Origin of the sequence: Enterococcus gilvus ATCC BAA-350, assembly GCF_000407545.1 — a bacterium.
Lineage (GTDB): Bacteria > Bacillota > Bacilli > Lactobacillales > Enterococcaceae > Enterococcus_A > Enterococcus_A gilvus.
Map to the genome: position 1 here is coordinate 1 of NZ_ASWH01000004.1, position 57671 is coordinate 57671.

General features: G+C 36.1%; 56 protein-coding genes and 5 pseudogenes (1 of these 61 running past the window's edge). 48 read left to right on the forward strand and 13 right to left on the reverse strand.

Features of this window, described 5'->3' with window-relative positions; genetic code table 11:
* The 3 genes and pseudogenes from I592_RS19960 to I592_RS19970 form a co-directional block, all read right to left on the reverse strand.
* Positions 1–571 (reverse strand): annotated as a pseudogene (locus I592_RS19960) (IS6 family transposase); the annotation flags it as partial.
* A gap of 709 nt (positions 572–1280) precedes the next feature.
* The gene (locus tag I592_RS19965) at positions 1281–1685 is read right to left on the reverse strand and encodes a hypothetical protein (RefSeq protein ID WP_010782319.1); all 405 of its coding nucleotides are present in this window, start codon (positions 1683–1685) and stop codon (positions 1281–1283) included.
* A gap of 2 nt (positions 1686–1687) precedes the next feature.
* Positions 1688–2509, reverse strand: a complete 822-nt coding sequence (locus I592_RS19970; RefSeq protein WP_010782320.1) for a ParA family protein — start codon at positions 2507–2509, stop codon at positions 1688–1690.
* Between the two features lie 682 nt (positions 2510–3191).
* On the opposite strand from I592_RS19970, the gene I592_RS19975 reads away from it, so the two are divergent.
* A complete protein-coding gene (locus I592_RS19975; RefSeq protein WP_010782321.1) occupies positions 3192–4691 on the forward strand; it encodes a primase C-terminal domain-containing protein in 1500 nt (499 codons plus the stop codon).
* A 135-nt stretch (positions 4692–4826) separates the two neighbouring features.
* Complete coding sequence (locus I592_RS19980; protein ID WP_010782322.1) at positions 4827–5114, forward strand: hypothetical protein; 288 nt, start codon at positions 4827–4829, stop codon at positions 5112–5114.
* Between the two features lie 165 nt (positions 5115–5279).
* Here the strand turns inward: I592_RS19980 and I592_RS19985 are convergent.
* Positions 5280–5965 (reverse strand): annotated as a pseudogene (locus I592_RS19985) (IS6 family transposase).
* A gap of 10 nt (positions 5966–5975) precedes the next feature.
* Between I592_RS19985 and I592_RS19990 the strand changes: the two are divergent.
* From I592_RS19990 to I592_RS20020, 7 genes are all read left to right on the forward strand, one after another.
* Positions 5976–6818 carry a ParA family protein gene (locus I592_RS19990; RefSeq protein ID WP_044927024.1) on the forward strand — a complete coding sequence of 281 codons (843 nt, stop codon included), beginning with the start codon at positions 5976–5978 and terminating at the stop codon, positions 6816–6818.
* A gap of 91 nt (positions 6819–6909) precedes the next feature.
* The gene (locus I592_RS19995; protein WP_002295735.1) at positions 6910–7125 is read left to right on the forward strand and encodes a peptide-binding protein; all 216 of its coding nucleotides are present in this window, start codon (positions 6910–6912) and stop codon (positions 7123–7125) included.
* A 16-nt stretch (positions 7126–7141) separates the two neighbouring features.
* A complete protein-coding gene (locus I592_RS20000) occupies positions 7142–7414 on the forward strand; it encodes an antitoxin (RefSeq protein WP_000301765.1) in 273 nt (90 codons plus the stop codon).
* Between the two features lies 1 nt (position 7415).
* Positions 7416–8279 (forward strand): zeta toxin family protein, encoded by an 864-nt coding sequence (locus tag I592_RS20005; protein ID WP_010782381.1) that lies wholly within the window; start codon positions 7416–7418, stop codon positions 8277–8279.
* Between the two features lie 440 nt (positions 8280–8719).
* A complete protein-coding gene (locus I592_RS20010) occupies positions 8720–9037 on the forward strand; it encodes a hypothetical protein (protein ID WP_002300567.1) in 318 nt (105 codons plus the stop codon).
* Positions 9038–9570: 533 nt separating this feature from the next.
* Positions 9571–10068 carry a DnaJ domain-containing protein gene (locus tag I592_RS20015; RefSeq protein ID WP_010782380.1) on the forward strand — a complete coding sequence of 166 codons (498 nt, stop codon included), beginning with the start codon at positions 9571–9573 and terminating at the stop codon, positions 10066–10068.
* Positions 10069–10101: 33 nt separating this feature from the next.
* Complete coding sequence (locus I592_RS20020) at positions 10102–10320, forward strand: hypothetical protein (protein ID WP_010782379.1); 219 nt, start codon at positions 10102–10104, stop codon at positions 10318–10320.
* A gap of 109 nt (positions 10321–10429) precedes the next feature.
* Here I592_RS20020 and I592_RS20025 read toward each other — a convergent pair whose 3' ends face one another.
* Positions 10430–10687: a hypothetical protein gene (locus I592_RS20025; RefSeq protein WP_010782378.1), complete on the reverse strand. Its 258-nt coding sequence runs from the start codon at positions 10685–10687 to the stop codon at positions 10430–10432.
* 2 nt (positions 10688–10689) lie between these two features.
* Complete coding sequence (locus I592_RS20030) at positions 10690–10989, reverse strand: hypothetical protein (protein WP_010782377.1); 300 nt, start codon at positions 10987–10989, stop codon at positions 10690–10692.
* A gap of 291 nt (positions 10990–11280) precedes the next feature.
* Between I592_RS20030 and mobQ the strand changes: the two genes are divergently transcribed.
* Genes mobQ through I592_RS20105 form a run of 15 tightly spaced genes read left to right on the forward strand, consistent with a single transcriptional unit; the run spans position 11281 to position 25896 of the window.
* Entirely contained in the window at positions 11281–13266 is a 1986-nt protein-coding gene (mobQ, locus tag I592_RS20035; protein WP_010782376.1) for a MobQ family relaxase, read from the forward strand.
* 23 nt (positions 13267–13289) lie between these two features.
* Positions 13290–13622, forward strand: a complete 333-nt coding sequence (locus tag I592_RS20040) for a CagC family type IV secretion system protein (RefSeq protein WP_010782375.1) — start codon at positions 13290–13292, stop codon at positions 13620–13622.
* Between the two features lie 18 nt (positions 13623–13640).
* Complete coding sequence (locus tag I592_RS20045) at positions 13641–14024, forward strand: glycosyl transferase (RefSeq protein WP_001083514.1); 384 nt, start codon at positions 13641–13643, stop codon at positions 14022–14024.
* Between the two features lie 16 nt (positions 14025–14040).
* On the forward strand, positions 14041–14670 hold the full coding sequence (locus tag I592_RS20050) for a hypothetical protein (RefSeq protein WP_010782374.1): 630 nt from the start codon (positions 14041–14043) through the stop codon (positions 14668–14670).
* A gap of 10 nt (positions 14671–14680) precedes the next feature.
* On the forward strand, positions 14681–16642 hold the full coding sequence (locus I592_RS20055; protein WP_010782373.1) for a VirB4 family type IV secretion system protein: 1962 nt from the start codon (positions 14681–14683) through the stop codon (positions 16640–16642).
* A 13-nt stretch (positions 16643–16655) separates the two neighbouring features.
* On the forward strand, positions 16656–18008 hold the full coding sequence (locus I592_RS20060; protein ID WP_010782372.1) for a hypothetical protein: 1353 nt from the start codon (positions 16656–16658) through the stop codon (positions 18006–18008).
* A gap of 21 nt (positions 18009–18029) precedes the next feature.
* A complete protein-coding gene (locus I592_RS20065) occupies positions 18030–19139 on the forward strand; it encodes a lysozyme family protein (RefSeq protein ID WP_010782371.1) in 1110 nt (369 codons plus the stop codon).
* A gap of 12 nt (positions 19140–19151) precedes the next feature.
* Positions 19152–19703, forward strand: coding sequence for a hypothetical protein (locus I592_RS20070; protein WP_010782370.1), 552 nt, complete (start codon positions 19152–19154; stop codon positions 19701–19703).
* 4 nt (positions 19704–19707) lie between these two features.
* The gene (locus tag I592_RS20075) at positions 19708–20139 is read left to right on the forward strand and encodes a hypothetical protein (protein ID WP_010782369.1); all 432 of its coding nucleotides are present in this window, start codon (positions 19708–19710) and stop codon (positions 20137–20139) included.
* Positions 20132–21787 (forward strand): VirD4-like conjugal transfer protein, CD1115 family, encoded by a 1656-nt coding sequence (locus I592_RS20080; protein WP_010782368.1) that lies wholly within the window; start codon positions 20132–20134, stop codon positions 21785–21787. Before I592_RS20075 ends, I592_RS20080 begins: the two co-directional genes overlap by 8 nt.
* A gap of 17 nt (positions 21788–21804) precedes the next feature.
* Positions 21805–22728, forward strand: coding sequence for a hypothetical protein (locus I592_RS20085; RefSeq protein WP_010711847.1), 924 nt, complete (start codon positions 21805–21807; stop codon positions 22726–22728).
* Positions 22728–23660: a conjugal transfer protein TrbL family protein gene (locus I592_RS20090; protein WP_010782367.1), complete on the forward strand. Its 933-nt coding sequence runs from the start codon at positions 22728–22730 to the stop codon at positions 23658–23660. Before I592_RS20085 ends, I592_RS20090 begins: the two co-directional genes overlap by 1 nt.
* Before the next feature lie 16 nt (positions 23661–23676).
* A complete protein-coding gene (locus tag I592_RS20095) occupies positions 23677–24645 on the forward strand; it encodes a hypothetical protein (RefSeq protein WP_010782366.1) in 969 nt (322 codons plus the stop codon).
* 28 nt (positions 24646–24673) lie between these two features.
* Positions 24674–25042 (forward strand): hypothetical protein, encoded by a 369-nt coding sequence (locus I592_RS20100; protein WP_010782365.1) that lies wholly within the window; start codon positions 24674–24676, stop codon positions 25040–25042.
* Between the two features lie 59 nt (positions 25043–25101).
* Entirely contained in the window at positions 25102–25896 is a 795-nt protein-coding gene (locus I592_RS20105; RefSeq protein WP_016250215.1) for an LPXTG cell wall anchor domain-containing protein, read from the forward strand.
* 314 nt (positions 25897–26210) lie between these two features.
* Here I592_RS20105 and I592_RS21305 read toward each other — a convergent pair whose 3' ends face one another.
* The 4 genes and pseudogenes from I592_RS21305 to I592_RS20110 form a co-directional block, all read right to left on the reverse strand.
* The gene (locus I592_RS21305) at positions 26211–26294 is read right to left on the reverse strand and encodes a type I toxin-antitoxin system Fst family toxin (protein WP_071869432.1); all 84 of its coding nucleotides are present in this window, start codon (positions 26292–26294) and stop codon (positions 26211–26213) included.
* Between the two features lie 299 nt (positions 26295–26593).
* Positions 26594–26761 (reverse strand): hypothetical protein, encoded by a 168-nt coding sequence (locus I592_RS21310; protein ID WP_010778458.1) that lies wholly within the window; start codon positions 26759–26761, stop codon positions 26594–26596.
* A gap of 149 nt (positions 26762–26910) precedes the next feature.
* Positions 26911–27174: pseudogene (locus I592_RS21205) on the reverse strand (DDE-type integrase/transposase/recombinase); the annotation flags it as partial.
* Between the two features lie 26 nt (positions 27175–27200).
* The gene (locus I592_RS20110; protein WP_016250216.1) at positions 27201–27881 is read right to left on the reverse strand and encodes an IS6 family transposase; all 681 of its coding nucleotides are present in this window, start codon (positions 27879–27881) and stop codon (positions 27201–27203) included.
* A 61-nt stretch (positions 27882–27942) separates the two neighbouring features.
* Here I592_RS20110 and I592_RS20115 point away from each other — a divergent pair, with 61 nt between their 5' ends.
* On the forward strand, positions 27943–28332 hold the full coding sequence (locus I592_RS20115; RefSeq protein ID WP_016250217.1) for an alpha-L-rhamnosidase C-terminal domain-containing protein: 390 nt from the start codon (positions 27943–27945) through the stop codon (positions 28330–28332).
* Positions 28333–28399: 67 nt separating this feature from the next.
* Here I592_RS20115 and I592_RS20120 read toward each other — a convergent pair whose 3' ends face one another.
* Positions 28400–29272, reverse strand: a complete 873-nt coding sequence (locus I592_RS20120) for a helix-turn-helix transcriptional regulator (RefSeq protein WP_010782347.1) — start codon at positions 29270–29272, stop codon at positions 28400–28402.
* Positions 29273–29403: 131 nt separating this feature from the next.
* Between I592_RS20120 and rhaB the strand changes: the two genes are divergently transcribed.
* From rhaB to I592_RS20145, 5 genes and pseudogenes are all read left to right on the forward strand, one after another.
* Entirely contained in the window at positions 29404–30870 is a 1467-nt protein-coding gene (gene rhaB / locus I592_RS20125; RefSeq protein WP_010782348.1) for a rhamnulokinase, read from the forward strand.
* Entirely contained in the window at positions 30870–32120 is a 1251-nt protein-coding gene (gene rhaA, locus I592_RS20130) for an L-rhamnose isomerase (protein WP_010782349.1), read from the forward strand. Before rhaB ends, rhaA begins: the two co-directional genes overlap by 1 nt.
* 20 nt (positions 32121–32140) lie before the next feature.
* On the forward strand, positions 32141–32968 hold the full coding sequence (gene rhaD / locus I592_RS20135) for a rhamnulose-1-phosphate aldolase (RefSeq protein WP_010782350.1): 828 nt from the start codon (positions 32141–32143) through the stop codon (positions 32966–32968).
* 85 nt (positions 32969–33053) lie between these two features.
* The gene (gene fucO, locus I592_RS20140; protein WP_010782351.1) at positions 33054–34202 is read left to right on the forward strand and encodes a lactaldehyde reductase; all 1149 of its coding nucleotides are present in this window, start codon (positions 33054–33056) and stop codon (positions 34200–34202) included.
* A gap of 176 nt (positions 34203–34378) precedes the next feature.
* A pseudogene (locus I592_RS20145) lies at positions 34379–34993 on the forward strand (IS30-like element IS1062 family transposase); the annotation flags it as partial.
* A gap of 562 nt (positions 34994–35555) precedes the next feature.
* Here I592_RS20145 and I592_RS20150 read toward each other — a convergent pair.
* Positions 35556–36350 (reverse strand): helix-turn-helix transcriptional regulator, encoded by a 795-nt coding sequence (locus I592_RS20150; RefSeq protein ID WP_010782353.1) that lies wholly within the window; start codon positions 36348–36350, stop codon positions 35556–35558.
* A 350-nt stretch (positions 36351–36700) separates the two neighbouring features.
* Here I592_RS20150 and I592_RS20155 point away from each other — a divergent pair, with 350 nt between their 5' ends.
* From I592_RS20155 to I592_RS21525, 14 genes are all read left to right on the forward strand, one after another.
* On the forward strand, positions 36701–39487 hold the full coding sequence (locus tag I592_RS20155) for an alpha-L-rhamnosidase (protein WP_010782354.1): 2787 nt from the start codon (positions 36701–36703) through the stop codon (positions 39485–39487).
* A 25-nt stretch (positions 39488–39512) separates the two neighbouring features.
* Positions 39513–41792, forward strand: coding sequence for a glycoside hydrolase family 3 C-terminal domain-containing protein (locus tag I592_RS20160; RefSeq protein WP_016250218.1), 2280 nt, complete (start codon positions 39513–39515; stop codon positions 41790–41792).
* Entirely contained in the window at positions 41785–43134 is a 1350-nt protein-coding gene (locus tag I592_RS20165; RefSeq protein WP_016250219.1) for an MFS transporter, read from the forward strand. Before I592_RS20160 ends, I592_RS20165 begins: the two co-directional genes overlap by 8 nt.
* 3 nt (positions 43135–43137) lie before the next feature.
* Positions 43138–43899: a PTS transporter subunit EIIC gene (locus I592_RS20170; protein WP_071875883.1), complete on the forward strand. Its 762-nt coding sequence runs from the start codon at positions 43138–43140 to the stop codon at positions 43897–43899.
* 27 nt (positions 43900–43926) lie between these two features.
* Positions 43927–46134, forward strand: a complete 2208-nt coding sequence (gene bglX / locus I592_RS20175) for a beta-glucosidase BglX (protein WP_010782385.1) — start codon at positions 43927–43929, stop codon at positions 46132–46134.
* A 41-nt stretch (positions 46135–46175) separates the two neighbouring features.
* Positions 46176–46439, forward strand: coding sequence for a hypothetical protein (locus tag I592_RS20180; RefSeq protein WP_167540800.1), 264 nt, complete (start codon positions 46176–46178; stop codon positions 46437–46439).
* Complete coding sequence (locus I592_RS20185) at positions 46432–46932, forward strand: MFS transporter (protein ID WP_016250221.1); 501 nt, start codon at positions 46432–46434, stop codon at positions 46930–46932. The genes I592_RS20180 and I592_RS20185 overlap by 8 nt, the downstream gene beginning before the upstream one ends.
* Complete coding sequence (locus I592_RS21520; protein WP_016250222.1) at positions 46925–47086, forward strand: hypothetical protein; 162 nt, start codon at positions 46925–46927, stop codon at positions 47084–47086. Before I592_RS20185 ends, I592_RS21520 begins: the two co-directional genes overlap by 8 nt.
* An 11-nt stretch (positions 47087–47097) precedes the next feature.
* Positions 47098–48405, forward strand: a complete 1308-nt coding sequence (locus I592_RS20190) for an MFS transporter (RefSeq protein WP_081633644.1) — start codon at positions 47098–47100, stop codon at positions 48403–48405.
* A gap of 3 nt (positions 48406–48408) precedes the next feature.
* Positions 48409–49176: an alpha-L-rhamnosidase N-terminal domain-containing protein gene (locus I592_RS20195; protein WP_010782295.1), complete on the forward strand. Its 768-nt coding sequence runs from the start codon at positions 48409–48411 to the stop codon at positions 49174–49176.
* Positions 49160–49570: a family 78 glycoside hydrolase catalytic domain gene (locus tag I592_RS20200; RefSeq protein ID WP_081633645.1), complete on the forward strand. Its 411-nt coding sequence runs from the start codon at positions 49160–49162 to the stop codon at positions 49568–49570. Before I592_RS20195 ends, I592_RS20200 begins: the two co-directional genes overlap by 17 nt.
* Entirely contained in the window at positions 49567–50661 is a 1095-nt protein-coding gene (locus I592_RS20205; protein WP_010782297.1) for an alpha/beta hydrolase, read from the forward strand. Before I592_RS20200 ends, I592_RS20205 begins: the two co-directional genes overlap by 4 nt.
* A gap of 682 nt (positions 50662–51343) precedes the next feature.
* Positions 51344–52381 (forward strand): alpha/beta hydrolase, encoded by a 1038-nt coding sequence (locus I592_RS20210; RefSeq protein ID WP_010782298.1) that lies wholly within the window; start codon positions 51344–51346, stop codon positions 52379–52381.
* An 82-nt stretch (positions 52382–52463) separates the two neighbouring features.
* Positions 52464–52778, forward strand: a complete 315-nt coding sequence (locus tag I592_RS21525; RefSeq protein ID WP_010782299.1) for a hypothetical protein — start codon at positions 52464–52466, stop codon at positions 52776–52778.
* A gap of 2 nt (positions 52779–52780) precedes the next feature.
* On the opposite strand, the gene I592_RS20220 is transcribed toward I592_RS21525, so the two are convergent.
* Positions 52781–53098 (reverse strand): hypothetical protein, encoded by a 318-nt coding sequence (locus I592_RS20220; protein ID WP_010782300.1) that lies wholly within the window; start codon positions 53096–53098, stop codon positions 52781–52783.
* Positions 53099–53162: 64 nt separating this feature from the next.
* Between I592_RS20220 and I592_RS20225 the strand changes: the two genes are divergently transcribed.
* The 4 genes and pseudogenes from I592_RS20225 to I592_RS20240 all read left to right on the forward strand — a co-directional run.
* Entirely contained in the window at positions 53163–53531 is a 369-nt protein-coding gene (locus tag I592_RS20225; protein WP_010782301.1) for an MFS transporter, read from the forward strand.
* 23 nt (positions 53532–53554) lie between these two features.
* On the forward strand, positions 53555–55810 hold the full coding sequence (locus I592_RS20230) for a beta-glucosidase (protein WP_010782302.1): 2256 nt from the start codon (positions 53555–53557) through the stop codon (positions 55808–55810).
* A gap of 316 nt (positions 55811–56126) precedes the next feature.
* Positions 56127–56360 carry a hypothetical protein gene (locus tag I592_RS20235; protein ID WP_010782303.1) on the forward strand — a complete coding sequence of 78 codons (234 nt, stop codon included), beginning with the start codon at positions 56127–56129 and terminating at the stop codon, positions 56358–56360.
* Positions 56361–56673: 313 nt separating this feature from the next.
* A pseudogene (locus I592_RS20240) lies at positions 56674–57671 on the forward strand (IS30 family transposase); it runs 58 nt beyond the window's last position.

Consider the following 57671-nt stretch of genomic DNA (forward strand, 5'->3'; position numbering starts at 1 on the left):
GTGGTAGAGGCAGTGCGTAAACTTCGATAGAATTTATTGCGTCTCTTTACTGGACAATGGTCTTGTTCAATCAAATTATTCAGGTATTTAATGGTACGATGTTCTGTCCCTTGATAAAAGCCGTATTCTTTTAGTTTCTTAAAGGCACTTGTAATAGAGGGGGCTTTATCTGTGACTACAACCTTCGGTTCATCAAACTGCTTCACTAACCGCTTAAGAAAAGCATAGGCTGCTTGTGTGTCCCGTTTTTTACGTACCAAATATCCAAGGTTAAACCATCTGCATCGATGGCTCGATACAAATAATGCCATTTTCCTTTAATTTTGATGTACGTTTCATCCATTTTCCATGAATAAAAGGATTTTTTATTTTTCTTTTTCCAAATTTGATAGAGTAGTTTGCCATATTCTTGCACCCAACGATAAATCGTCGTATGAGAAACGTTAATGCCACGATCATATAAGATTTCTTGAACTTCACGATAGCTAAGGTTATAACGAAGATAGTAGCCCACGGCTACAATAATCACATCCTGCTGAAATTGCTTTCCTTTAAAATGACTCATCGTCATTCCTCCTGCTATCTTTTTCTATTATTCTACCTTATCTGATAGTAGATTTAAAACTTTGCAACAGAACCATACATTTTATATATACACATTAGAACATGTGTTCCCTTTTTAGGTCAAGAGAACGAATTATAAAGTTTTGCGAATTTGAAAAAAAATATTAAACTCCCTCTTCCTGTAAGTTATCACACTGCCAATACTCAAGTTGATGATATTTTAAAACTTGATTATAGTATAAAAGTATACTGGTATACTTTTATACTATCGAGTACGATGGTTTGGTGTTATAAGTTTCTTCTTACTATGTAATTCTGGATATGGATCCCTTTTTAAGTGACTGTAAATAAACTTAAAAATGATGTAAACAAGAATCCAATCATTGGAATCGTAGGTAGTTATATGTATGAATTTTCGCTAGATACTATGAAAATTATTTTAAAGTACACGAATAGTCTATACGAATGGAGATTTTTAAGCTTACCTGAGAACTTTACTTTATTTAAAGTAAGTAAATAGATTGTGTTGATAAAAAGAAAACAGACCAAATTAAAATGGTACCTTTAGGTAGGACACTCTTTTTTACAAGTGTCCTATCTACAGGTACCATTTTATACCTTTATTTTTTTTATCTTTATCTTACTTCAGAAAGCTAATTAAAACACTAGCAACTAGGTACTATATAAAAAGTAGAAAAGTATACCAGTATACTTTTCTACTTTTTAAGCATTTTTAATTGTGTATCGTACATTGCTTTAAAGGCTTCTTGTTGTCTAGTGGACAATCTTGTATTTACATAACTATCTATGACTAAGTCGACTATTTCATTAATTGTTGCCTTTGGCATATTTTCTAATTCCCCTAAAAATGGTTTAAGGGTGTTCATTTTCAAATTAACTGAAGGTGAGACTTTTTGAGTTAATGTTGCTAAAAACCGTTTATCTTTTTCAATTGGCTTCGCAGTAATTTCTTTTTTTATAAGCAGAGGCTCGAGATTATTTTTAGGAGCGTTAGAGGAGGTCCTTCCAAAATCTGTTTTCCCTTGTATCTCAACTTTTTTTGACTGTAAAGAAGATTTCTTTTTTTTATTACTTATTATTGGTTTAAAATTTTCAGACATATTTAATCCTCCAAAGATTCTAGTATTTCCTCATGTCGATCCAACTCATTCAAAACATCGATGAATACTTTATGCGCTTTAATATCCCAACCATCGGGTTTACCAGTATATGAGTACGAAACGTGTATCCCTTCGACGTCGTAAACTTTCAATCTTTCTTGATACTTAACTATGGTATCTAAAACATTTCCTCCGTATAATTCTTTTGCTTGATCCAGTACTTTAGTATCTACCCGTCCACCAGGTCTAAGCATGCATGGTATAATGCCTAATACTTGTAAATCATTGTCATATGTATCAGCTAGATATTGCATATAAGCAATATAGGTTTGAGCACCGTCTAAAGATAGCTCCTGTGTTTGCAATACAATAATACAATAATCAGCTGCAAGCATAGCATTATCACTATAGTCAGATATTGTAGGTGGGACGTCAATATAAATGGCATCATAGACTTCTTTTAATGGATTCAGCAATTCTTTTAAATAAGTAATTTGCTTGATTTCATCATTAGGAAACCTATTCATTAGAATTTTCGTTAAGTTTCTAAAGGTGGTATTAGATGCAATTAAATCTAAATTATTTATAATTGGCGTAATTTGAGTGCTTAAATCGCCTTCCTCAAATCCAACGGTTATATTTTTAGAAATTTCATTAAGTTCGCCTGTCTTAGCTAAAATACTTGTAGCGTTACCTTGGGGATCTAAATCCACAACTAATGTCTTTTTATCTTTAATAACGGCACTCTCATAAGCGAGCATAGTTACAGATTTCGTTTTCCCTACGCCACCTTTAAAATTTCCAACCACATATACTTTTCCCATGAATGAACCTCCGTTTTATTTATAATATATCTTTAGTATACCAACGTTAAGTTTATTTGTAAAGAAAATAATTGCGAAAGTAGAATTGTGTAAAAGTATACTGGTATACTAATTCCAATAGAAAGTATACCAGTATACCCAATAAAATTAAATTTACGCTTAACTAAAATCCAAATTTAATATAAATTGCGCTGAATTACAAAGAATTTCCTTACTTAAATCAAAAAGTATACTGATACACTTATACACTTTTGTTGGTGTATAAGTATACCAGTATACCAAAATAAAAGTTCTATAGTATACGGTTGCAATCTTTAGTTAGAAATAGTGCTTTACAAGTTAATGAATGTTTTGTAATCTAAAAGAAAGGTAAAATAAAAAGAGACGGATAAAAATGTGAATTGGACCTCACTTTTTTATCTGAATCACATACAAAACTATGTGTTCTCGCTCGTCTCAGGGATTATGTAAGCGGCTGGAAACCACTTATGTAATTGGATAATCTGTTCAGACTGCAATCTGAACTTATAGACTTATCTTACCATTTTTAGACGAGCAACTCAATATATATACGCTTATTTTGTTATGTAGTTTAATGAATTTTTGACTTTTTAGGCCATTGAGAGAGCACAAATCGAAAGATTATTTGTGTTCTCTTTTTGTTTAGAAAGGATAAGCAGCAATGGCAGCTACTTTAGACGTAGTTTATTCAGCAATCTTACAAAATGGTATCCGTAAATTCAAATATAAAAACAGCCACTTAAAACCGGTCTCTTTTAGTGATCAGTCGGGAAAGGGGGCTATTTTTGCGTACCGTTCAAAGGAACACATGATCGAGGGGATTGGACTAGTGATCACTTCAGAAGAAGGGGTGATCGAAAACGATAATCGATTCACTCATTGGACACCAAATGTATTTCGCTATGGAACATATGCTGATGAAGCCAGAATGTTTACAAAAGGTCATTCTGAGGACAATTTGCGTCAAATCAATACTTTCTTTGTTGATTTTGACACATTGGATCCAAACTTTGACTATGGAGAAATTATCTTGGCCAGTCACGAGATCGGCTTTATGCCGACAATGATTCTACGTACACCGCATGGATTTCAAGCCTTCTATGTACTAGACAAGCCTGCATACGTGACGAAGAAATCAAATTTTAAAGTGATCAATGTGGCTAAAATGATCTCAAGAAATCTAAGAAACAAATTTTCAAATGATTATCGGTTTCCTGTTGATGTAAATGCCAATCATTTTGGGATCACACGAATGCCTTCTGAAGAGAATGTTTTATTCTTTGAACCACAGTATCGTTATAGTTTCGAAGAATGGATCGACTGGTCAATGAGAGAAGATGCGGACAAAAAAGTGGAGATCAAGAACGTTTTTGTATTGCCATCTACTCAAGAATTTCGTCAAGTTGATGAACCTTGGTTCCAGCTGTTGCTAAAAAGTCAAAAAATACAAGGTGAAAAGGGCGTATATGGTCGAAATAATGTCATATTCACCTTGTCTTTGGCATACTTTTCGTCAGGATACGAAGTAGAAGCATGTGAATTGACGATGTTAGAATTCAATGACCGCTTGGCTAACCCTTTATCTGATCGAGAATTAACCAGAATCATTCGTTCCGCTTACTCCGGAAAATATCAAGCAGCGCACAGAGAAAAAATTGTCCTATTATGCCAAGAGTGGGTCGATGCCAATCTTTCTGAAGAGCAACTATTCAACAAAAAACGGGGTTGGTGGAAATTCAAGAAAGAAAGAGCTGTTCGCAAGTATTCACATAGTCATGAATGGGCAGAAGATCTACTGTCCTATTTGAATGAGCAATCCTATGAAGAACAACCATACATTATTTCTACAAAAAAAGATTTAACTGAACGTTTAAAGATCCCAAAACGTTCCCTGGACAAAGTACTGAAGCATTTAAGAGAAGAGAACAAAATTCATTTTCGTGTTCGTGCTGGTCGTAATGGAGGTATTATGCTAGCTTCTATACATGGATTGATGCGCTCCGTTATCCGGCTAAAAAAAGAAAGCCGGGGGGCTTATTTCGCTGCGATCTCAGAAGCTTTTGGAAAAGAATACACGTTTATCCAGACAGCACTGAAACGCTTGATAGAACCCAATAAGATCGGCGTGCAAACAGATCTGTTCATGATCGATACAGGTTAAAATTAAAAGGTGCAAATTGCCTATTACATTATATCTATGATACGTTCCTTCTTTTCTCCGCTTTGCTTGCTGGTCTTAAGAAAGAGTAGTACTATTATCGCAAACGTAATAATATGGTGGGAGGTCTTTCTGACTATGAGTATCAATACCTTTGTATATCCCTACCCGATCAATGTATTTATTATTTCGCGGTTAGGTATGACAGTAGAGCAATTTTGTGAGTTGCATGGCTATAAGCAGAGTACAGTAGCAAGCTGGGTAACTAGAAACCGTGCAGTAAAAACGTTACCTTGTGATTTTTTATATTGTCTTAGTCTTTCTTCAGGCTGGTCAATGGATGGTGTTTATCGTCATTTACTGGTGTTGGAGGAGAAGTTCTTAAAGAGTATGGATCCAAAGAAGAAGAAAGAACAGGTGAATTGATTGATGACGGAGGAGGAGATAGCTGTTCTTAATAGGATCAAAGAATGGTCTGTTCTTTTGAAAATTTATTATGGGATTTTGACTTTATCTTTTATTACTGTTGGATTATTCGGTTCTGTTGCAAAGTTTTAAATAAAGAATAAAATCCCTTACGGTATCTATGATTTAAGCTGGGATTCCCAATAATACCTTGATTTCAGTACAGACCGAAAACCCGAAGAGAGTGCCTTCTTTTCGGGTTTTCTTATATAATCCTCGAATGGCTTCCATGCCTTTAATCGTGGTAGAGGCAGTGCGTAAACTTCGATAGAATTTATTGCGTCTCTTTACTGGACAATGGTCTTGTTCAATCAAATTATTCAGGTATTTAATGGTACGATGTTCTGTCCCTTGATAAAAGCCGTATTCTTTTAGTTTCTTAAAGGCACTTGTAATAGAGGGGGCTTTATCTGTGACTACAACCTTCGGTTCATCAAACTGCTTCACTAACCGCTTAAGAAAAGCATAGGCTGCTTGTGTGTCCCGTTTTTTACGTACCAAATATCCAAGGTTAAACCATCTGCATCGATGGCTCGATACAAATAATGCCATTTTCCTTTAATTTTGATGTACGTTTCATCCATTTTCCATGAATAAAAGGATTTTTTATTTTTCTTTTTCCAAATTTGATAGAGTAGTTTGCCATATTCTTGCACCCAACGATAAATCGTCGTATGAGAAACGTTAATGCCACGATCATATAAGATTTCTTGAACTTCACGATAGCTAAGGTTATAACGAAGATAGTAGCCCACGGCTACAATAATCACATCCTGCTGAAATTGCTTTCCTTTAAAATGACTCATCGTCATTCCTCCTGCTATCTTTTTCTATTATTCTACCTTATCTGATAGTAGATTTAAAACTTTGCAACAGAACCTTATCTTGAATAATTACTTTAAAGGTGGTGTTGGAAAGTCAAAATTATCAACTATGTTTGCTTACTTGACAGACAAATTGAATTTAAAAGTTTTAATGATCGATAAGGACTTACAAGCAACAATGACAAAAGACTTAGCAAAAACTTTTAAGGTAGAATTGCCACGTGTTAATTTTTACGAAGGCTTGAAAAATGGAAACTTGGCTTCTTCTATTGTTCATTTGACTGATAATTTAGACTTGATACCTGGCACGTTTGATTTGATGTTACTGCCAAAATTAACTCGTTCATGGACGTTTGAAAACGAAAGTAGATTGCTTGCTACTCTTTTAGCACCTTTAAAAAGTGACTATGATCTCATTATTATTGATACTGTACCAACGCCAAGCGTTTATACAAATAATGCAATCGTGGCGAGTGATTACGTTATGATCCCTTTACAAGCAGAAGAAGAAAGTACAAACAACATTCAAAACTATATTTCCTATTTGATTGATTTACAAGAACAATTTAACCCTGGACTAGATATGATCGGTTTTGTTCCTTATTTAGTTGATACGGACAGCGCAACGATAAAATCAAACCTGGAAGAACTGTACAAGCAACATAAAGAAGATAACTTGGTTTTCCAAAATATTATCAAGCGAAGTAATAAAGTAAGTACCTGGTCTAAAAACGGAATTACAGAACACAAAGGCTATGACAAAAAAGTTTTATCCATGTATGAGAACGTATTTTTTGAAATGCTTGAGCGAATTATTCAATTAGAAAATGAAAAAGAATAGAATCACAAATCACAAGTGATTAATCACAAATCACTTGTGATTTGTGATTGTTGATGATAAAATAAGAATAAGAAGAAATAGAAAGAAGTGAGTGATTGTGGGAAATTTAGGCGCACAAAAAGCAAAACGAAATGATACACCAATCAGTGCAAAAAAAGATATAATGGGAGATAAGACGGTTCGTGTTCGTGCTGACTTACACCATATCATAAAAATCGAAACAGCAAAGAATGGCGGAAACGTAAAAGAAGTTATGGATAAAGCCTTAGAAGAATATATTCGGAAATATTTACCTGACAAACTTTAAAAGGAGTGAAAATGAAATGGCAGTTACGTATGAAAAAACATTTGAAATTGAAATCATTAATGAGTTATCGGCAAGTGTTTATAATCGAGTATTAAACTATGTTTTGAACCATGAATTAAATAAAAATGACTCTCAATTATTGGAAGTCAATTTATTAAACCAATTAAAGCTTGCAAAACGTGTAAATCTTTTTGATTATTCTTTAGAAGAATTACAAGCCGTTCATGAGTATTGGCGGTCAATGAATCGTTACTCAAAACAAGTTTTGAATAAAGAGAAAGTGGCTTAATATGGCAAATATAGTCAATTTTACTGACAAACAATTTGAGAATCGCTTAAATGATAATTTAGAAGAATTGATTCAAGGAAAAAAAGCGGTTGAATCGCCAACCGCTTTTTTACTTGGTGGGCAACCAGGGTCAGGGAAAACCAGTTTGCGATCAGCAATTTTTGAAGAAACACAAGGGGATGTTATTGTCATTGATAATGATACCTTTAAACAACAGCACCCTAATTTTGATGAACTAGTGAAACTTTATGAAAAAGACGTAGTAAAACACGTTACCCCTTATTCTAATCGCATGACAGAAGCGATCATAAGCCATTTGAGCGATAAAGGGTATAATTTGGTGATCGAAGGTACAGGACGAACAACAGACGTTCCTATTCAAACCGCAACAATGCTTCAAGCTAAAGGTTATGAAACAAAAATGTATGTCATGGCAGTACCTAAAATCAACTCATATTTAGGAACAATTGAACGATATGAAACCATGTATGCAGATGATCCAATGACAGCCAGGGCAACACCAAAACAAGCACATGATATTGTGGTTAAAAATTTACCTAACAATTTAGAAACACTTCATAAAACGGGCTTATTTAGCGATATAAGGCTTTATAATAGAGAAGGAGTAAAACTCTATTCAAGTTTGGAAACACCTTCTATTAGTCCAAAAGAAACCTTAGAAAAAGAATTGAATCGTAAAGTAGCAAGTAAAGAAATTCAACCGACTTTAGAACGAATAGAGCAAAAAATGGTTCAAAATCAACACCAAGAAACCCCTGAATTTAAAGCAATTCAACAAAAATTGGAAAGCTTGCAGCCACCTACACCACCAATACCCAAAACACCTAAACTTCCAGGACTTTAAACCTTAAAAAAGGAAAAGAGTAGTTACCAAAAAACGGTAACTACTCTTTTTTTATAAAAACCTTTCCTCATGTTTTAAAAGCTGATCGAGAAATAAAGCACACAACGGTATTCTTTCTTTTTTCAGTTGCTAGATTTTGCAGTCTGTAACGTGTCATTTACTGTTTGTTACCTTAACATATCCAGTCGAAAACACAAGGGTATATAAACGAGCAAGCTCGCCCTTGTGTTTTCTTTGTGTCTATGTTGCGTTCTCGTCACAGCAAACGACACGAACACACTGGCGAAAATGAACCAACAAAACGAAAAAAGAAAGGAGCGTACACTGTAATTTATTTCTAGCTTTTAAAACATGAGGAAAACAGCTTCACTTCCTCAAACGCCTAACAAAAATGGTTGTCAAAAAACTAAAAATCAAAAAAAAGAAAAGAGGAAAAGAAAATGGAAAAAACAAAAAAATTACAATTAGAAGATTTTACAGAAAATGAGTTTTTTGGAACACAAGAACAGCAATATCTAAAAGCTCAAGTAAGAGAAGAGCTAAAAGAGCAAGGCTTTATCATAGATAGCAGTTTTGAGGGCGATTTTAAAACATGGATAGGTGTATACGCAAGACCAAAAGATAAACCGACCTACTTAGACCCTCAAAACGATAAAGAAGCAGAAGAACAAGAGCAATATTCTATTAACGGCTTTAAACAAGATTTTAGCGAATGGTTTGAGTGGGAAATAAAAAATTTGAAAATTAAAGAAATGTAAAAAAAAAGCCTAGCAAAAAAAGCTAGGTTTTTCTTTTAGGTAAAACACCAAAAAGAAAAACCTAAGAAGGATAAAATAAGTTGTTCCACTTGCGGTGCAGTTGCTCCTCGTTCCAAACCCAACTTATTTCTTTGCAAAGATATTTGTATTTGACTAACACCTTTCCTCGAATGGTAAAAGCTAACCGTTCGTTACTCTACCTCAGATACTTTCTTTTTTCAGTTGGTACATTTTGCAGTCTGTAACGTGTCACTTACTGTTTGTTACCTTAACATATCCAGTCGAAAACACAAGAATATATAAACGAGCAAGCTCGCCCTTGTGTTTTCTTTGTGTCTATGTTGCGTACTCGTCACAGCAAACGACACGAACACACTGGCGAAAATGAACCACCTAAACGAAAAAAGAAAGGAACAAGATATGTAGAACATTCACAGCTTTTACCATTCGAGGAAAACAGCTTCACTTCCTCAAACGCCTAACAAAAATGGTTGTCAAAAAGCCAAAAATCAAAAAGAAAAGGAATGATAAAAATGAAATACATTAAAAACGTTGAAACATTGGAAGAATTGAAAAAAGCCTACAAAAAGTTAGCTTTGAAGTTACACCCCGATTGTGGCGGGAATGAAGAAGAAATGAAAATTTTGAACAATGAATATGACGAACTGTTTAGCAAACTTAAAAACACTCACAAGAACAAAGACGGCGAAACCTATACAAAAGAAACGACTGAAACGCCCGAACAATTTAAGGACATTATAAATCAACTTTTCAATCTGAAAATGGACGGTGTATCAATTGAAATCGTGGGAACTTTTATATGGTTAACAGGAAACACAAAACCTTATAAGGACGACATAAAAGCCCTAGAATTTCGTTATTCACCAAAAAAATACGCATGGTATAAAGCACCAAGCGATTATAAAAAACGTAGTCGAAAAAATTATGATATGGACACAATAAGGGTAATGTATGGAAGTCAAAAGGTGAAGGAAGATAAAGAAGAAAAAAAATACTTACAAGCCAATTAAGGCTTGTAAGTTTATCATAAAGGAAGTTTTAAAGTGGATATTAAAATAAAAAAAATAAATTTTGAAGGTAATATTTTAAAAGTTATAAAAGTGACAGTAACAGAAATGAGAGGAATAAATAATCATCAAAAATATGATTTTGATTTATATCAAATAGAAGCACGTTCGCCAATGTCAACAAGAGAAATAACTTTAACAGTTGATTTTATAGAAAAAAAAGTATCAGGTGATATTATCGCTTTTGGTGATTGATACGATTTGGATATAGAATCAGTAAATGAAATATTAAAGAAATTAAAAAAGGAAGAACAAACATTAAGAACAATCAATTTTATTTAAAAAAGTATAAAAAAAAGGAAAATTATTTCTCCTTTTTTTTATACTTTTTAGGTTTATTTGCTTTAATATATTCAGAAAAAATTTTTAAAAATTCTTCCGTTTCTTCTACAGTTAAATAGTCAATTTCAAAATACTTTTCTAACAAAGCACCTTTTTCAATTAGACGCTTTGTTCTTCTTTTTCTGTTAATATTTTGCTCGCTATTCGCTCGCAAAATATTTTTTTGAATTTTTAGTTTTTCTATTCTTTTGTTGATGTCATTTAAATCATTATTTGTCATAACTATTTAAGTAATTCAGAAAAATTTTGACTATTCGCATTTAATAAAGTTTCTAATTCATCATAGAATAATTCTTTGTTTTCTTCAATCGATTCAATAGAAATATCATTTTTTGAAAGAGTAGAAAGGATAAAATCACCAATATCTGCTTTTGATTTAAGAATTAATTCTTCTTTTTTCTTTTGTAATTCTTTAATTTGAAGTTCAATATCAGAAACAGTTTTTTTCTTTCTCTTTTTTGGTTTTATTTTTGGAATAATTTGCTCATTTTCTGTCTTGATGGTTTGATCTTGATTTTCCATAAAATATCCCTCCTGATAATTTGTATATGTCTATCGTATTATATTATATTTCTAAAATCAATAAATATAAACGGAAATGTCAGATTAAACATAGTTACTTTTTCATTGATAAATGGTAAAATTAATTTATTAAGGATTCCCTTAGATGATTTACTAAGGGCGCACTTATACCCACTAACTCACATTTGTGGGTAATGTGCTATAAAACTTAACTTTTGTTTAGTTTTATCGTCAAGCGTGTTTGTTAAAATTCGCTACGCTCATGTTTGAAAAGAAAGAGAGGTTATACAATTGGCAATCTTCCATTTATCTATGACAATAGCAAAAAGAGAAGGCGGAAAAAGAAGTTTAATCGCAATGGCTTCTTATCGAAGTGGTGAAAAATTGTATAGTGAACTATATGAAAAAACTAATCTATACAACCATAGAACTGTTAAACCAGAAGCTTTTATTTTAAAACCTGATTATGTACCTAATGAGTTTTTAGATAGACAGACATTATGGAATAAAATGGAATTAGCAGAAAAAAGTCCAAACGCTCAACTTTGTCGAGAATTAAATGTAGCATTGCCAATTGAATTAAATAACTCAGACCAAAGAATGTTGATTGAAGATTTTGTAAAAGATAACTTTGTCAGTGAAGGAATGATTGCAGACGTAGCTATTCATAGAGATGATGAAAACAATCCTCATGCTCATATTATGTTAACAATGAGAGAAGTAGATAGTGAAGGTAATATTCTAAATAAAAGAAAAAGAATACCTAAACTAGATGAAAATGGCAATCAGATTTTTAACGAAAAAGGACAAAGAGTAACAGTTTCAATAAAAACTAATGATTGGGATAGAAAATCTCTTGTTTCTGAAATTCGTAAAGATTGGGCAGACAAAGTTAATCAATATTTAAAAGACAGAAATATCGATCAACAAATTACAGAAAAATCTCATGCGGAACTTGGTAAAAAAGAACTACCAACAATCCATGAAGGTTTTTACTCAAAAAAATTAGAAGATAAAGGAGTTATAAGTGAGTTAAAAAGGAAAAATTTAGAAATTCAAAGTTACAATGATGTTTTAAGCGAACTTGATAAACTTGAAAATCAAGAAAAAGTATTAAAACAAGACCAAAACTTTACTTTAAAATTTGAAAAAACATTTTCACCTTTAGAGAAAAAGGAATTGAAAAACCTTTCGCAAGAATTAAAAATATTTGTCAATGATGAAAATATTGACAAAAGAATTAGTGAATTAAAGAGGTGGGAAAATTCACTTATCTTTAATAATAAAATGGAAATTCAAAAACAACGTTTGATGTTAAGTAAAATTAGTAGTGAACGAGATATGCTTACAAAGGCAAATGAAATTTTAGATAAACAAGCAGAAAGATTCTTCAAAAAATCTTATCTAAGTTTGAATATTGACAAATTTTCAAATCACGAAGTTAGAGCAATGGTTAATGAAACCATATTTAGAAAACAGTTATTGAATAAAGATCAGTTAGCAGAGGTCATTTACAATGAAAGAGTAGTAGAAAAAGAAGAAAGTAAAAAGATTTTTAAAGAAAAACCATTTCAAACTAGCCGTTATCTTGATTCAAAAATTAAACAAGTTGAAGATAGTATAACAAAAGAAAATAACCCTGAAAGAAAAGAAATTTTATCAATTAAGAAAGAAAAACTAATAGGAATAAAACAAGGATTGATAGAATATGTTAAATCAGAAGTAGAAAGAAAATTTGATAAAAATGTTTCAATAGATTCAGTCATAGAAGGCGAAATGCTACTTGCAAAAGCTGACTATTACAAAACAACTGATTTTTCTAAAGTCGAAGGAGTTGCTAGATTCAGCAGTGAGGAAATTAATTCCATGTTGGAACAATCAAAAGGCTTCTTAACTAACATTCAGACGGTGAAAATTCCTAATGATTGTCAAGGTGTATTTTTTGTTCAAGATAGCATGAAACATATTGATGAACTAAGCCCATTAGCAAAACACAATCTGAAAAAGGTCGTTAATCGCAATGCTTATTTACCTGATTCTGATAAACTTGAATTAAGTAAGGAAATTGAAAATACTAATAAAGATCAATCCCAAGAATTGGAAAAAAATGAACCTGAAAAAAATGAAGTGTCTGTAAAAATGTTCCAATTTGCGAAATCAATTAATCGTTTGTTGAGTGGTAACCAACCACAGAAAAAACGAAACTTAGACAAATTGATTAAGCAAACAAAAGCAAAAGAAAACCAATCATTACAAAGGAATATTCCTTTGCGATAAAATAAAAACAAGAGGTGTATAAAATGAAAAAATTTATCAAAGATACAAAGTTTAAGCTTGAAAGTGCGGTTTTTGCGGTGGGTACATTATTTATTACTGATCCAGTGTTTGCAGCCACTGATCCACAAGCGAAATTAGTTCAAGCGGGTAACACTATAAAAGGTGTTTTAACAGCCTTAATTGTTGTAGTTGGTGGGATTGCTTGTGCGAAGATTGTTATTAAATACTTGCCGTCTATTGATGACCCACAAGAAAAAAATACCATGTATAAAGCCTTGGGAACAGCCTTGCTTGTTACGGCATTAGGTGGGGCGTTGGTTTGGTTAGTACCTTGGGCGTATGGCTTACTTGCTTAATAGAGAAGGGAGTTAGTTATGAATAGCGATCAAGTGAAACAAGCCCTATTAGATTTGTTAAATGCAGACACTGAAAAAGGGCGGACTTGGTTTTTTCCGTCCAATGTATCTGATCGATACACAGTCATTTTAGGGCTAGATTTAAAACAATCAGCAAAAGCGATCGGTACGGCATTAATAAGCGTGCTATTGGCAATTCTTATTTTCCGTAGCACAGCCGTTTTTCCTTTAATTATCTATGTCATTGTTGGTTTGGTGTCATTTGGTGGTGTATGGGCGTTTTATACGATTAAACCAATTACAGACCGACCTAACATTTCTATATCTGATTTTATGAAGCAAAGAAAAGACTTTTCTAAAAGACCAAAAGTCTATTACAAAAAGCCAAAAGAACGAGTGTAAAAGAGAGGTGATTTCATTGTTTGATTTTCTAAAAAAAAGTTCCAAAAGTAACGATAATAAAAAAAGCGATACGATAAAAGAAATGATTTATTGGGAAGATAGTTCCCGATTTCAAGGCGTTTTTAAAGACTTTTTTGTCGTTTATCAGCCAGAAAAAAAGCAATTTAGCCTTGTGAGTATGCTAAAAGTTGACGGCTTAAACGTTGATACCTTGCCAGTATCAGAGCAAGAAGGGTTAAACGAAGATTTTGGTGTCTTTCTATCTCAAAACGTTCTATATGAACCGCAGATCACTTCTAAGAATGTACCAGTAGAAATTGACGATTTTGTAGAAGCCTGGGGGAATACAGTAGAAAATTATCGCAAAATGCCAGGGCATAACGAAGCTTTATTACAACTAAAAGCTAGCTATTATTACCATTACAGAAATTTAGCAAGTAACATGGAAACTCCAAAGAAACAACATTTTGTAATTAATTCTGAACCAATTTCAAAGGAAACATACGACAGTTTGGAATTGTCTTATCAAGTGTTACGTGATAAGACAAGAACAATCAGAACAGCTTTAATTGCATTTTTAAGTAAATATGATTGTCAGGTTGAAATTTGTACGATTGGCGAGATGAAAAAGGTTTTGAATAGTTAGGAGCGTTAAAATGGAGAAGATACCAAAAGAGAAAATTATTGTAATACCCGAAGTTGATACGGACGTTGTATCTGATTTAGCACCATTTAACTTTACAGTAGAACGTGACAAATTATTGATTGATGATTCATACGCAGTTCCCTATGTCATTACAAAATACAATAATAAACCAAGAGGAAATTGGTTTAATCGTATTCGTAAAATGAGTGGAGATATAACCATATCTCATTATTACACTAAAGCAAACGGTAACTCATTGAATGATTATTACAACAGAACCATTAAGAACAAGCAAGCAGAGATCGATCGTTCGCATGATCCGTTGACAATTATTCGTTTAGAACGTGAAATGAAAATTGCACAAACGCAGTTAGAACAAGCCGTTGACGAAAACACTTCTTATCTTTATTTATATACCTATGTTTTGATCAAAAGTAAGTCCGAAGATAAGCTGAAAAAATTGTGTGAAGATTTTGAAACACGTTGTATCGCAAGTGGAGTAAAAGCGTTAATTCCATATACTATGATTGATAAGGCGTATTGGAGTGCCTTACCGTTACAATCTAATGAAGTACCTGAATACACCTATACAATCGCTAATTCAATCAGTGCAAGCAGTATTTTTCCTTTTGATGATAATGAATTAAGTGTATTTACTAAAAATATGATTATCGAGGGAATCAATAAAGATACTGAAAATATTGTTAGTATTGATTACACCAATAGAAAATTAGTAGTCAATCGTAACAAATTTGTTTTTGGTCTATCAGGTGGAGGAAAAACCACTTACTTAACGTCAGACTATTTAAAAAAATATGCTTTTTCTGATAATTCAACAGAACTAAGGCACAGAATCGTTTTATTTGATCCCGAAGATGAACAAACAGAGCGTGTACGTTCTCTAGGGGGCGAAATAATCAATCTATCGTCTATGTCAGACGTTCGTATCAATCCATTTCAAATCTACTCACGCAATACGCTAGATGTCGATTTAAAAGAATCGTTATCCGATTTTGAAGAGGACGAACTTGTAGAAAATCTTGAAATAAAGCACAAAGATTTTGAAATGACTGACAATGATATTGATAAAGAAATCAGTAAACGAATGAATATTTTAACGCCATATTTCCTAATGGTGGATCACTCTTTGACTGACAGTCAATTATCTATTATTAAGTTAGAAGCTAAAAAATGCTATACGAATTTATACGAAAAGAAAAACTTGTCAAAAATGGAAAACACCGATTTTCCAACATTTTCAGACTTAGAAAATCGATTGAAAGCCTTAGAAGAAACTGATCCAAAACGATACAAACGAATTGAAGATTTTATTTATTCATTAGAAGATTTTACAATCGGAAGTCGTACCATTTTTAACGGTCATACCAATATAGACTTAAACAATCCGTTAATTTGCTTTTCTTTGCGAGATTTACAGACCGAAGAAGGAATCAGAGATTTAGCATACCTCAACAGCTTTAGTTATCTATTTGAAGAAATAACCAACAATCCGCAAATTGTAACGTCTGTTTATGCAGATGAATTTCACTTTTTATTGAAGAATAAAATTAGTGCTGACTTTTTCTTCCAAGCATATAAACGCTTTAGAAAATACAATGCTGATTGTACCGTATCAACCCAACAGATTGATGATGTATTAAAAGCACCTGATAATATCGGTAAAGCAATTATTGGGAATAGCTTTACAAAAGTGTTTTTTGGACTTGATGAAACGGAAGCGCAAGGTATTTCAAATGAATTGAAACTTAAACTCACAAAAAAAGAATTATCGTTCATTACCTCAAAACGGCAAGGGGAAGCTTTACTTTTCCATGGTACAAAGCGAGCAAAGATAAAAGTAGATTTAACACAGGAAGAAATGCGTTTGCTTAACCCAGGCGAATATGAAGATATTTACGGCGTTAGTCCGAAGAAAGAGATCAACTGGTTGTTAAGATCGAAAATTCAATAGAAGGGAGAAGCAAATGAAATACAAAATCTTGAAAAATTTACAATTCTACTATCAAGAGAATGTAATTGTCGTTCAAATAAACGAAAAATATCTGACGAATCGAGAACACATTTTTGATGTAGAAGAAAGTGAACAATATTTTGTTGATGTCGAGGAAATTTTAACCAAAGACGGAAAACTAGAAATTGTTTATCACCGTCCTAATGGCTATACACCACTACTAGATTTAAAAGAATATGCTGATTTTTATAAATTGGATATAGTGAATCGATTACTTGAAATGAATGTACTAGAAAAAACAAACACCTATTTAGCAATGCAAAATATCCTACTCAAAGATACACGTGACTTGCTTTTTATTTATAAAGCAGATCACTTTAATAATTTGCCTTACTCAACTAAAGAAGAATTAGAGCAGTGGAAAAATTTTATTTGTAGTTTTTTTGGTAAATTCACACTTGAGAAGTATGAGAAGAATCGTATTGAGGTTCTAACAAAAGAAAAAAATTCATTTTTAAATGATGTAGAAGCAGTTGAAAGCTTGGAAGCATTAAGAGATTTAATAAAAAATCGACTAACCGAAGAACAAAAGAATTTCTTTTCTACTGAATTACAGGATAAAAAAGCAGATGTCCGAAAAATTCGCAGAAATAAAAGTTTAAAAATTGTGTTAGTTATAGGTGTTATTGCGTTATATGGCGGTACGGTTTTACTTATGAAAGTAAATGAGAAGAAACAAGTTACCGCTACACAGCAAAGCGCAGAAACCGAAATCACTATATTAAATAAGATTATTGATAATGATAGTGAAAATATCGAAAAAGATATGCAAAAGCTCAATTATCCTAAGAAAAAACAAGTTGATATTTACGTGAAACTTGGTGATTATACGAAGGCTTATGAACTTGATAAGAAGTCAGATAAAAAAATTATTCAAAGTCTGTACAAACAGGGAGAAACCGAAAAAATAGAAGCCCTTGATTTACCAGGAAGCGACTATTTAGCAGATTTCAAGAAGATTTTAGCTTATGACAATTCAACAGATATTGAGTACCTGGTTCAGACAAGTACCGATACAACTATTATAGAAGCATTGATCGATCAAGCGGTAAAGAAAAAGGATATTCCAACGGTAAAAACAATCCGTCAAGTATCTATTACACAAAAGAAATTAGCAATCGATCCTAAACGTCAAATCAGTATGATTGACTTATTGATTGAAAATAACAGTGAAGAATTAGAAAATATGTATAAGGATAATTCTTTAAATGAGGAATTGAAGAAAAAACAAACCAATGACCTATTAGAAGAAAACAACACATTGCTTAGTGAAAAGATTGAATTAACAAACGCTGAAAAAGATTAGGAAGGTTGGTGATTTCATATTATGGGAGTAACGGCTGCCAAACTGCTTATTCGTTATCGAAAACCGATAGCAAAAGCAATTTTAGGCTTTTTCGTTTTTATCATTGTAATCTTCCTTCTTATTTTTAGTAACGATCAAACCGCCCCTAGTGGCGGACTAGCAACAGAAAACCAAAATTTAAGTGAATCTGTTTTGAGGTACAAACGTACCGTTGAAAAGTACGCTAGACAATATGACGGTATGGAATATGTACCTTATATCTTAGCCCTTATGCAAATTGAATCAGGTGGTGAAGGTGGCGACCCTATGCAATCAAGCGAAAGTTTAGGACTGCCCTCGAACACTATTAAAGACCCCGAACGAAGTATACAACGAGGAGTAGAGTTTTTTGTAGAAAATATGAAAAGCGCTATAAATCGAGGATCAGATATAAAAACAGCTCTTCAAGCGTACAATTATGGCGGTGGTTTTGTTGATTTTGTAGTTAAAAATGGCGGAACGTATTCTTTTGAGTTGGCTAAACAATTTTCTATTAATATGTCAGGTGGCGAAAAGGTACCCTATGTAAATGCCTTATCTACTTCAATGGGCTACAATTATCGCTATAACTACGGAAATATGTTCTATGTGCCAAAATTACTTGAATACGTTAATGAAAGCCAGGCAAGCGCAGAGGGCGTTCAAAACAATTCTAATAATACAGGTGTTGTTCAAGTTGATGTACCTAGTGAGTACAAGAATAAATTACGTTATCCAAGATATGACGGACACAACTATAATACCAGTGGCAGTTATCCTTTTGGGCAATGTACCTGGTACGCTTTTAATCGTATGGCCCAAATTGGAAAACCAATTGATGATTTTATGGGCAATGGTGGCGAATGGGGCTATAAAGGGAAAGCTTTAGGCTATAAAGTAACAAATAAGCCAAAAGTAGGTACAGCAATTTCTTTCCAACCTGGTTCTTTTGGCTCTGATCCAGTTTACGGACACGTTGCCTTTGTAGAAGTCGTAAATTCAGACGGTACGCTTTTAGTATCAGAATGTAATGTTGTAAACCCAGGAAGCGGAACAATCAGTTATCGAGTAGTGCCAGCTTCTATTGCGAACATTGCAAGTTATGTTGAATAAGGAGAGGAAGAAATGGAGTTTGACAAAATAAAAGTTGGTTTGTTTATCTCAACGCTTGTTTTACTTGTGGTTACCATAGGCATGATTGTTTTTGGAATAAGGCAAAGCGAACAGATCCGTCACTTAAAAAGTGATTTAAAAAGCGTACAGACGGAACTAGCAGACAAACAAGCGGAACAAAACACTAACCAAAGCGAATCGGAAAAAATTATCAAAGAATTTTACAAGACCGTTTATAACTACGAAAAAAGTCAAAAAGAAATATCTATGACAACGGTTAAAGAATTAGCGACAGATAACGTTTATCAAGAATTACAAAACGAGATCAACGTAAACAATTCATATAGCCCACAGCAAAACACGATTCAAAAGTCTTCAGTAAACGAAAATGAAATAAAAATTCTTGCTTATGAAAGTAAGGATAATTCACAGCAATATCTAGTAACAGCACCGATTCACCAGGTTTTTAACGGTACAAAAAATGATTTTGAAATTAATCAACTCATTCAAATTAAAAACCAAAAAATCACCCAAAGAACGACCATTCAATTAGGAGAGGAGTAAAAGCATGGCGAAGAAAAAGCAAGAGCAAGTAAAACTGATTATCCTAGTTATACTCTATCTACTATTATTACCAGTAACATTGATTGTGTTTAAATTATTACCTTATATCATTGCGAATGATACAAACATTGAATTGAGTCCCTTTGTTACAAGCATTTTAAAGCACCCAATCAATACTTTTTTAGAGATCATTCAATCTAATTACATGATTCCGTTCTTCATTGTACAAATTATTGTTTTAATCGTTTTATTTGTCTTTCTACACCCTACCAAACGCCAACCGTTTGAGGTTGTCGGGAAAACAAACCCTGTTCATGGATCGGCTTATTGGGGGGAAGAATCAGAAATAAATGCACCGAAAAACGTTCATTTGATCCCTGAAAAATCAATGAAAAGTATATTAGAAAAATCAATGAGGAGGGGGAAAAATGAGTAGTTTATTAGCAGAATCAGACGGTTTAATCTTAGGGAAATTTCAAAGCGGAAATGTTGTGATCCAACCCGAAGATAGCAAAATAAGCAATCGAAATATTTTTGTAGTAGGTGGTCCAGGATCATTTAAAACACAAAGCTATGTTTTGCCTAATGTTGTAAATAATCGCAGTACGTCAATTGTTGTAACCGATCCAAAAGGGGAAATTTACGAGTTAACCAATGAAATAAAAAAAGCCCAGGGCTTCAAAACAGTTGTGATAAATTTTAAAGATTTCTTGCTAAGTTCTAGGTACAATCCGTTACTCTATATCCGCAAATCAAATGATACAAACAAGATTGCAAACGTCATAGTATCAGCAAAGAATGATCCCAAACGGAAAGATTTTTGGTTCAATGCACAATTAAACTTATTAAATACACTGATTAAATATGTTTATTTTGAATATGAACCAAGCGCAAGAACAATTGAGGGTATTTTAGACTTTTTAGAAGAATTTGATCCACGCTATAACGAAGAAGGTGTATCAGAACTTGATGAACAATTTGAGCGTTTGCCAGACGGACACGAAGCAAAACGCAGTTACTATTTAGGCTTCCGACAAGCACAAAGTGAAGCAAGACCAAACATTGTTATTAGTCTATTGACGACTTTGCAAGATTTTGTTGATAAAGAAGTATCAGAATTTACCAGTACCAACGATTTTTTCTTTGAGGAATTAGGAACGTCAAAAATTTGTTTATACGTGCTAATTTCCCCATTAGATCGAACTTGGGACGGTTTAGTGAATCTATTTTTCCAACAAATGTTTACAGAGTTATATTTTTTAGGAGATAAACACAACGCAAAATTGCCAGTACCTTTAGTTATGTTACTAGATGAATTTGTCAATTTGGGCTATTTTCCAACATACGAGAATTTTCTTGCAACGTGTCGAGGGTATCGTATTTCAGTTAGTACCATATTACAATCTTTGCCCCAGGGCTTTGAACTTTACGGAGATAAGAAATTTAAAGCGATCATTGGGAATCATGCCATTAAAATATGTCTAGGTGGTGTAGAGGAAACGACCGCTGAATACTTTTCAAGACAAGTAAATGATACAACAATCAAAGTATATACAGGCGGAACAAGTGAAAGTAAAACGTCCGCAAAAACAACTAACCGAAGCGGAAGTAAGTCAGAAAGCTACGGTTACCAAAAAAGGCGATTGATTACCGAAGGGGAAGTTATCAATTTACAACAAGAAGAAAATGGCAGAAAAAGTATTGTGTTAATTGACGGTAAACCTTACATGTTAAGAAAAACGCCACAATTTGAATTGTTCGGAAATCTTCTTAAAAAGCATGAAATTTCACAGCAAGATTATATAAGCAGTCAAACGGAATTTGCCAAAGAAACCATTGAGGAATTGGAAAAACAGCACAAACAACGAAAAGTACAACTAGCAAGCGCCCCAATTTTTCACGAGAAGAAACAAGAAGATGATTTGAATAAAAAAGAAATAAATCTACCTGAACAACCGATCGAATCAGAAGTAACAGAAGAAGAGGAAGAAAAAGAACTATTAATGAGTGATATTCTAAGTAGTTTTGATGAAGGTATAGAGGAAAACACAACCAACAATGACAACAGCGAATTACCATTTTAAAGATCGGAGGAAATCAAATGAATGGATTGAAAGAATTTTTTGGGAATATCCCAATGTTTCAAAAGCAAGTCGAACGAGAAATCGAAGAAAAAGGGATTGAACCTAGTGAGGGTATTAAAAAAATGGAATTTAGCCGTCAAGTGATCCGTAACTTAGTGATTGGCGTTTTAGTTGTCGGTATTCTTGCTTTTGTGGGCATTTCTTATTTTAACAATAAGAATCAACCACCAGTGACACCAACAGCCACCACCGCAAGCAAAGAAAGCAACCAGTCAGAAACAAGCGGAGAAGCCACAGAAAACAGCTCACAAGCCGTTCAAGGGTCAAGCGACCATTTACTCAAATTAAGTGCGAAAGAACGAGCAGACGAAGCGACAGAAGCTTTTGAGAGTTGGTACAAGTCTTTCTCTAATGGTGACGTGATTTTAGAAATCAACAAAGAATTATTGAAAGAAGGATCAGGCGGTACAAGCCCGATTGAATTACAAACAAAACTGATTGATAACTTAAAAGCCAAATTTGGTGATAAGGTATCAGATGATTTTTATACAGGGCTACAAGCAAGTTTCAATTTCAATCCAGTGATCGTTGACGGTACCAAAGGGCTAACCATTTCTAAGCAAAATGATGATGAAAGTCAGTGGTTTAGTACCTGGTTCTTAGATACCGAAAAAAAGGAGAAAAACACAAAAATTATTGTTCGTAATGATTTTCCGTTTGAGTGGGTGGATTGGAGAAACAAAGGACAACATGATGAAAAAGTAGGAAAAATATTTAAAAATGTTGATTGGGATAATGATTTAAGTTATGAAGTGATAGGGATTGATTTTACAGAAGCTACTAAAAATATTGAAACCAATCAAATTTTATTTGTACAAATGCACTACAATGAAAAAATCGGGAAGTGGCAAGTTACAGGTAATGTTGGAGGTGTTTACTAATGGATTTAATAGATAAAGCAGGAGAGGTTGCAGGTGATGTAGCAGACAAAATATCAGACACAGTTTCAGGAGTTTTTGAAGGCGTAAAAGAGAGTGTGGATAGTGTATTGCACCCGATTGATACCTTGTTAGGCAATTGGGGCAGTGACCTTTTAGAAGCCAGTATGAAAATTGCCAATAAGACGACTTTTGATATTCCCAATATCGAATTAATTAGTACCATTACCAATGTGTTTGTCTTTGCAACGACAACCTTTGCGATTTGTATTGTGTTGTATAAGGTCATTGAAGCGCAAATACAAGCTTCTAATGGGAGTGGTGACGCATTGACCGCTAATATTGTTCAAAAGCTGTTTTACTCGTCTATTGCCTTAGCAACGTTGCCCTGGGCAATGAACTTTTTTATCAAAAAGATTGTTGCACCAATCGGGGAATATGTGATCCAACAAGTCGCCAATGATTTGAACGTGGAAACGATCGGTGAGCGATTGCGTAATTTTTTAGTTTCAAATTTCTTTAATGGTGGCGTTAGTGCCGTTGTTCTCTTTGTTTTTGTGATATTCTTTGCCTTTTCAATTGCCAAGTATTTTGTAGCGATTTGTGTCTTTTATGCCGATTTCTTGGTACTGACTATGTTAACACCATTAGTTGCCTTATCGCTTTTAACAGACGAACAAAATTACTTTCAAATATGGATCAAAGAACTGTTATCCGAAGCACTCACAATGCTTATTAAGCTTATTTTGTACTTACTCATGATTACACTCATGATTGCTGAAAAATACACGTTACCAAACTTTATGTTAATGGTTGGTTGTGGCTTGTTGATTATCAAAACACCGTCAGCCCTACAAAATATGTGGTATTCAACCAAAGTGTCAAAAGGTGGCGGACTTGGAAACTTAGCAATGATGGCTATGTTTAGAAAATAAGAGAGGGGGATAACGATTGTCTTATTATTTTGAAATACGAATTATTCTTCCCGAAGAAGAAAATCAATTTTTGAATCGAAAATTAAGTAAGAGCGAATTATCCGAAGTCACACACTATTTACAACAAAAGACAAGTCGAGGAATTCCAGTTAAATTTCGTGTAGGTATTTTTAGAGTAGAAGATCAAACAAAAATTATGTCTGTTACGCTGAATACAAAAAATACCAAAGAAACGGACGTAATTAACTTGTTATTAAATCGAGTAACAGATCAACACGTTTTAGTTTACTTGAATGAACCAACAGAACCAACGCTTAATACGCAAGAATTAAATCGTCAGGAGTTAAAAACGAGTAATGAACGTCAAGAAATACCGCAGACAGAAATTCCAACTGAAACAGTAAATGAACCTAGTGTTATTAAGGAAATATCGAAAAAGAACCAAGCAAAACAAACGAATAGTAGAAAAGAATCACTATCAGAATCCATAACCAAGAAAAATGTTCCCAAAATTCATTTGTTCATATCTATTTTGATTCTTTTTATTGTATTATTGATAGGAATAAGTGTTATTCAACAAGTACAACTTCAATCAGTCAAAAAAGAGAGCGAATTATTGAAAGAACAAATTGAACGTGTCAAAGAAACGGATATTTCTCAATCGAAAATAGATACTTTTGGAAGATACTTTTTGACTTACTATTTTTCACAGGAAAAAAATCAAGAAAATTATCAGTCAAGTTTAAGAACATATGTATCCGAAAAGGTAGATATATCCGATTGGAAAGCGTTAGGGAAAACGCTTAAGAGTGTCAATTACTATGGTAGTGAACAAACAAAAAAAGGGTATAGCGTTGAATACCTTCTAAATGTTTCAGTAGACAATCGTAGTAAAATGCAAAAAATCACTTTTGAGGTTGAACCAACTAAAAACGGCTTTCTTGTGACAACTCAACCAAAACTTACAGACTTCTCTTTTAACTGAAATACGCTAAAAAGAGAGTGCTTAAACAATGGGAAAAATTAATTTAAATCAAATTTACACAGCAAAAGAAATGAGTGAAAGGATAGGTAAGAATAGAAATTACCTATCCCAAGCTTACCGTAACAACAAACATGAAATACTTAAAAATTTTAATTATCGAAAAATTGGTGGAACAATTATTTTCTCTGATAATCCCAATAATGATTTATCGCAATTGATTACAGCAAAAAAAGCAAGCCAGTTGTTAGGAAAGAATGATGAATACTTTGCCCACATTTATAAACGGTTTCCTCATAGACTAGAGGGAATCGATCACATTTATACAGGTAAAACATTATTCTTAACGAAAGAATCGCTAGAAGTTTTTAAAAAAAAGATGAATAAAAATGTCAGATAAAGCATATTTGTGATATACTATTTATGTACACAAATAGTAGTTTTTAAGGAGAGAAGAAAATGAAAAAAATTGCCCTTTTAACACTTTTTAGTACAGCGCTATTGGTATCAGCTCCACTTGTTAGTTTTGCGGACGAAGCAACAGATAGTTCAGGTGTCAGTGTTCTAGCTGATGATGTAGTTGATCCAGTAGAACCAACCGATCCAACTACTCCGGTTGATCCAGTTGATCCGGTTGATCCGGTTGATCCGGTTGATCCGGTTGATCCGGTTGACCCGGTTGATCCAGTTGATCCGGTTGATCCGGTTGATCCGGTTGATCCGGTTGATCCGGTTGATCCGGTTGATCCGGTTGATCCAGTTGATCCAGTTGATCCAGTTGATCCAGTTGATCCAGTTGATCCAACAGAGCCAACGGAACCAACGGAACCAACGGAGCCAACGGAACCAACGGAACCAACGGAACCAACAGAGCCAACGGAACCAACGGAACCAACAGAGCCAACAGAGCCAACGGAACCAAGCAAGCCGACAGAACCAAGTAAACCAACAGTACCAAACAAACCAGTAGACACAAACCCAATTGAAAACCCAGTTAATACAGATACAGACGTTGTGATTGTTGCAGTTGAAGATAGTAAGCCAATCATTCAATTAGCAGACGGAACAACAAAAAAAGTTGAAGCTAAAGAAATTGGCGCAAACGTTCAAAAAGACGGAACAGTAACGGTTAAAGGTTCAGACGGAAAAATGAAAGTTTTACCAAAAACAGGAGAAACAGAAAATATTGCATTGTCTGTCCTAGGGTCAGTAATGGTATTAGGATCAGGAATCATTTTTAAAAAGAGAATTTAAGTAAATTTAAAAGCATGGTCGCAAGTTTCACTAGCAGCCATGCTTTTATTGAATCATTGTAGGACATTTTAAAGATAAAATTGCCCACTTTAAAATTAAACATGTGCTTAGAATTGTTCTAGGCAACACCAATAACAACAGATAGAATCAGCAACTTGGCTTCATTTTAAAATCATGCTATAATGAATGTGCGAAACGAGATAAGTTCTAATGAATAGCACAAAAGCCCAACCTATTGCGAGTAGGTCGGGCTTTTCTTTGCACTTGTTGCGAATACAAGCGTGTGAGTTAGACAGCAACTTGCTTGCTATCGTCTAATCATCTAACCAATGATCAACTAATGTGATTATTAGACCCACTAAAAGTGGTGCGATAACTAACGAGATAATTTGTTCCATGAATAGCACCCCCTTACGGGGCAAGTTGCCGTTAATTAGTATAGCATACTTAATATTCTAAACAGTTGATAAATTAAGATAAAAGCTAAAATCACTAATCACAAGTGATTTGTGATTTACAAGGTGTAACGATATAATTAAATGGAAAACGTGCAAAATATTTACATAAACAGGGGGGAGAAACTTGGAACTAGCATTTAGAGAAAACTTAAAAAATATGAGTAAGAGTGTTATAGAGCAATTATCATAAAAAATAAGCAGCCCGAATTTACTAAAAAAATGTTTGGGTTGCTTATTTTTTATTGTTTTTTCTTTTGATATATTTTTTTTGCAATAGAATTACTAATGGGAAAACAAATTAATGCGATAACCAGACCGATAGCAATTTCGTGAAAAATAATTGTTATTAAGAATAAAACTATACTGGATATGAATAAACTTAAAACATGTATTTTATCTTCTTTCATAGGACTCTCCCTTTATTGTCATAATAGTAGTTTGATTTATATTTTAAATTATCAATAAAAGAAATGCTAGGGAAAAACACAACAATCAATCAGTTGGTTCTGTTGCAAAGTTTTAAATAAAGAATAAAATCCCTTACGGTATCTATGATTTAAGCTGGGATTCCCAATAATACCTTGATTTCAGTACAGACCGAAAACCCGAAGAGAGTGCCTTCTTTTCGGGTTTTCTTATATAATCATCGGATGGCTTCCATGCCTTTAATCGTGGTAGAGGCAGTGCGTAAACTTCGATAGAATTTATTGCGTCTCTTTACTGGACGATGGTCTTGTTCAATCAAATTATTCAGGTATTTAATGGTACGATGTTCTGTCCCTTGATAAAAGCGGTTCTGTTGCAAAGTTTTAAATAAAGAATAAAATCCCTTACGGTATCTATGATTTAGGCTGTTATTCCCATTAATACCTTGATTTCAGTAGACACCGAAAAGCCGAAGAGAGTGCCTTCTTTTCGGGTTTTCTTATATAATCCTCGAATGGCTTCCATGCCTTTAATCGTGGTAGAGGCAGTGCGTAAACTTCGATAGAATTTATTGCGTCTCTTTACTGAACGATGGTCTTGTTCAATCAAATTATTCAGGTATTTAATGGTACGATGTTCTGTCCCTTGATAAAAGCCGTATTCTTTTAGTTTCTTAAAGGCACTTGTAATAGAGGGGGCTTTATCTGTGACTACAACCTTCGGTTCATCAAACTGCTTCACTAACCGCTTAAGAAAAGCATAGGCTGCTTGTGTGTCCCGTTTTTTACGTAACCAAATATCCAAGGTTAAACCATTTGCATCGATGGCTCGATACAAATAATGCCATTTTCCTTTAATTTTGATGTACGTTTCATCCATTTTCCATGAATAAAAGGATTTTTTATTTTTCTTTTTCCAAATTTGATAGAGTAGTTTGCCATATTCTTGCACCCAACGATAAATCGTCGTATGAGAAACGTTAATGCCACAATCATATAAGATTTCTTGAACTTCACGATAGCTAAGGTTATAACGAAGATAGTAGCCCACGGCTACAATAATCACATCCTGCTGAAATTGCTTTCCTTTAAAATGATTCATCGTAATTCCTCCTGCTATCTTTTTCTATTATTCTACCTTATTTGATAGTAGATTTAAAACTTTGCAACAGAACCGCCGAATTTCTACTCAAATAGAATGCAAAAATGGCCAGTTTAAACTGACGGTAGAAATACCGGTAAATACAACGGCTGAAATTATTTTTCCGGACAACAATGGTTCTGTCGAAGTAGGATCTGGCATACATTCTTATAAATTCCCGACGACAATTGACTTAACACAAGAAGTCTATTCATTTGAATCAACACTAGGAGAAATTGTGGCTAATCCGAAAGGCAAGGCGATGTTAGTTACGCTTTCGCCAGGTATATTGGATAACCCGATGATTGAATACGCATATGAAATGACAATTAATGAATTATCCGGACAAGCAGCAGAAGCTAAACCACTTTTCGCAGCAATCATAGATTCTTTAAATAAAAATGAAGATTAAATTCTCCTATAAATGAAATAGCCACGATTCTATTTTTAGATTCGTGACTATTTCATTTGTCATCGTTTTATACAATAATCAAACGATAATATTTAGGAGAAACCCCAATTCTCTTTTTAAAAAGGCGAGAGAAATAGGCTGGATTTTCGATACCGACCGTCTGCGCAATAACCTGAACAGATAAATCAGAATAGCGAAGTAAATCTTTGGCTTTTGATAATTTTGCATTAATTAAATAATCAATAGGGGAGGTACCGATATATTGAGTAAATTCTTTGATAATTTGATAACGGTTTAAGTGGTAGCGTTGTTCTAATTGATTTAAGGTAATAACTTGATTGACGTTTGTGTCTAAATATTCCTTTAGGGCGATAATATATGGTGGAATCTCACTGCGCGTAAAATCAATGGCATATTTTTGTTGAATTAATTCATTTGTTAATTTGTGAATGAGGAGAGAAGATTCAAAATCCGTTCGTGCATCAGCGTGTTTTTCCAACGCTAGTAGTTGTTGCATGATAAAATGAATGGCATTTTTTTCTGGTACACCTGTCGTTTTGACTACATTATTACCGGTTCGAATAAACTCTTCATAAAAAGAAGTCGAAGTACCGCCATAAAAATGAATCCAATCCATTTCCCAAGGTTCATCGCTAAGCGTTTCATAGTATTGATACTCTTTACAATCAATGAAGAAAAAGTCACCAGCTTGTAATTCGTAATCTTTTCCTCGATAAAATAACCGTCCCTTACCAGAAAGTGTGAAATTCATCAAATAAGATGGAAGATTTTCGCGTTCTGTATAGTAAGGTTTACTGGCTTTAAAGTGGCCAATTTCTTGAATATGAAAGAATAGTTGTTGTGTTCGTTTGGAAGGGGTATGGATGTAACGAACCGAGTCCTCACTCCAGGAATAGTTTGCCTTTAACCAATGTTCCATTTGTTTTCTCCTTTGCCAATATAGTGCAAGTATATATCAATTTAAACTAAATAAAAAGTAAATAAAATAACTTATAATACAAATGTAAGTGGTATTAATATAAAAATATAATGCAAAAAGAGGTGTAGCAAGTGGAACACTATCTTGCGGTAGATATCGGTGCATCTAGCGGACGCGTCCTTTTAAGTACCTTAAATGACGGCAAAATGTCATTGACTGAAATCCATCGTTTTAAAAATGGGTTTTCATTCCGTGATGGACATGATCGTTGGGCCATCGAAGAATTAGTAACAAATATCATCAAAGGGCTGGAATTAGCTAAAGAGCAATACGGCGTGGAAAGTTGTACATTAGGAATTGATACATGGGCGGTTGATTATTGTCTTATTGATAAAGAAGGCAATTTACTGGCAGATCCGATAGCTTATCGAGATGCCCGGACAGAGTATGCAGTTGAGAAAGTGAGCCAAGAAATATCGCTGGATGAGCTGTATGAGCGAACCGGTATTCAGATACAACCATTTAACACATTATTTCAGTTATTTGTGGAAGATAAAACGTTACTTGATAAAGCAGATAAAATTGCACTCATTCCAGACTATCTGGGGTATCGTTTGACAGGTAATTTGGTGACAGAAAAAACAAATGCTTCAACCACACAACTGCTGAATCCCGGTACTTTGACTTGGGATGTGAAATTGATGCAAATTTTGGGAATTGATACGAGCTATTTTGCGCCACTGGTTGATGCCGGTAACATTTTAGGAAAGTTAGCAAAAGACCAGTTTCCAGCAAATGATTTACCTGAAACAACTGTTATTACAGTAGCAACTCATGATACAGCATCAGCCGTTTTAGGCACGCCAAGTAACTCTACAGATAATTGGGCGTACTTAAGCAGTGGTACTTGGTCACTTCTTGGAGTAGAGACAAAAGTTGCAAGAGTATCACGGAAAGCCTTTTTTGAAAACTATACCAATGAGTGGGGTGCTCATAACACTATTCGCTTCTTGAAAAATATTATGGGTATGTGGTTGGTTCAAGAGGTTGCCCGCATGCAAAATTATCAAATCTCTTATGCTGAAATGGCGGAGTTAGCTGCCAAAGAGCCGGCTTTTCAACAGTGGATTGACATCAATGATCAAAGGTTCTTAAATCCAGAAAATATGATTCAAGAGATACAATCCTATTGTAGAGAAACAAATCAAACAGTACCAACATCACCTGGTGCAATTGCACGATGTATCTATGATAATTTAGCACTTTGCTACGCAGTAGAATTGGAAAAATTAGAGGCTATTACTGGTGTGGAAGATATCATCGATACTCTCTATATTGTAGGTGGCGGATCTAACAATACTTTTTTAAATCAGTTGACTGCAGATGTTGCCAATATTCGTGTACAAGCTGGGCCGGGTGAGGCAACAGCAATTGGGAACCTTGCGCTACAAATGATTACGGTCGGTGACTGTTCATCAATTGAAGAAGCAAGAAAAATAATCAAAGCCTCTTTCCCTTGCACTGAATATCACCCTAGAGAAAATCAATCAACTGTATTAACAAACTATAAAAAATTTTTGAAAGTGAGGAATTACTAATGAGTGAGGTAAAACAAAAATATCAAGTTGCCAAAGAAGCCTATGCGAAAGTTGGTGTCGATACAGATGCAGTTTTAGAAAAATTAGCAAATGTAAAAATTTCGATGCACGTATGGCAAGGCGATGATGTTAAAGGATTTTTAAGTGATGCAGAACTATCAGGAGGGATTTCAGTTACAGGAAATCACCCAGGAGTTGCGAAAAATCCAGATCAATTACGTCAAGACTTAGAAAAAGCTTATTCTTTAATCCCAGGCAAGCATAAGTTGAATCTTCATGCAATTTATTTAGATACGGATGAACAAGTAGATTTAGATCAAATTGAGCCAAAACATTTTGAAAAATGGGTAGCATGGGCCAAAGAACAAGGATTAGGTTTGGATTTCAATCCAACTTTCTTTTCACATCCGATGTTTAAAGATGGTTTTACGCTAGCCTCTCCTGATAAAGAAGTTCGTGATTTTTGGATTGAGCATGGGAAACGAGCACGTAAAATTGCCGCTTATTTTGGTGAAGAATTAGGTCAAGTAGCAGTCAATAATTTTTGGGTACCAGATGGCTATAAAGACAATCCAATCGATCGCTATACACCTAGAAAACGATTAATGGAATCATTAGATGCAATTTTTGAAGAGGATTTTAATCCCGAATATACCCTTGATGCAGTTGAAAGTAAGCTATTCGGTCTTGGTGCAGAAGCTTATACAGTCGGTTCGCATGAATTTTATATGGGATATGGTTTAACACGTAATAAATTAATCTGTTTAGATGCGGGACATTTCCATCCAACGGAAGTTATTTCCAATAAATTATCATCATTGGCACTATTTGGCGAAGGATTATTATTACATGTTTCTCGACCGGTTCGTTGGGATTCTGATCATGTAGTGATTATGGATGATGAACTTCAAGAAATTGGTAAAGAGTTGGTACGTAATGATTTATTAGCAAAAACGCATATTGGATTGGATTTCTTTGATGCGACAATTAATCGCGTAGCTGCATGGGTAATTGGTACACGTAACACGCAAAAAGCATTACTTAAAGGTATGCTTGAGCCAACTGAAAAATTAAAAGAGATTGAATTAGCAGGTGATTTTACTACTAGATTAGTGATGACAGAAGAACTAAAAGATTTTCCATTTGCCGATGTATGGAATTATTACTGCGAAATAAATAATGTACCGGTAGGACTTGATTGGTACAAAGAAGCACAATCCTATGAACATAATGTGTTACTAAATCGCTAAGATACTAGAAGGAGAGCATAATGAAAAAAATATCAATGTTACAAGCACCCTTTGTCAAAGAAATGATTGAAACAACAAGTAATTTGTACCGTTTAGGTTGGGATGAACGGAATGGTGGAAATATTTCATATCTTTTAAGTGAGGAAGAAGTAACTCCTTTTGTAGATATCCAAAATGTTATTCGACAAATTCCAATGATTTTTGATGCAAGTGCTCTAAAAGGCCGTTACTTTTTAGTAACAGGGTCAGGCAAGTACTTTAAAAATGTGGAGTTTGCGCCTTCAGAAAATATTGGGCTAGTTCGTGTCGCTGAAAACGGTAAAACATTAGATTTGTTATGGGGATTAGAAAATGACGCAAAACCAACAAGTGAATTGCCAAGTCATTTTATGAGTCATATAGCCCGATTGGAAGTAGATCCGGAGAATCGTATTATCATGCACAATCATGCAACTCATCTATTGGCAATGACGTTTACTCATGAACTGGACGAACGTGCCTTTACACGCACCTTATGGCAAATGTGTACAGAATGTCTCGTTGTTTTCCCAGAAGGGGTATCGATTATTCCTTGGTTAGTCCCTGGTACAAACGAAATTGGTGAAGCAACTTCTGAAAAAATGAAAGAAACGAGACTCGTTTTATGGCCACAACATGGTATTTATGGTGCAGGAAAAGATATGGATGAAGTGTTTGGATTGATTGAAACAGCTGAAAAAGCAGCAAAAGTATACACATATGTCCAAGCCCAAGGTGGCGTGAAACAAACCATCAGCGATGAAGACTTATGGAAACTCGCACGTGCTTTTGGAGTGACACCACATGCTGGCTATTTAGCAACAAACTAGTTTTTAACTGATATATTTAGGGGGTAAGATAATCCCCTTTTTTTAAGATGGTATGTGAAAATAATCACTTTAAGGAGAGAGAAAAATGATAAACAGAATGATTTTAAATGAAACTTCATATTTTGGTAAAGGTGCCATTGGAGAGATTCCAGTTGAAGTAAAAAAGAGAGGCTATCAAAAAGTTGTCGTAGTGACTGATAAAGATTTGGTAAAATTTGAAGTTGCTACTCGTGTAACGAATTTACTTAGTGAACAGGGAATTGATTTTACATTATACGATGACATCGTTCCAAATCCGACGATTCAAAATGTTCAAGAAGGGGTTGCATTTGTCAAAAATGCAGAAGCAGACTGCTTGATTGCTATTGGTGGAGGTTCACCTATCGATACAGCGAAAGCTATTGGGATTATTGTTACTAATCCTGAGTTCTCAGATGTTCGCAGCTTAGAGGGCGTAGCGAACACCAAGAATCCTTGTTTGCCAATTTTGGCCGTTCCGACGACTTCAGGAACAGCAGCAGAAGTGACAATAAATTATGTGATTACAGATGTTGAAAATCATCGTAAATTTGTTTGTGCAGACCCGCATGATATCCCAGTAGTAGCATTTGTGGACAGCGATATGATGATGGGTATGCCAGCTAGACTAGCAGCTTCAACAGGGATGGATGCGATGACACATGCAATTGAAGGGCTAATAACAAAAGGCGCTTGGGAAATGACAGATATGCTTCATTTAAAAGCAATCGAAATTATCGGCCGAAGTATTGAAGATGCAGTAAACGGCAATCAAGTTGCTAGAGAAGATATGGCATTGGGTCAATATTTAGCTGGGATGGGTTTTTCAAATGTTGGTTTGGGATTGGTCCATGGTATGGCACACCCTTTATCAGCTTGGTACAATATCCCTCACGGAGTAGCCTGTGCTACTTTATTACCAACAATCATGCGTTTTAATAAAGAATACACAGTAGAAAAATATCGAGAAATTGCGAAAGTTCTCCAGTTAGCAGAGAAAGATGCAGATCTTGAAACTGTACGCGATGCTGCATGCAATGAAATTTCTCGTTTAAGTGAAGCAGTCGGTATTCCGAAAACCATCTCTGAATTAGGTGTCAAAGAAGAAGATATTCCACAAGTTGCAGCAGATGCGTTAAAAGATGTTTGCACACCAGGAAATCCAAGAGAGGTCGAAGTTGCAGAAATTATCGCATTGTATCGATCTTTAATGTAGTTTTCAGTTCTATTAAAAGGTAATTGAAAAATAATGTGGAACCACTCAAAAGAGAAACTTGCTTTTTTGAGTGGTTTTTATTTCGCCGATTGTAAAATTAAGCTAGACAAATAAAAAAGTCATTTGTGCTACACTCAAGATAGTTCCCGCAAAAGAATTATAAGGAGTGAAGAAAAATGGCCTATACCCATCTTACATCAAATGAACTTGCAATGATAGAGGCGTATTATAATAATCATCAATCTGTAGCCAAAACCGCAGTACTATTGAATAGATCTAGACAAACGATTCATAAAGTTTACCAATTTTTCAAAACAGGGCACAATGCTCTAGATTATTTCAATCAATACAAGAAGAATAAAACTCGCTGTGGCAGACGTCCTATTGTCTTATCAGATGAACAAACAAAATATATTCAAAAGAGGGTTGTTCAAGGTTGGACACCTGATGTGATTGTTGGCCGTGCAGAGTTTTCTATTTCTTGTTCTATGCGTACACTTTATCGTATGTTTAAACAAGGCGTATTTGAAGTGACTCACCTACCTATGAAAGGAAAACGTAAAGCCAACGGACACAAAGAAACTCGGGGAAAACAATCTTTTCGTCGATCACTTCGTGACAGAGGAAATGATTATTCTAAATTCAATCAAGAATTTGGCCACCTTGAAGGGGATACTATTGTGGGTAAAAAGCACAAAAGTGCTGTTATTACCCTCGTTGAGCGATTATCTAAAGTAATCATCACTCTTCAGCCAGAAGGCAGACGAGCTATAGATATTGAAAATCGGGTTCTGTTGCAAAGTTTCAAATCTACTATCAAATAAGGTAGAATAATAGAAAAAGAAATTAGGTTTATTGTCAGGTGGGGAACGAAGGTTAGTATACATCCTTTCAATTCTCAGTATAGAAAGGAAATGGTATATTCTAGACGAGCCTTTTAGCAATCTTGATCAAGAAACAAGAGACATACTAATGATTATAATAAAAACAATGAGTAGAGAAAAGAAAGCAAATTTTATATTGACAGCCCATGAGAACCTTTCCCTTGATAATTTACATGTTTTAGATTTCAGTTCTATTATCAATGAAAGTAAATAGGATTGATAAAAATCATAATTTTAAAATTAATTTCAGGAGTTTAATATAAAAAACAGAGGGTCAGAAACTTAACGGTTCTTGATCTCTTTTTATATTGCTCATTTCATAGTTCGTTCAGCAATTCTCTTCAGAAGGTTCAGGTAGGTGTAATATTAGAGAAAAACAGAGTATATACTATTATCTTTCTTGTATGTTTCTCAAAATAATTTGAGAAATCATTGCTACAATAGAAATTCATTACAACAAAAACTTATACTACATTACACTCTTTCTATATCTGTTTGGTGTAGTTCCATAAGTAATTTTAAAATATTGAGAAAAAGCACTCGAACTAGGCATAGCAAGAAGTTCTGCAATAATAGAAATAGGCACAGTTGTCGTTTTAAGTAAATGGGCGGCATATCTCATTTTTTCTTGTCGAATAAAAATAGTAGGACGAACACCCAATTCTTTTTCAAAAAGATCTGAAACATAGTTGGGAGATAATGAACAAATTTTTCCCAAATCTTTTGTCGATATTTTTGTATGGAGGTTAGCTAAAATATGTTCGCAACACTTTTTAAGATGTAAATTGCAGAAAGAAAGTCTCCAATCCTGAAGAGCGCGGCAATACTCAAGAAATACTTGTATAAAGAGCTGATATATTGCTTCATGATCATTAATACTAGTCAAAAATTGAATATGAATATCACTGATACTATAGGCTATAAATTCTGGAAGTCCACTATCTATCGCAGTACGACAAAAGAGAGTAATAGCAGCTACAATATTGAGACGGGCTTGTGTCAATTCGCTATTCTCAGAGAGTTTGCCTATACCAATAATAAAACGTCCGTTATCAGAATTTGATTTTAAAAATTGTTTTGCCAGGGCAACATTCCCTAAGGTTATGTACTGTAAAAAGTTTTTTTCAACACTTCTTCTATTGTAGGGATGAACTGCTAGTTCAATATTTTTTACTGCGTTGTCTAGAGATTTCTGATGGAGATTATGAAAATATTTTGTATATATTGGATTTTCGTCTAGATTAATTTGTATTGTTTGATCCATAAATGACCTCTTTAATTAGATGTGATTTCATGTAAAAACAAGTGATATCATATATTTATTGTAGAGCATTCATGCTAATATTACAAGTATCAACTAGCTGATAAGGAAAAAGGATTGTTATAAAAAATTTAGGTGGAAGTGATTGTAAGGGGTTTATTTAAATAGTTTCAAGGAATAATTTTTCCCTTTATTATGTGTTTTAATGAAACCGCCAACATATTATGAGGAGGACAATATATTACCACTTAAAATGATTTGAGAAAAATATTTTATCCAATAGAAAAAAAATAGATCAAAGTTATTAGTATTTGTAAGTACTTGAAATAGATATTTTATGAGGAGGAAACAAAATGGAGATATATGCAAAACGTGTGAATCAACTGAAAAATCCGCTAGGTTATATGATGGAAAAAATAGTTTTTTCATGGAAAGTAAGAGGTTCACGTGGAATCAATCAAAGAAATGCTAGAATTCGTGTGGGAAAGACATCTGATCTAAATGAACAGTCAATTATTTATGATTCTGGCTTTTCCGAAAAATTGTCCTCAATTGGTACAGAATTAGAATTGAGTCTTCAGCCACGTAAAAGGTATTTTTGGGCTGTTACTGTCCGCTCTGATCAAGGCGAAGAGATTTCAAGTAGCGTTCAATGGTTTGAAACAGGAAAGATGGAGGAAGCCTGGTCGGCTAAGTGGATTACATGTAACAAGTCACAAGAAAGATTGCCAATATTTTTTCAAGATATATCACTTAGAGGTCAAGTTCAAAATGCTCGACTCTACATTTGTGGTTTAGGACTATACGAAGCATTTTATGATGGTCAGCGTATCGGGAATGAATATCTAGCTCCTTACTGCAATAACTATAATGAATGGGTTCAATATCAGACTTATGATTTAACAGAGGTGTTAGGAAAAAATGGTCAATTGTCAGTTTTATTAGGGAATGGATGGTACAAAGGAAGATTTGGATTTGATAATGACTCAGAGTCAAATTATTACGGAACAGATTGGAAACTTCTAGCAGAATTACATATTCAATATACAGATGGAACCGAAGAAATATTTGGTACAGACGAAAGTTGGCTTGTGAAGAGAAGCACTATTTATTTTTCTGATATTTATGATGGTGAACAAAGAGATGACACGCTTCCTGACTTGCCCGAAGAGAAGGTCATGCTATGTGAACCGCCGTTAGGACAGCTTACTGCTAGATTGAGCACCCCAGTCACTATTCATGAAAAATTTAATCCAGTAAATCTAATAACAACACCAGCAGGCGAAACTGTACTTGATTTAGGACAGGAATTTACAGGTATTTTTTCCCTATATGTTAATGAGCCGGTAGGAACGAAAATACACATACAGACAGGCGAAATTTTGCAGAACGGAAATTTTTATAGAGAAAACCTTCGAACGGCTAAATCTGAATATATTTATATATCAGATGGAAAAGCAAAAATGATACAACCACAGTTTACCTTTTACGGATATCGATATGTAAAAATACAAGGAATAAAACGTTTGAATAAAGAAGATTTTAAGGGATTAGCTCTTTATAGCGAAATACCAACAGTTGGTACTATTTCGACCGGAAATGAACTGGTCAATAAGTTGATTTCAAATATTAGATGGGGGATGAAAAGTAATTTTCTTGATGTACCTACAGATTGCCCTCAAAGAGATGAAAGGATGGGTTGGACTGGAGATGCGCAGATTTTTACACCGGCGGCTACTTTCATGTCTGATACCTATGCATTCTACAGAAAATATCTTTTCGATATGGCAAGTGAACAAAAGCAAATGAACGGGAAAGTTCCGCAAGTTGTTCCAAGTTTCGGAAAAACAGGAACTTCTAGTGTGTGGGGAGATGCTGCATGTATTATTCCGTGGAAGCTTTATCAGTTTTATGGGGATAAAACTATTCTTGAGGATCAATTCGAAAGTATGAAGGAGTGGGTAGACTATATAAGGGGAATTGATGGGAATGAGCATAAATGGAGAAAAGAATTTCACTATGGAGATTGGCTAGCCTTAGATCATCCATTGGGTGGCGAGAACGGATTTATGGGCGGTACCGACGAGTGTTTTATTGCAGACGTGTATTATGCAATCAGTCTGGGAATAGTTACAAAGGCAGCGCATGTTTTAGGGAAACTAAAGGAACAGGAAGTATATAGCAAATTAGAAAACAAACAATATGAATGGATAAAAAAAGAGTACTATACACAAACTGGAAAATGTTGCATACGTACACAGACTGCACAACTTCTCACTCTTGAATACAAGTTGAGCCATAATCTTGATGAAGCCAGAAAAATGCTAAGAATATTGCTAGAAGAAAGTGATGGGAAATTAAAAACTGGGTTTGTTGGAACACCGTTACTATGTAAAGTGCTTTCCGAAAACAATATGGATGATTTAGCCTATGAACTGTTGTTGAATGAAGAATTTCCCGGTTGGCTAAATGAAGTAAAACTAGGAGCAACAACCATCTGGGAACGCTGGAATAGCTTAGATGAAAATGGAGACATTTCTGGAACACAGATGAATAGCCTAAATCATTATGCTGCTGGTGCAGTGGCGGAATGGATGTTTAAGTTTGTGGCAGGAATCAATATAGATGAAGAAGATGCCGAAACTCCAGGGTTTAGAAAGGTGATTTTTACACCGAGATTGAATAGAAAATTAAAGCATGCAGAAGCTTCATACGATTCAGCAACGGGTGTTTATAGAAGCTCGTGGAAATTTTTGGATGAGAACAATGTTTGTGTTTCAGTTGAGGTCCCATTCGGAGGAGCGGCCAATTTGATATTGCCTGAAGCAAATGAAGAGCTGTTTCAGGACAGGAGTAATCCAATATTTACTCAAGTCAAAGATGGTATTTGTATACTGAAAGCGGGTAAGTATTCAATAAATTATCGTATTCAGGAAAAAGACTTCACTTATGACGTTGACTGTTCAATGAAAGAACTTCTTTCCAATGAAACAATCAAACAATTTCTAGGAAGTTCCATTCCTTTAGAACACTTGCCTAAAGAGTTTATGAATCTTTCACTACGAAAATTAGCAGTCCAATTCGGGAGTGTACAGGAAGAACAGTTAAATGAAATAAACAAGTTATTAAAAACATTATGATTACACATCAAAGGAGAAAAATAGGATGCAAGATGTACAAATGATTATTTCTAAGATGACTTTAGAAGAAAAAGCAAGTTTATGTTCTGGGCAGGATTTTTGGCATACAGAGGAAATCCCACATTTGGGTATCCCTCAATTGATGATGTCTGATGGTCCTCATGGTTTACGAAAACAAGAGAGCGAAGCAGATCATCTGGGATTAAATGAGAGCATAGCTGCAGTATGTTTTCCTGCGGGCTGTGCAACAGGTTCTAGTTTTGATGTTGAGTTAATGGAACAGTTAGGTGATATTTTAGGGAAAGAATGTCAGGCAGAAAATATAGGAATGTTGCTTGGTCCTGCAGTGAACATAAAAAGAAGTCCTCTTTGTGGAAGAAATTTCGAGTATATGTCAGAAGATCCTTATTTGACAGGAAAAATGGCTGCATCTTATATAAATGGATTACAGAAAAATGGAGTTGGAGCGAGTATTAAGCATTTTGCCGCAAATAGCCAGGAATATCGAAGAATGAGTAGTTCCTCCGAACTATCTGAGAGAACGTTACGTGAGATTTATCTGCCTGCTTTTGAAGAAGCAGTAAAGAGTTCCCAACCGAAAACGGTGATGTGCAGCTACAATAAAATTAATGGCGTATTTGCATCAGAGAACAAAGAATTGATGACAAAGATTTTGAGAGAAGAGTGGGGGTTTGAGGGCGCCGTTGTTACAGATTGGGGTGCAATCAACGATAGAGTGAAAGGCCTAAAAGCAGGTGTAGATTTAGAAATGCCAGGAACTGATGGGTATAATGATCGGAAGATTATTGAGGCAGTTAAAAATGGCACACTAGATGAGCAAGTGGTTGACCAAGCAGTAGAACGGATTTTAAACGTTATATTTTCTTGTAGAAATAATGAAAAGAATGCGCCAGATTTTAACAAAGAAGCTGATCATGAAAAAGCAGTGCAAATCGAAAGTGAATGTGCTGTTTTATTAGAAAATAATGGTGTTCTTCCTCTAAACAAAGACGAGAAGATTCTTTACATTGGTGAATTTGCTGAAAAGCCAAGATATCAAGGTGGTGGATCTAGTCATATCAATAGCTTTAAGAAGGTATCAGCATTAGAGTCAGCAAAGCAGAAACAACGATCTGTTTCTTATATAAAAGGATTTTCAGCGGATAAAGATGAATATATTAATAATGAATTATTTAAAGCGGTAGAAGCTGCGAAACAAGCAGACAAAGTTGTAATTTTCGCTGGTCTCCCTGATATCATGGAATCTGAAGGCTATGATCGCAAAACATTAGCCATGCCAGAGTGTCAAAATGAGATGATTGAAGAAGTTTTGAAGGTTCAACCCAATACAGTCATCGTTTTGCACAATGGAAGTCCAGTAGAGACTCCTTGGGCAGAAAAATCGGGTGCAGTACTTGAGATGTATCTCGGTGGGCAAGGAGTGGGAGAGGCTTGCGATCGAATTTTATACGGAGAAGTAAATCCAAGTGGAAGACTTGCGGAATCATTCCCGTATCGTTTGGAAGATACACCTAGCTATTTGTTTTATCCAGGAGATGGTAAGAAGGCTATCTATGGGGAAGAAATTTTTGTTGGTTATCGATATTATGATACGAAAAAAATACCTGTACGTTGGGCTTTCGGACATGGTTTGTCTTATACAAGTTTTACTTACTCCAACATAAGACTTAGTACTAAGCACTTGACCAACAAAGAACAGCTGATTGTAGAAGTCGATATCTCCAATATAGGAGATGTGGATGGTAAAGAGGTAGTGCAGCTGTACATCAGTGACAAATGTAAAACTGTTTTGCGTCCTGCCAAGGAGTTGAAAGGATTCAAAAAAATATTTTTGAAAAAAGGAGAGACCAAAACTGTAACTTTCGAAATAGATGAAAGAGCTCTGGCGTATTATGAAGAAGAGATTCAAGACTGGTATGCACCATCTGGAACATACGAAATTTTAGTGGGACAAGCCAGCGATAATATCATTCTTAGTGAAGAATTTGATTTTATAACGACAAAGTATCTCCCTCTTTCTGTGGATGGTACTACAACTGTAGGAGATTTGTTGAAAGATGTTCGAACTTCAGTACTGTCTCAAGAGTTGTTCTCAGGAATTATTAATCAAAATAGTGGGGAATCAGAAGAAATTTCAGCGGCTGACAAAGAAATGATTGAAGCCATTCTTGAAAATGTACCTTTAAAATCACTAGTTAGTCTAGGGGCGATAACAAACAGAGAACAAGAGCAGATTGAAAATAAACTGAATAGTGTGTTGAGAGGTGAAGAAGAAAATGAATGATACAAAAATTAGTCTGAGAGAAAAGGCCGCCTATGCTTCCCTAAATATAGGGAATATTCCAGTTATGACATTGATTAATGGATATTTGTTAATTTTTTATACGAATATTGTTGGATTAGATCCTAGAGCATGTGCGACGATGTTTCTTATTGCCAGAATATTGGATGGGCTTAATGATCCGCTGGTGGGCTTTTTAATAGATAAACTACCAAGCACTCGCTTTGGTCACTTTAGACCTCCATTGTTTGTCGGAACTATTTTATGTACATTGAATTACCTATTGCTGTGGTTTGGACCAATGATGGCTACTAGTGGAAAACTTGTGATTGCATATATTTCATATTTATTATTAGGAATTCTTTTTCCGATTATGGATATCTCACTCAATAGTCTTCTACCTGTCATGACATCGGATATGAAGGAAAGACAAACACTGAGTGCTATAAAAGGCTTTGTTTATGCTGCAGGTGGAGTTATTCTAGGAATAGCCGCCCCATTAATTTTAGGTGATGCATCAAATAGAGTAGGATACATTACTTTGATTGTGGGTTCTGCTGTGATAATAGTAGCTTTTTCCATTTTCGGCACGATGGGTGTGAAGGAACGTGTGCTGAAATCAACAGGCAAAGATTCGTCATACACGATTAAAGAGTTGATCATTATATTGACGCAAAAACCAGTGTTGGTCACATTTCTAGCCGTTTTACTCTTTTCAATAGCTAATAATATGCAGAGTACGATTACCTCTTATTTCTTTACTTACATTATTGGTGACTTAAAGCTATCTTCTGTAGCGAGCTTTTTAATGTTTCTTGGTCTGATTATAGCGACAGTCTTCTCAGGAAAAGTTGTTGAGAAAAAAGGGAAGAAACCTGTCTTTCTATTTGGTTTTGCTGTGGCTACATTTGCATTTTTAATACGATTGATCAGCCCAGAAAATATACCGTTACTCATGGTTAGTAGCGCTATCTTAGGTGTCGGCGCTGGGTTTATTTCTACACTGAACTACAGTATTCAGGCAGACAACACAGACTTTGTCGAATTAAAGTTAGGAAAACGTGCAGAAGCAGGTATCTCTGCACTTTCGAGCTTTTCTTCTAAATTTGCAGCTGGAGTAGGTGGAGCTGTACCAGGTTATCTTCTAGGAATTGCCGGTTTCGATGGGAAGGTGGCTGTACAGCCTGAGTCGGTCACCACCGTCATTCTTATCTGTCAAATCATTTTACCAGCCGCTATATTTTTTGTAGGTATTTTGGTATTTGCCAAAGGCTATCCGATAACAAGAGAAAGGCTGGAAGAGCAAAATATTTTGTTGGCTCAAAAGCGAAATAAAATTTCTTGAAATTTGGGATCTTTTTCGAGTTTAATTCCAGGTATTTTGCTAATTACATTATTTTTAGTAATATCTAAACTAATTTCTATGACGTCTTTTGGAAATCTTCATGCAATGATTTTTTCATTAATTCAAACTCCGTTACAAAATATCGGTGGGAGCTTTCCTGCTATACTATTTATGGCTTTATTAGCACAATTATTATGGTTTTTTGGTATACATGGAAGTATGGTTGTATTTTCTGTTATGTCACCAATTCTTGGGGCAATGGATGCTGCTCAATTAACTGCATTTTCATCAGGACAACCATTGCCAAACGTACTAGGCATGAGTTTCTTTACAATTTTCACTTTTTCAGGAACAGCTATTGCGTTATCAATACTAATGTTATTTGCCAAAAGCAAACAGTTTAAAACCTTAGGAAAATTGGGCATAGTTCCTTCAATTTTTGCCATAACAGAACCACTAATTTTTGGGACACCGTTAATTTTAAATCCTATATTCGCAATACCTTTTATTTTGGGAAATGTTATTTCATTGGTTCTTTCTTATGTTGCAACAATCATCGGAATTATTCCACAACTTAACGGGATAGCAGCACCTGCTGGAACACCAATTATAATTCAAGGTTTGATTGCAGGTGGGTGGAAAATAGCTTTATTTCAGGCATTCTTATTGGTGATTTGGATATTATTATGGCTTCCATTTTTTAAAGTAGCAGATGCTAAAAACTTCAAAGAAGAAAATGCCGAGTTAACAGAATCTTCTAAGTAATCAACAATTTTATTAGGGGGTAAAAGGATGGATAAAAAAGATTTACAAAAATTATTTGAAGAAATGACAGAGCAAGAAAAAATTTCTCAATTACTTCAAATGGATGGTACTGTTTTTAAAAATAAAAGCATAATAACGGGTCCAGAAAGTAAAATAAAACTTACTGAGGAAAACATTAATAATATAGGTTCAATTTATAATGTTTTTAATTTTGAAGAAATTAAAAACATACAAGAACAGCATTTAAAGAATAGTAAAATACCAATACTTTTTTGTTCTGATATTATTCATGGTTTTCAGACAGTCCTACCAATTCCTTTAGCATATAGTAGTTCATGGAATACTGAGCTAATTGCCAAAGGAATGAGTATGGTAGCAAAAGAAAGTGCCGCAACTGGGGCGCATGTTGTTTTTTCTCCAGTATTGGATGTATCTAGAGATCCAAGATGGGGTAGGGTAATGGAAACAAGAGGAGAAGATGCCTATCTTACTTCTGAATTTGCAAAAGCAGAGATAGAGGCGCTACAAGGTGATTTTTCGAATGAAAATGTTGGTGCTTGTATTAAACATTTTGCAGGTTACGGTGCACCCACTGGAGGTAGAGAATATAACACTGTAGATGTTACTGAAAGAACGTTTAGAGAAGTATATTTACCTGGATATAAAGCAGCAATTGATGCGGGAAGCGTCATGGTTATGACCTCATTTAATACTATTGATGGTATTCCAGCTAGTGCGAATGAATGGTTATTAAAAGATGTGTTACGCAATGAATGGGGGTTTGATGGTGTCGTTGTTTCAGATTATGCAGCTATCAGTGAACTGATTTACCATGGAATTGCAGAAAATGAATTAGAAGCAGCCAAATTGGCTATTACAGCTTCAGTTGATTTAGATATGAAAACAGATATTTATGTAAATAACTTAGCGGAAGCCATAAAGAAAGATCCGATATATTCTGAGTATGTAGATAAAGCAGTATTCAGAATTTTAAACCTCAAAAATTTCTTAGGACTGTTTGAAGATCCGTATCGAGGAATTACTGCAGACTCAGCTAGTAAAGTTATTGCGACAAATGAAAATAAGAAGATTGCAAAAAAAGTGGCGGATGAATCAATCGTGTTATTAAAAAATAAAAACGGTACTTTACCGATAAAAATGAATAAAAAAATTGGATTAATTGGTCCGTATGCTGATGAAAAAGTACTAAACGGAATGTGGGCTATGATGGCAAATAGCAGCCAAAATGAATCATTAAAAAGTATTTTTGAGAGTAATTATGACGGAACGATAATTACAGAAAAAGGTTGTAATTTAACTGAGAATAATGAGTTTATGGGAGAATTTGTTCATCTATTTGGTCAAAACACTGATACCTTAATGACAGACGAACAAACAGATAAGGCTGTAGAAAATATAAAAAACGAAAATGTAGATGTTTTAATTATTCCAATTGGAGAGCATTTTTTGCAAAGTGGCGAAGCCGCTAGTCGTACACAAATTCGTTTAGAAAACCAACAAATATCTTTATTAAAAAAGTTATCTAGTCTGGGAAAACCAATCGTCACAGTTGTTTTTAGTGGAAGACCGTTGATAATGAATGAAGTTGCTGCCTATTCAGATGCTATTTTACAAGCATGGTTTCCAGGCAGTGAAGGTGTAAAATCTATTTATGATATTATAATTGGTGCAGTGAATCCTTCAGCTAAATTAACTATGTCATTTCCACAAAATGAAGGACAAATACCCGTATTTTATAATGAATTTAAAACAGGAAGACCGTTAGAAAATTCAAATCATTCCGATAAGTTTGTGTCAAAATACATTGATTGTTCAAATAAAGCATTCTATTCCTTCGGCTACGGATTAAGCTATACAAAATTTGAATATAGCAATCTACAACTTAGTGATAAAGTAATTACTCCTGGAAAAACATTAAATATATCCATTGATGTTAAAAATATAGGTGCGGTAAAAGGCAAAGAAGTTGTTCAATTGTATATCCAAGATGTTATCGGCAGCATCGTCCGCCCTATAAAAGAATTGAAAGGGTTTAAGAAAATTGAATTAGAACCAAATGAACAAAAAAGAGTTTTGTTTGAAATAAATGATAAAGATCTTACTTTTTACAATAAGGAGAACTGTTGGAAAGTAGAAAATGGCGATTTTAAAGTGTTTGTTGGTACTAATAGTGAAGAAACATTATCTGGAGAATTTATGTTTCGTGATTGCTAATTAGTGTTGATGGATAATTTTATTCAAGATTAAAAAATTCTGTGGATGGTACTACAACTGTAGGAGATTTGTTGAAAGATGTTCGAACTTCAGTACTGTCTCAAGAGTTGTTCTCAGGAATTATTAATCAAAGTAGTGGGGAATCAGAAGAAATTTCAGCGGCTGACAAAGAAATGATTGAAGCCATTCTTGAAAATGTACCTTTAAAATCACTAGTTAGTCTAGGGGCGATAACAAACAGAGAACAAGAGCAGATTGAAAATAAACTGAATAGTGTGTTGAGAGGTGAAGAAGAAAATGAATGATACAAAAATTAGTCTGAGAGAAAAGGCCGCCTATGCTTCCCTAAATATAGGGAATATTCCAGTTATGACATTGATTAATGGATATTTGTTAATTTTTTATACGAATATTGTTGGATTAGATCCTAGAGCATGTGCGACGATGTTTCTTATTGCCAGAATATTGGATGGGCTTACTGATCCGCTGGTGGGCTTTTTAATAGATAAACTACCAAGCACTCGCTTTGGTCACTTTAGACCTCCGTTGTTTGTCGGAACTATTTTATGTACATTGAATTACCTATTGCTGTGGTTTGGACCAATGATGGCTACTAGTGGAAAACTTGTGATTGCCTATATTTCATATATATTATTAGGAATTCTTTTTCCGATTATGGATATCTCACTCAATAGTCTTCTACCTGTCATGACATCGGATATGAAGGAAAGACAAACACTGAGTGCTATAAAAGGCTTACTCAGTAGATTCAAAAATGGAGGATCTTATGATGAATAAGGAAGTGAGAGCATTTTTGAAAACCATGGTGGATGTAGATATGATACCGGTTCAGGTATATGATTTTACACTTGCACAAGTAGCAGAAATGTTTGCAGCAAAGGTAGAAGATGAACAAGCTGCAATGGTCAATGCAGTACTTTCACAGTTTTAAATTATAATATTATGAAAGGTGAAGAAATGAAAATGAAAAATGTAACTTTTAAGGAAAAAACAGGTCTCTTTTTGGTATTTGCAGGAAATGCACCAATGATGGGACTATTATCATCATTCTTCTTGATTTATTACACAACGGTGGTAGGACTTAATCCAGCAGCGCTGGGAACACTGTTTCTGATTTCAAAAGTGGTAGATGGAATTAGTGATCCAATGATGGGATTTTTTTTGGATAAGTTACCAATTACAAAGTATGGTAAATTCAGACCAATGCTTGTCCTGGGTACTATCATATGTGTAATCAACTATATTCTATTATGGTTTGGAGCAGTTTGGTTCCCAGGAGCAAAATATGTGGTTGTGTATGTGACATATTTACTTCTTGGGTGGACTTTTGATTGTATGGACATTACCAAAAATAGTTTAATTCCAGTAATGAGTGCGGATGCTAATGAAAGAAATGGTCTTGCTCTAACAGGTTCTCTTGGAGGCTTATTCTGTGGTGCAGTATTGGGTATTGCTGCTCCACTTATCGTAGCTGAGGCTACACTTGAAAATTATTATATTTTGATTTTTGGATCAATGTTCTTTGTCTTAATCTGTTCGATTTTGGGTGCATTATTGGTAAAGGAGCGAGTAGCATTTGAGGGATCAGCAGAAGAAAGATATAGCTTTAAAGATATGCTTAAATTTTTCAGATATAGACCTGTATGGTCATTCTTTGTTATGTCACTTGTTATCGGAGTCGCAAGCTCTATTGGTGGTGGCGTGGGTACCTTCTTTTTTACCTACATTATTGGTGATATGACTAAGCTGTCATTTGTAACTGTTATTTCACTAATTACATCATTAGTGGGTATGATTATTGCGCCAGCAATTGCTAACCGTTTGGGAAAGAAGAAAGTATTCCTGATAGCTATTGCAATCGCTGTATCAACATCACTTATTCGTCTTCTTGATGTAGAATCTATGCTGCTACTTTATATCAGTACTTTCTTTGGAGGTGTTGCAGGAGGTGCAACTGGGCCACTCTTAATCAGTATGCAGGCGGATAACACTTCGTATGTTCAGAAAAAAACTGGAGCCAGAGCAGAGGCTGCAATTGCTTCACTTACTTCTTTCATTGGCAAGATGGCACAGGGAATCGGTGGTGCTATACCAGGATATATACTTGCACTTTTTGGCTTTGTAGGGGGAGCAGGTATACAGCCAGATAGCGTAAAGACAGGTATTATTTTATGTGCCATTATTGCTCCGGCGGTGATTAACACAATTGGTGCAATTTTATTTCATATTAATTATAGGTTTGAGGATTAGTTCATGAACTTAATAAGGCTTAAAGTAAATAATCAGGTCAAACCTTGTATAGATAAGACTCCATATTTCTCGTGGGTTATTATTAGTGACAAGAAAAATGTAATGCAAAAGTCTTACCAAATAATTGTTTCTTGCGGAAATGAATTATTCTGGGATTCTGGAATTATCGAAAGTGATGAGAGTACTTTTGTTTGCTATGGCGGGAAGACTCTTAAAGACTTAAGATGTTATACGTGGACAGTTACTGTAATCGATAACTATGACGAAAGTGCAATGCTGTCGGCTAATTTCCAGACTGGTTTTATGAACAAAGAATGGCAAGCAAAGTGGGTTAGTTCGCCTTTCAAAATGAAAAAATACAAAAAAGGAAATGGCGGACAAAACGGTGCGGAATATTTTAGACGTGGATTTAATGTAACTAGTCAGATTAAGTGCGCAAGTGTTTATGCTACTTGCAGAGGCGCTTATGAATTATCAGTGAATGGAAAAAGACCTGATGACAGAATTCTTGCACCCGAATTTACATTATATAGTAAATATCTGTGCTATCAGTGGTATGATATCACACAATTGGTGAAACTGGGAGAAAATGTACTAGGAATGCTTGTTGGTGATGGCTGGTATAATAGCAAAAATTTCAAGGATCCAGATAAGGGGATTAAGAAGGAACATTCTGTATTATTCCAGATAAAATTGGATTATGAAGACGGCACATTTGAGACAGTTCTCTCTGACGATAAGTTGAAAGTTGCCGATGGTACAGTATGGTGAACCTGTGCGGCCGGTGAAAGAAGTGGAGGCGGTCGGTATGGAGGTAAGCCCAAAGGGAGAGACCATTATCGATTTCGGTCAGAATCTGGCAGGTGTACTGCGGGTAAAGGTGGATTTGCCCGCAGGAACAAAGTTGATACTAGATCACTTTGAGACCAAGGATTCTCAGGGGAATTATTTTAATAATATAGCTGGTGCTGACATGACAGGTCATACACAGACGGATGTATATATATCTAACGGGAAACCCGCAGAGTACAGACCGCATTTTACATATCATGGTTTCCGCTATGTGAGAGTGATATGTGATGCTCCGGTAAAGCCGGAAGATTTTACGGCAGTGGCGCACGCAGGACAATTTTGGGCAAGAGATAAGGAGGAAAAGAACATATGAAAATTCTGGCAATGATAATGCTCGTGCTGCTCATTTTAGCAGTCGGCTTTGTGGGGTATGTTTATAAGAAAAATGCGATGTTTCTGCCGGCACTGTTTGGCATCGGCGGTTTTCCGAATATAAAAAAGAAAGATTATTATCAGGCAGACGGAACATTCCGGAAAGCGGAAAAAGATGATAAAATGGCATTTTTTATGCAGCATCCGGTGTTTGGCGGCTATAAGCATATGTTTTTTAATGTTGAGGATAACGTGTTAAAAGCGATTGCCCCGGCAAAATATACAGATTTTCTAAAAGCGCAGGGCAGAAGTGATCAGATGGAAAATGCACTGGAGGCTTTTAATTACCTGACCCGGCTTGTGGAAAGTGGAGAGGCGCAGTTGATTTCCGATATTAACTCGAAAGAAATGATAGAACAGAATCCATATCAGTCTCATTTGACCGGAATGTTTTACAAAGGAAAGCAAGGAAAACCGTTGGCGGTGGTCGTTCCCGGAGGTGGATTTATCAGTAATGTGACGGACTGCGAGGGATATCCCGTGGCAATGAAATTACACAAGTTGGGGTACTCCGTATTGGTAATCAGTTACCCGATTGGCAAACAGCTGGGAGAAACGGAACATGAAAAACAGGGGCAGGCAGCGGTCAGGGAGCTGGTGCAGGTAATCCGTTATCTGAAGGAGCATGAGCAGGAACTGTCTGTGGATATGGATGACTATGCGATATTCGGTTTCTCGGCAGGCGGCATGATGACTACGGCATATTCCTTCGCAAATTACGAGGACTGCTGTCACAAAGTAAAACTGCCGAGACCGAAAGTGATTTTCCCGATGTATGGTCTGGACTGGAATGTGAAAGCGCTTGAGCAGGATAAGGGACTGGCGGTATTTTCCATCGCAGGGCGCGAGGATGAATACGGATTCGGAAATGTAGAGAAGAGACTTCCGCAATTGAAATCCGTGTTGGGTGAGGACAATGTGTCTGTACGGATTTACGATAATCTCGGACATGGATTTGGTATTGGTTCCAATACCATAGTACCTCATTGGTTTGAAGAGGCAGTGGAATTCTGGGAGGCACATCGGAAATAATTTTTTCAAGAACAGGAAGAGTGAATTTTGAGAGGTCAAGTGTTTTATAAAATTATAAAACATCTGACCTTTTTTAAAGATGTTGGGGTCAAAAGCCCCCAACTATGATGCCTACGGATTGTTCCGTGCTTTGCACTCCCACAATCCTCCCAATTATTCGCAGAGTAGTCTCGGAAACTCAATAAATAATTGATATAATTCAGAGAGTATTCCAGCAAATCAGTAATACAGTGGTTTGCGAGCGGAGGAGATGATGTTTAGAAGAGCTGCAGTAAAAAAAAGACATGGTAAGCAGCCCTCTTGAATGAGAGCTGAAACAAACGCTATTGGGGAAAGAGTCCGCTTATATGTTGGATAGTTATCCATGGCAGAATCAAGGCACATATTTGATATGTGCAGGTCGGGCATGTGTTTTTCAAATTCATGGAAAGCTACCAGAAAACTGACAGAATCATGTCTTTTGGCACTGGTAAACCGCAAAAGGAGTGGAATATCAACGTGTAGTGAATGGCGCACAATTCACGAGAAATGACAATAGTTTTTTGGAAATTTGCTGAAAAAATTTAAAATCCCTCTCTGAAAATGGGAGGAAACGAAAAAAGTAACAAGTACAAAAAGAGCGGAGATTCGGGTTTTATGGAGTTTCCGAGACCGTTCTGAAATAGATAAGGAGGAAAAAAACATGGGTAAGTACAAAGGGCTGTTCTGGCCGGCAATCTTAGGCGTCAAGCATATGCCGAAGGTAAAGGAATCGGAGTTTTACAATGTCGCGGGAGGGTTCCGCAGGGCTACGATCAATGACAAGATTGCGTTCTTCCTGCAGCATCCCGTATGGGAGGGCAGGCCGGAGCTTTTTATGAAGACCGGGTCGCCAAAGGAAATATATGCCATGTCAGGCATGAGCGTCCATGGTTTGTGCAATCTTATCGGGCAGCCCGCACAGGCGCAGAGCATCGTGGATGGTTTCAACTATGTCGTGGAGCAGAAAGGGCTGAAAAAGGTGCATTTCATCAGCGGGCTTTATGCGGAGGATGAGGTAAGGCGTGATCCCGACAAGGGAAAGGTACAGGGGATCCTGTTCCAGGGGGAGCCAGGGAAGCCCGTGGCTGTGCTGATTGCGGGCGGCGGGTTTGACGGCGTAGCCTCTTATTTGGAGAGCATCCCGGCAGCCATGGAGCTGCACAGGAGGGGATACAGTGCGTTTGTGCTGGTCTACCGTGTGAATGTGGAGCTGCATGAAACCGAACCGCAGGCCAAGGGCGGGGAGGCATCCAAGGATGTGCTGCCGGCGGTAAGGTATCTGATAGGGCATCAGGCAGAGTACGGCTATACGATGGACGGCTTTGGTATGTTCGGGTTCTCCGCTGGAGGCCTGATGACGACAGCCTACGCATTTTCTGATTATAAGGACTGCTGCCATAAACATAATCTGCCAAGGCCCGCCGCCATCTTCCCCATCTATGGCCTGCACTGGGAGCTTAAGGTTCACGAGGAGGACAAGGAGCTTGCTATATTTTCCAGGGTCGGGCGGGATGACCCTACCGGTTTTGCGGCCGTGGAGAAGATCATCCCGGACATCAGGAAAGCGCTGGGGCAGGAAAATGTCGATATCGTCATGTATGATAAGCTGGGTCATGGCTTTGGCCTGGGGATAGATACTGCGGCAGAGGGCTGGCTGCGGGATGCAGTCGCATTCTGGGAGGAGCATCGGAAATGTTGATTTGCTCTTCACGGATTTCAACTGTTGTTTGTGCCGCGGTGCGGCATGTCCGAAAGCGTGGGAGAACAGGAGAAATGACAGTATGGGACAGGTAAAAAACAATGATTCTTTTTTGGGCAAGGCTGAAAAATTAAAGCCTGTGCTGAAGCACAGGATGCTCCGGCCGGTGGGCGTTGTGTCCTTTGAGCGGAAAAAGGCGGACAGCGGGGCGGATTTCTGGAATACGGTGGGAATTGAGCGGTTGGGGATCCTCTCCGTTATGTTATCGGACGAGCCTCTCGCATATCGTGGGATTGTCATCCCACTTTTAGGCTCATATTGGGGCGGGTCCCAAGGCCTTTCATCCACTTATGAGCAAGCTCATGTGGATTTAGACCTTTTGACCTTGGCATCATGACATTACCTGATTTGGGGCTCCCTTTGCGCCATGCCTGCAGTCAGTCCGGAAAGAAAAAGTGGCAATGCCTGTTTCAGACTGTTTTCCACTGCATCTACAATCTGTTTCACAAAAAGTTCTTCCCGTTCTCTTGTTTCCAGATAAGGATCAGCCCGTGTGCGGTAGTAGCGGTCAAAATAATCTACCAGTGCAAGAGAGATTACCTGACTGTAAGATTTAAAATCCTGCCTGTCCATTGTCTGTAAATATTCCCAGGCTCTCCGCTGCTGTTCTTTGTCCAGATTAAAACGCAGGTTTGTGTTGCGGATATTGTTCTGCATGGTTTATCCCCTCCTTTTCAGGCTCATATAAGCAAGAGATTCGTAACCTTTAGCGGTGGCGCAGATGTCATATCAGTTTACGCCGGACTGCTACGAGTATGGACAGTACAAGACAGGATTAAAAATGCGTGGTGTACCGTTTGCAGCGCAGACATTTTTTACAAAATTAAATGGAGGGATCGCAACAGCAGTCAGTGTGTTTGCGTTAACTTTAATCGGCTTCCGGGAAGGAGAAGGCGTTGTTCAGGCGGCAGGATTTGCCGATAAATTATGGACATTCAGCTGTCTTGGAGGCATTATCGGGGGTATTTGCACTCTGCTTATACTTCGCCTTTACAAACTTAATGACCATGATGTCCAGCTGATGGCAAAATGCAACAATGGCGAGATCAGCCGTGAAGAGGCAGAGGCACAGATGATCAATCAGTATTAAGAAAAGAATGGAGGACTTTTGAGATGGACAGAATAAAGGAACTGATTTCAAAAATGACGCTGGAAGAGAAGGCAAGTCTCTGCTCGGGCGCTGATAACTGGCATACGAAAGAAATCAAACGACTGAACATTCCGTCAGTTATGATGGTGGACGGCCCTCACGGACTGAGAAAGCAGGAAGGGGAAACGGATCATCTGGGATTGAATGAAAGTGTGAAGGCCGTTTGTTTCCCGGCAGCCTGTGCAACAGCCTCCAGCTTCGATGTTGACCTGATGGAACGGATGGGAGAGACGCTGGGAGCGGAGTGTCAGGCCGAGAATATAAGCATGCTACTTGGTCCGGCGGTGAATATTAAAAGGAGCCCGTTATGTGGACGGAACTTTGAGTATCTGTCGGAGGATCCATATCTGGCAGGCAGGATGGCATCGGCATATATCCGCGGAGTACAGAGTCAGGGCGTGGGGACAAGCATTAAGCACTTCGCGCTGAATAATCAGGAAACACTCCGTATGACGATATCTTCCGAGGTGTCAGAACGTGCGCTCAGGGAAATCTACCTGCCTGCGTTTGAGAAAGCAGTAAAAGAATCAGCCCCAAGAACCGTCATGTGCAGCTACAACAAAATAAATGGAGAATATGCTTCAGAAAACAGATATCTTCTGACAGATATCCTGAGAAAAGAATGGGGATACAAAGGCTGCGTCGTCAGTGACTGGGGCGCTGTAAATAACCGGGTGAAGGGGCTGCAGGCTGGACTGGATCTGGAGATGCCTTATTCCGGAGGATACAATGACAGACAGATTGTAACGGCAGTACAGGAGGGAAGACTGGACGAAGCTGTGCTGGATGAAGCGGTGGAGCGGGTATTGAATGTTGTATTTGCCGGTGAAGAGCAGCATCGTCCGAAAGTTATATCTGATAAGGAAACAGATCATAAAAAAGCAGCGGATATTGAGACAGAATGTGCGGTCCTGCTGGAAAATAACGGTATACTTCCGCTGAATACAGACAGAAAGGTTGCCTATATAGGGGAATTTGCCGAAAAGCCGCGGTATCAGGGCGGCGGCTCCAGCCATATCAATCCGTTCAGAGTTGTCTCGGCATTGGATGCTGCCGGAGAAAAAGGGCGCAGCGTGACTTATGCAAAAGGATTTTCTATGGAAAATGACGCGATGACGGAACAAGAGCTGGAAAAAGCGCTTCGGACTGCTGCAGAAGCAGACGTCGCGGTAATCTTTGCCGGGCTGCCTGAGATATTTGAGTCGGAAGGGTATGACAGAACATCCATGAAGCTGCCCAAATGCCAGGACCGTCTGATCGAAGAAGTGTTGAAAGTACAGCCTAATGTTGTAGTAGTACTCCACAATGGAAGTCCGGTAGAACTACCATGGGCTGATAAAGTAAGCGCAATCCTGGAAATGTATCTCGGAGGTCAGGGGGTCGGTGAAGCCTGCGACCGACTGTTATACGGAGAAGCGAATCCGTCCGGCAGGCTGGCGGAGACATTCCCGTACCGGCTGGAAGATAATCCGAGCTTCCTTCATTTCCTGGGAAATGGAAAGCGGGTGTTATATGGTGAGGATATCTTTGTCGGATACCGCTACTATGATACAAAGAAAGTCCCGGTCAGATATGCATTTGGCCATGGGCTGTCTTACACGGAATTTGCTTATGGGGACTTGACTTTGTCATCGGCTCAAATGACGGATGAGGATATCCTGACGGTCTCTTTCAAGGTGAAAAATACAGGAAAAACAGAAGGAAAAGAAGTTGTACAGCTGTACGTGGCCGACCTGTGCGGCACACCGGAAAGACCGGTCAATGAATTGAAAGGATTTGCCAAAGTTCATCTCCTGCCGGGAGAGGAGAAAACGGTGTCGATGGAAATTTCGGCGAGGGATCTTTCCTATTATGAAGAACGTCTCGGGGACTGGTATGCGCCATCCGGAACATATCGGATCTTGATCGGCCATGCTTCTGATGACATCCGATTACATGCGGATATTGTGTTTGAAACACAGAAAGAACTGCTCCTTCGCGTAGATTTCGCAACAACGTTCGGAGAATTATTGGATCATACGAAAACCGCTCCCGTTATTACGGAACTGCTAGCGCCATTGGCAGCAGCGGCCGCATCAGCAGAAAGTATGAGTGACGAATATAAGAAGCTGGGTGAGAAAGTCATCCGGGAAATGCCGCTGAAATCTCTGCTGGGGCAGATGCCGGGAGAGCAGGTGGAACAGCTGATCGGGCAGCTGAATTGTTTACTTGCACAATAGGATAATATCTGGAGGAATCGTTTATGAGAAACAGCGGTGAAAATGTGGAGGACATTTTTTTTACATGGCGCTTCAGAATAGAAACATTTAAATACTAACTGGACTTTCAGAAGAGTTAAGGATTATCGCAGAAGAAACCGTTCAAAAGCTGGGATTTCAGACCATACACTGGATATCAGCAGGCGGAGTTATCACAACACACGGGGGGCCGGGAGCATTTGCAATAGCAGGGTACAGTACACTTCTATAAAAAATAGCAGAAAGTTTCCCATATGGATGAATAGAGTTGCTTTTGAAATATGGAGGACTGTAATTTATGGGAATTTTTTTTAATTATATTGATGATTTTGAAAGGCTTTTTAGGGAAGAGAATAAAAACGCAACTGAAAACACTAACAATTCTACAGAAATAGAAAATAATTTTAAGTACTGTGATGATAATATGACTGTACCTGAAATTGTATTGGACATTATATATAAGATGAAAGACGAAAAGAATGCAAAGGAAAAAGCAAATGCTTCAACCTTTAGTAGTGTGATATCAGAATGATTGGGACAACAGCAGAAAGGGGTAAAAGGTGGTAAAGACAAAAAAGGAACTATATTTTAGAGAACATTACCAATATTATGTACAAAAAACAAATTTTTATGAGTAACTGACGATTGAGATTCTTCTAGTGTAGCTAAAATACAGGCAGATAGGATATTTTCTGCCTGTATTTTATAAATCAGTAATTTCGCTATTTTGAATTTCTAACGCGAATTTTATAATCAAGTTAGCCACCTGAAAAATAAAAAAACATCATAGTGAAAAATCATGTATTATTAGGGTTCCGACACCAACTAATAAGGAGATTTTCACTATGACGTATTCAAATTCTACCACAACTCGTTTAAAAGTTCAGCACCTAACAGCCATTGAACGTGGAAAAATTGCCGCTTGGCATAGCGAAGGAATATCCAATCGGCAAATTGCCAAAAGGTTAGGTGTGGTTCCTCAAACAATTAACAATGAGTTGAAGCGTGGAAAATTGAAACAAGTGAAAAAGATCAATGGGAAATGTCATTATTTCTTCAAGTATAATGCAGAATTTGCTCAAAATCGGTATAGAAACAACCGACAACGATGCCATCGGAAAGAAAAATTTTTTCAAGTCCGTACCTTTTTGGCGTACTTTATCGAACTGTTTAAAACAAAGGGCTATTCTCCAGATACAACGGTTGGTTTTGCACGAGTCCATCGACTCTTTTCTCCAGCTGAAATGGTTTGTACGACCACCCTCTATAAGTATATTGACAAGCAACGTCTTGAAATCAAAAACATTGATTTACTGAGGAAAACAACACGTAAACCAGCACAAACCAAGCAGGTAAAAAATCGAAAAGTTCTTGGAAAGAGTATCGAAGAACGACCGACAAGTGTTGAAACACGTGAAGAATTTGGTCACTTTGAAATTGATACAGTCATTGGTAAACGGAATGGTTCAGAAACAGCGCTCTTAACTTTAACGGAACGAAAAACACGTTTTGAAATCATTCGTGTGCTTGATGCCAAAGATGCAGACTCTGTCAGTTATGCCATCAACCGATTAGCTAAAGAATATGGGAACAATTTTTCCACTGTATTTCGTTCGATTACAGCTGATAATGGTTCGGAGTTCGCTCAGTTGTCATAAACGTTAAATGGATTGACAGAAATTTATTTTACCCATCCGTATACTTCTTGCGAACGTGGAACGAACGAGAATCACAATGGCATCATTCGTAGATATATTCCCAAAGGCGAAAGTATGGACAGCTATCATCGAAAGGAAATCGAGCAAATTGCCAATAAAATGAATCAACTACCCAGAAAGATCTT

Bases quoted from the DNA above. Each gene is read 5' to 3' on its own strand.
- I592_RS20100 (WP_010782365.1), top strand. From the start codon at position 24,674: ATGGGAAAAATTAATTTAAATCAAATTTACACAGCAAAAGAAATGAGT.
- I592_RS20090 (WP_010782367.1), top strand. From the start codon at position 22,728: ATGGATTTAATAGATAAAGCAGGAGAGGTTGCAGGTGATGTAGCAGAC.
- I592_RS21310 (WP_010778458.1), bottom strand. From the start codon at position 26,761: ATGAAAGAAGATAAAATACATGTTTTAAGTTTATTCATATCCAGTATA.
- I592_RS21525 (WP_010782299.1), top strand. From the start codon at position 52,464: ATGGGACAGGTAAAAAACAATGATTCTTTTTTGGGCAAGGCTGAAAAA.
- I592_RS20045 (WP_001083514.1), top strand. From the start codon at position 13,641: ATGAATAGCGATCAAGTGAAACAAGCCCTATTAGATTTGTTAAATGCA.
- rhaA (WP_010782349.1), top strand. From the start codon at position 30,870: ATGAGTGAGGTAAAACAAAAATATCAAGTTGCCAAAGAAGCCTATGCG.
- I592_RS20005 (WP_010782381.1), top strand. From the start codon at position 7,416: ATGGCAAATATAGTCAATTTTACTGACAAACAATTTGAGAATCGCTTA.
- I592_RS20230 (WP_010782302.1), top strand. From the start codon at position 53,555: ATGGACAGAATAAAGGAACTGATTTCAAAAATGACGCTGGAAGAGAAG.
- I592_RS20185 (WP_016250221.1), top strand. From the start codon at position 46,432: ATGAATGATACAAAAATTAGTCTGAGAGAAAAGGCCGCCTATGCTTCC.
- I592_RS20030 (WP_010782377.1), bottom strand. From the start codon at position 10,989: ATGGAAAATCAAGATCAAACCATCAAGACAGAAAATGAGCAAATTATT.
- bglX (WP_010782385.1), top strand. From the start codon at position 43,927: ATGGATAAAAAAGATTTACAAAAATTATTTGAAGAAATGACAGAGCAA.
- I592_RS20040 (WP_010782375.1), top strand. From the start codon at position 13,290: ATGAAAAAATTTATCAAAGATACAAAGTTTAAGCTTGAAAGTGCGGTT.
- I592_RS20195 (WP_010782295.1), top strand. From the start codon at position 48,409: ATGAACTTAATAAGGCTTAAAGTAAATAATCAGGTCAAACCTTGTATA.
- I592_RS21305 (WP_071869432.1), bottom strand. From the start codon at position 26,294: ATGGAACAAATTATCTCGTTAGTTATCGCACCACTTTTAGTGGGTCTA.
- I592_RS20225 (WP_010782301.1), top strand. From the start codon at position 53,163: ATGTCATATCAGTTTACGCCGGACTGCTACGAGTATGGACAGTACAAG.
- I592_RS20055 (WP_010782373.1), top strand. From the start codon at position 14,681: ATGGAGAAGATACCAAAAGAGAAAATTATTGTAATACCCGAAGTTGAT.
- I592_RS20065 (WP_010782371.1), top strand. From the start codon at position 18,030: ATGGGAGTAACGGCTGCCAAACTGCTTATTCGTTATCGAAAACCGATA.
- I592_RS20070 (WP_010782370.1), top strand. From the start codon at position 19,152: ATGGAGTTTGACAAAATAAAAGTTGGTTTGTTTATCTCAACGCTTGTT.
- I592_RS20075 (WP_010782369.1), top strand. From the start codon at position 19,708: ATGGCGAAGAAAAAGCAAGAGCAAGTAAAACTGATTATCCTAGTTATA.
- I592_RS20190 (WP_081633644.1), top strand. From the start codon at position 47,098: ATGAAAGGTGAAGAAATGAAAATGAAAAATGTAACTTTTAAGGAAAAA.
- I592_RS20120 (WP_010782347.1), bottom strand. From the start codon at position 29,272: ATGGAACATTGGTTAAAGGCAAACTATTCCTGGAGTGAGGACTCGGTT.
- I592_RS20060 (WP_010782372.1), top strand. From the start codon at position 16,656: ATGAAATACAAAATCTTGAAAAATTTACAATTCTACTATCAAGAGAAT.
- I592_RS20150 (WP_010782353.1), bottom strand. From the start codon at position 36,350: ATGGATCAAACAATACAAATTAATCTAGACGAAAATCCAATATATACA.
- I592_RS19970 (WP_010782320.1), bottom strand. From the start codon at position 2,509: ATGGGAAAAGTATATGTGGTTGGAAATTTTAAAGGTGGCGTAGGGAAA.
- I592_RS20105 (WP_016250215.1), top strand. From the start codon at position 25,102: ATGAAAAAAATTGCCCTTTTAACACTTTTTAGTACAGCGCTATTGGTA.
- I592_RS19980 (WP_010782322.1), top strand. From the start codon at position 4,827: ATGAGTATCAATACCTTTGTATATCCCTACCCGATCAATGTATTTATT.
- I592_RS19965 (WP_010782319.1), bottom strand. From the start codon at position 1,685: ATGTCTGAAAATTTTAAACCAATAATAAGTAATAAAAAAAAGAAATCT.
- I592_RS20155 (WP_010782354.1), top strand. From the start codon at position 36,701: ATGGAGATATATGCAAAACGTGTGAATCAACTGAAAAATCCGCTAGGT.
- I592_RS20165 (WP_016250219.1), top strand. From the start codon at position 41,785: ATGAATGATACAAAAATTAGTCTGAGAGAAAAGGCCGCCTATGCTTCC.
- I592_RS20160 (WP_016250218.1), top strand. From the start codon at position 39,513: ATGCAAGATGTACAAATGATTATTTCTAAGATGACTTTAGAAGAAAAA.
- I592_RS21520 (WP_016250222.1), top strand. From the start codon at position 46,925: ATGAATAAGGAAGTGAGAGCATTTTTGAAAACCATGGTGGATGTAGAT.
- I592_RS20015 (WP_010782380.1), top strand. From the start codon at position 9,571: ATGAAATACATTAAAAACGTTGAAACATTGGAAGAATTGAAAAAAGCC.
- I592_RS20025 (WP_010782378.1), bottom strand. From the start codon at position 10,687: ATGACAAATAATGATTTAAATGACATCAACAAAAGAATAGAAAAACTA.
- I592_RS20220 (WP_010782300.1), bottom strand. From the start codon at position 53,098: ATGCAGAACAATATCCGCAACACAAACCTGCGTTTTAATCTGGACAAA.
- fucO (WP_010782351.1), top strand. From the start codon at position 33,054: ATGATAAACAGAATGATTTTAAATGAAACTTCATATTTTGGTAAAGGT.
- I592_RS20010 (WP_002300567.1), top strand. From the start codon at position 8,720: ATGGAAAAAACAAAAAAATTACAATTAGAAGATTTTACAGAAAATGAG.
- I592_RS20080 (WP_010782368.1), top strand. From the start codon at position 20,132: ATGAGTAGTTTATTAGCAGAATCAGACGGTTTAATCTTAGGGAAATTT.
- I592_RS20235 (WP_010782303.1), top strand. From the start codon at position 56,127: ATGGGAATTTTTTTTAATTATATTGATGATTTTGAAAGGCTTTTTAGG.
- I592_RS20000 (WP_000301765.1), top strand. From the start codon at position 7,142: ATGGCAGTTACGTATGAAAAAACATTTGAAATTGAAATCATTAATGAG.
- I592_RS20210 (WP_010782298.1), top strand. From the start codon at position 51,344: ATGGGTAAGTACAAAGGGCTGTTCTGGCCGGCAATCTTAGGCGTCAAG.
- I592_RS20085 (WP_010711847.1), top strand. From the start codon at position 21,805: ATGAATGGATTGAAAGAATTTTTTGGGAATATCCCAATGTTTCAAAAG.
- I592_RS20200 (WP_081633645.1), top strand. From the start codon at position 49,160: ATGGTACAGTATGGTGAACCTGTGCGGCCGGTGAAAGAAGTGGAGGCG.
- I592_RS20205 (WP_010782297.1), top strand. From the start codon at position 49,567: ATGAAAATTCTGGCAATGATAATGCTCGTGCTGCTCATTTTAGCAGTC.
- I592_RS20110 (WP_016250216.1), bottom strand. From the start codon at position 27,881: ATGAATCATTTTAAAGGAAAGCAATTTCAGCAGGATGTGATTATTGTA.
- rhaD (WP_010782350.1), top strand. From the start codon at position 32,141: ATGAAAAAAATATCAATGTTACAAGCACCCTTTGTCAAAGAAATGATT.
- I592_RS19975 (WP_010782321.1), top strand. From the start codon at position 3,192: ATGGCAGCTACTTTAGACGTAGTTTATTCAGCAATCTTACAAAATGGT.